At 65.5% G+C, this 41719-nt stretch carries 34 protein-coding genes; 18 read left to right on the top strand and 16 right to left on the bottom strand.

Annotated elements, in window-relative coordinates:
- Positions 1-127, bottom strand: a 127-nt coding sequence (locus tag QHF89_RS04240) for a transposase (RefSeq protein WP_284720038.1), incomplete at its 3' end; no start/stop codon positions are given.
- 75 nt (positions 128-202) lie between these two features.
- Here QHF89_RS04240 and QHF89_RS04235 point away from each other — a divergent pair.
- Positions 203-983, top strand: a protein-coding gene (locus QHF89_RS04235) for an IS5 family transposase (protein WP_284720034.1) whose coding sequence is annotated in 2 segments (ribosomal slippage) — positions 203-534 and positions 533-983 — 783 coding nt in all. Because the reading frame shifts where the segments join, the coding sequence is not laid out codon by codon here.
- Positions 984-1195: 212 nt separating this feature from the next.
- Entirely contained in the window at positions 1196-3307 is a 2112-nt protein-coding gene (locus QHF89_RS04230; RefSeq protein WP_136965943.1) for a protein kinase domain-containing protein, read from the top strand.
- A 40-nt stretch (positions 3308-3347) separates the two neighbouring features.
- On the opposite strand, the gene QHF89_RS04225 is transcribed toward QHF89_RS04230, so the two are convergent.
- The 3 genes from QHF89_RS04225 to QHF89_RS04215 form a co-directional block, all read right to left on the bottom strand.
- Positions 3348-4007, bottom strand: coding sequence for a TetR/AcrR family transcriptional regulator (locus tag QHF89_RS04225; protein ID WP_136965944.1), 660 nt, complete (start codon positions 4005-4007; stop codon positions 3348-3350).
- A 73-nt stretch (positions 4008-4080) separates the two neighbouring features.
- A complete protein-coding gene (locus tag QHF89_RS50115; RefSeq protein ID WP_425440836.1) occupies positions 4081-5064 on the bottom strand; it encodes an extracellular medium-chain-length polyhydroxyalkanoate depolymerase in 984 nt (327 codons plus the stop codon).
- 28 nt (positions 5065-5092) lie between these two features.
- On the bottom strand, positions 5093-5917 hold the full coding sequence (locus QHF89_RS04215) for an alpha/beta fold hydrolase (RefSeq protein ID WP_136965946.1): 825 nt from the start codon (positions 5915-5917) through the stop codon (positions 5093-5095).
- 170 nt (positions 5918-6087) lie between these two features.
- Here QHF89_RS04215 and QHF89_RS04210 point away from each other — a divergent pair, with 170 nt between their 5' ends.
- On the top strand, positions 6088-7263 hold the full coding sequence (locus QHF89_RS04210) for a hypothetical protein (RefSeq protein ID WP_136965947.1): 1176 nt from the start codon (positions 6088-6090) through the stop codon (positions 7261-7263).
- A 99-nt stretch (positions 7264-7362) separates the two neighbouring features.
- On the opposite strand, the gene QHF89_RS04205 is transcribed toward QHF89_RS04210, so the two are convergent.
- Together QHF89_RS04205 and QHF89_RS04200 are read right to left on the bottom strand one after the other, a co-directional pair.
- Positions 7363-7986, bottom strand: coding sequence for a LysM peptidoglycan-binding domain-containing protein (locus tag QHF89_RS04205; RefSeq protein ID WP_136965948.1), 624 nt, complete (start codon positions 7984-7986; stop codon positions 7363-7365).
- Positions 7987-8002: 16 nt separating this feature from the next.
- Positions 8003-10654, bottom strand: coding sequence for a type VI secretion system Vgr family protein (locus QHF89_RS04200; protein ID WP_284720033.1), 2652 nt, complete (start codon positions 10652-10654; stop codon positions 8003-8005).
- A gap of 184 nt (positions 10655-10838) precedes the next feature.
- Between QHF89_RS04200 and QHF89_RS04195 the strand changes: the two genes are divergently transcribed.
- The 4 genes from QHF89_RS04195 to QHF89_RS04180 all read left to right on the top strand — a co-directional run bounded on the left by QHF89_RS04195 (position 10839) and on the right by QHF89_RS04180 (position 16375).
- A complete protein-coding gene (locus QHF89_RS04195) occupies positions 10839-11252 on the top strand; it encodes a PAAR domain-containing protein (protein ID WP_136965950.1) in 414 nt (137 codons plus the stop codon).
- A gap of 573 nt (positions 11253-11825) precedes the next feature.
- Positions 11826-14048, top strand: coding sequence for a choice-of-anchor J domain-containing protein (locus QHF89_RS04190; RefSeq protein ID WP_284720037.1), 2223 nt, complete (start codon positions 11826-11828; stop codon positions 14046-14048).
- Between the two features lie 10 nt (positions 14049-14058).
- The gene (locus QHF89_RS04185) at positions 14059-15186 is read left to right on the top strand and encodes a vWA domain-containing protein (protein ID WP_136965952.1); all 1128 of its coding nucleotides are present in this window, start codon (positions 14059-14061) and stop codon (positions 15184-15186) included.
- 94 nt (positions 15187-15280) lie between these two features.
- Entirely contained in the window at positions 15281-16375 is a 1095-nt protein-coding gene (locus QHF89_RS04180) for a hypothetical protein (RefSeq protein ID WP_284720032.1), read from the top strand.
- Between the two features lie 71 nt (positions 16376-16446).
- Here QHF89_RS04180 and QHF89_RS04175 read toward each other — a convergent pair whose 3' ends face one another.
- On the bottom strand, positions 16447-16812 hold the full coding sequence (locus tag QHF89_RS04175; RefSeq protein WP_232379406.1) for a thioredoxin family protein: 366 nt from the start codon (positions 16810-16812) through the stop codon (positions 16447-16449).
- 99 nt (positions 16813-16911) lie between these two features.
- Here QHF89_RS04175 and QHF89_RS04170 point away from each other — a divergent pair, with 99 nt between their 5' ends.
- Positions 16912-17460 (top strand): RNA polymerase sigma factor, encoded by a 549-nt coding sequence (locus QHF89_RS04170; protein ID WP_136965953.1) that lies wholly within the window; start codon positions 16912-16914, stop codon positions 17458-17460.
- A 21-nt stretch (positions 17461-17481) separates the two neighbouring features.
- On the opposite strand, the gene QHF89_RS04165 is transcribed toward QHF89_RS04170, so the two are convergent.
- The 7 genes from QHF89_RS04165 to QHF89_RS04135 all read right to left on the bottom strand — a co-directional run bounded on the left by QHF89_RS04165 (position 17482) and on the right by QHF89_RS04135 (position 23655).
- Positions 17482-18303, bottom strand: coding sequence for an alpha/beta fold hydrolase (locus QHF89_RS04165; RefSeq protein WP_136965954.1), 822 nt, complete (start codon positions 18301-18303; stop codon positions 17482-17484).
- A gap of 18 nt (positions 18304-18321) precedes the next feature.
- The gene (locus QHF89_RS04160; protein WP_136965955.1) at positions 18322-20154 is read right to left on the bottom strand and encodes an amidohydrolase; all 1833 of its coding nucleotides are present in this window, start codon (positions 20152-20154) and stop codon (positions 18322-18324) included.
- The gene (locus QHF89_RS04155; RefSeq protein ID WP_136965956.1) at positions 20151-20702 is read right to left on the bottom strand and encodes a putative antibiotic biosynthesis monooxygenase; all 552 of its coding nucleotides are present in this window, start codon (positions 20700-20702) and stop codon (positions 20151-20153) included. The genes QHF89_RS04160 and QHF89_RS04155 overlap by 4 nt, the downstream gene beginning before the upstream one ends.
- A 10-nt stretch (positions 20703-20712) precedes the next feature.
- Positions 20713-21390 carry a hydrolase gene (locus tag QHF89_RS04150; RefSeq protein ID WP_136928035.1) on the bottom strand — a complete coding sequence of 226 codons (678 nt, stop codon included), beginning with the start codon at positions 21388-21390 and terminating at the stop codon, positions 20713-20715.
- A 214-nt stretch (positions 21391-21604) separates the two neighbouring features.
- Positions 21605-23029, bottom strand: a complete 1425-nt coding sequence (locus QHF89_RS04145) for an alginate export family protein (RefSeq protein WP_284720031.1) — start codon at positions 23027-23029, stop codon at positions 21605-21607.
- Between the two features lie 20 nt (positions 23030-23049).
- Positions 23050-23517 carry a DoxX family protein gene (locus tag QHF89_RS04140; protein WP_136965958.1) on the bottom strand — a complete coding sequence of 156 codons (468 nt, stop codon included), beginning with the start codon at positions 23515-23517 and terminating at the stop codon, positions 23050-23052.
- Positions 23518-23532: 15 nt separating this feature from the next.
- The gene (locus tag QHF89_RS04135) at positions 23533-23655 is read right to left on the bottom strand and encodes a hypothetical protein (protein WP_284720030.1); all 123 of its coding nucleotides are present in this window, start codon (positions 23653-23655) and stop codon (positions 23533-23535) included.
- A gap of 94 nt (positions 23656-23749) precedes the next feature.
- Between QHF89_RS04135 and QHF89_RS04130 the strand changes: the two genes are divergently transcribed.
- Positions 23750-26035 carry a sensor histidine kinase gene (locus tag QHF89_RS04130; RefSeq protein WP_136965959.1) on the top strand — a complete coding sequence of 762 codons (2286 nt, stop codon included), beginning with the start codon at positions 23750-23752 and terminating at the stop codon, positions 26033-26035.
- 14 nt (positions 26036-26049) lie between these two features.
- The gene (locus tag QHF89_RS04125) at positions 26050-26691 is read left to right on the top strand and encodes a response regulator (protein WP_136965960.1); all 642 of its coding nucleotides are present in this window, start codon (positions 26050-26052) and stop codon (positions 26689-26691) included.
- A 37-nt stretch (positions 26692-26728) separates the two neighbouring features.
- Here QHF89_RS04125 and QHF89_RS04120 read toward each other — a convergent pair whose 3' ends face one another.
- Positions 26729-27781: a DUF4380 domain-containing protein gene (locus QHF89_RS04120; protein ID WP_136965961.1), complete on the bottom strand. Its 1053-nt coding sequence runs from the start codon at positions 27779-27781 to the stop codon at positions 26729-26731.
- Between the two features lie 153 nt (positions 27782-27934).
- Between QHF89_RS04120 and QHF89_RS04115 the strand changes: the two genes are divergently transcribed.
- From QHF89_RS04115 to QHF89_RS04080, 8 genes are all read left to right on the top strand, one after another.
- Positions 27935-28696, top strand: coding sequence for a hypothetical protein (locus QHF89_RS04115; RefSeq protein WP_136965962.1), 762 nt, complete (start codon positions 27935-27937; stop codon positions 28694-28696).
- Positions 28697-28699: 3 nt separating this feature from the next.
- A complete protein-coding gene (locus tag QHF89_RS04110) occupies positions 28700-30097 on the top strand; it encodes a DUF5010 domain-containing protein (RefSeq protein WP_136965963.1) in 1398 nt (465 codons plus the stop codon).
- A 247-nt stretch (positions 30098-30344) separates the two neighbouring features.
- Complete coding sequence (locus QHF89_RS04105; protein ID WP_284720029.1) at positions 30345-31145, top strand: hypothetical protein; 801 nt, start codon at positions 30345-30347, stop codon at positions 31143-31145.
- On the top strand, positions 31142-32635 hold the full coding sequence (locus QHF89_RS04100; RefSeq protein ID WP_136965966.1) for a DUF5010 domain-containing protein: 1494 nt from the start codon (positions 31142-31144) through the stop codon (positions 32633-32635). Before QHF89_RS04105 ends, QHF89_RS04100 begins: the two co-directional genes overlap by 4 nt.
- Positions 32632-33948 (top strand): CIA30 family protein, encoded by a 1317-nt coding sequence (locus QHF89_RS04095; RefSeq protein WP_284720028.1) that lies wholly within the window; start codon positions 32632-32634, stop codon positions 33946-33948. Before QHF89_RS04100 ends, QHF89_RS04095 begins: the two co-directional genes overlap by 4 nt.
- A gap of 8 nt (positions 33949-33956) precedes the next feature.
- Positions 33957-35705: a hypothetical protein gene (locus tag QHF89_RS04090; RefSeq protein WP_136965968.1), complete on the top strand. Its 1749-nt coding sequence runs from the start codon at positions 33957-33959 to the stop codon at positions 35703-35705.
- A 2-nt stretch (positions 35706-35707) separates the two neighbouring features.
- Positions 35708-37279: a hypothetical protein gene (locus QHF89_RS04085; protein ID WP_284720027.1), complete on the top strand. Its 1572-nt coding sequence runs from the start codon at positions 35708-35710 to the stop codon at positions 37277-37279.
- 64 nt (positions 37280-37343) lie between these two features.
- Positions 37344-39185, top strand: coding sequence for a carbohydrate-binding protein (locus QHF89_RS04080; RefSeq protein WP_284720026.1), 1842 nt, complete (start codon positions 37344-37346; stop codon positions 39183-39185).
- A gap of 9 nt (positions 39186-39194) precedes the next feature.
- Here QHF89_RS04080 and QHF89_RS04075 read toward each other — a convergent pair whose 3' ends face one another.
- Positions 39195-41687: a glycoside hydrolase family 31 protein gene (locus QHF89_RS04075; RefSeq protein ID WP_136965971.1), complete on the bottom strand. Its 2493-nt coding sequence runs from the start codon at positions 41685-41687 to the stop codon at positions 39195-39197.
- Positions 41688-41719 lie beyond the last annotated feature (32 nt).

The following is a 41719-nucleotide window of genomic DNA, read 5'->3' as shown; positions in this document are numbered from 1 at the left end:
GTAGCGCCGTTTCGGTGAGATCCAGATCCTTCGCGACCTTCGCGATGCTCCGGTCCCCAACCTGGCAGAGACGAACCGCCTCTGCCTTGAACTCCGCGCTGAACGACCTCCGCTTCCGCCTCGCCATCGAACTCTCCTTAGCGCATCTTCGCGCCTTTGGGTTTGTCTACGGAAGTGGGGGGGGAGGATCACATATGCAGGTGTGGACCTGACAGACCCTCAGTGGGCGCTCCTCGAGCCGCTTATTCCTGCTCCGTGCCTGCGCGCCGATCGCCGCGGCAGACCGTGGAAGGATGCGCGCGAGGTACTCAACGGCATCTTGTGGATCATGCGCACCGGCGCTCGATGGGCCGACTTGCCCGAGAGATATCCTTCTTACCAGACATGCCATCGGCGGTTCCAGCAGTGGTCGAAGGACGGCACGCTTGAAAGGATCCTGTACGCCTTGGCCGGGGATTTACGTGACCGAGGGCAGCTTGACTTGAGCGAAGCGTTCATCGACGGCACGTTCGTGAGCGCCAAAAAGGGGGCCCTGCGTCGGGAAAACGAAGCGTGGCAAGGGGACCAAGATCATGGCCATTGCAGACGGCTCTGGTCTTCCTCTCGCCATCTGCATCGAAAGTGCTTCGCCGCATGAAGTCAGGCTCGTCGACCGAACGCTCGATAACAGCTTCCTCGCCCAGCTCCCCAAGCGCCTCATTGGCGACAAAGCCTACGACAGCGACGCGCTCGACGCGCGGCTCGCGGAGGAGCGGGGGATCGAGATGAGCGCGCCCAATCGGTTGAATCGCAAGCGCCTCACCCAAGACCTCCGCCCCCTCCGCCGATACAAGCGCCGCTGGAAGGTAGAGCGCCTCTTCGCCTGGCTCCAAAGCTTCCGCCGCATCGCGGTTCGGTACGAGCGCCACACCGAAAACTTCCTCGGCTTCGTCCACCTCGGATGCATCGTCGTGTACCTCAGGAGACTCCTGGACGGTTTATGAGATGACTTCTAGTTAGTACGCACCAACCCAACTCCATCCCTGGATCCTCCATCCTCCACTCCGCAACCTTCGCAAAAGTCAATATGTAACCACATCACCCACACATCCCCCCATCCCATGCGACCCACCAACTCTGCATCCATGTCAATGCTACTAACGTAGTACCCGTACCAGTTTCCCCTACCAACCCAATCCCTGTACACTCCCGCCTCATGTCATCGACGGGAGGACCCGCGGCCCCTGGCGACGTCGTCGCCGGGCGGTATCGCATCGATTCGTGGCTCGGGCAGGGCAACATGGCCGCGGTGTTTCGCGCGACGCACCTCGGGACCGGACAAACCTGCGCGCTCAAGCTCGTGCATCCGCAGCTCATCGAGCGCACCGAGATCCGCGACCTCTTCGTTCAAGAGGCGCGTGTCGGCGCGCGGATCGGAAAAAACCCGCACATCGTAGACGTGTTCGACGCCGGGATCGATCCACAGCGCGGTGTGCCTTTCCTCGCGATGGAGCTGCTCGAAGGCGATACCCTCGACAGGTACGTCAAGCAGCGGGGACCCGTGCCACCGGGCCTCATGCGAATCCTCTTCCTCCAGCTCGCCGATGCGCTCGGACAAGCACACACGGCGGGCGTCATTCACCGCGATCTCAAGCCCGGGAATCTATTTCTCACGTACGACCGCAGAAAAAGCCCGCTGCTCAAGGTCGTCGATTTCGGCATTGCGAAGGTCCTAGAGGAGGGCGTCCAAGGAACGGCCACGCAGGTCGGATCCCCCGCATACGCCGCGCCCGAGCAGCTCGGCGCGGCCATGCGGCCCATGGCCGCGAAGATGGGCGTCGTCATCGCGCACGGCGTCACGCCCCAAACCGATATATGGGCCCTCGGCGTCATTGCCTACGAGCTCTTGCTCGGCGCTCCCCCAGGCCATCTGTGGACGGGCTCGGAGCGGGGGAGCATCGCGGACATCATGATGGGCGTCGCCATCCAGCCAACGCCGTCCGCGGTCACACAGGCAGGCTTCAAAGCCCACCTCTTTCCGCGGGGATTCGATGAATGGCTGGATCGATGCCTTCGAAAAAACGCCGCCGAGCGATGGCCGAATGTCGAGGACGCTGTCCGGGCCCTCGCCGAGCTGCTCGATAGCGGGTACGATGACGGAGAGACGCAGCAGATTCGTCCACACGCATTGCTTGGCCTCACAAAGCAAGCATCGATGCGCGCGACGATGCCGCTCCAGCCCAAACCAGCCTCCGTACCGCCTCCGCCCGTGCAGACGGCCGTGCTTCCACCGGGTCTCTACCCCCTGCCCGAACAGGCAACGGCGCCGCCACCCCAGCCCCAAAAGCCCCGCGCTGCCGTTTTGCAAACGTTGCCGCTGCAAGCAATGCCGCCCGAGCTCCGCGCCGCGCCGCCTCCCATCGAGGTCCCTCTGCCGCCCGCTTCCCGCGCGCCGCTGCCTTCCACCCCGATGCAGGTGGGTCCTGCAGATACCTCCGCATCCGCGACGCATGCGTCGATGGCATCGGAGCCGCGGTCTTCGCTGCCTTCGGTCCCTCAATCAGCCACGACGACACACGGTCTGGCCGCAACGAACCCGCCGACCACGGGAAGTGCTTCGAAGAAGCTCGGCATCGCGCTTGGCGTCTCGGCGCTCCTCGCGGCCTTGGGTCTCGTGGCATTCGTGTTGACGCCGAAAACAGGAGGGCTCCGGATCGAGGTCACCGGCCGTGACCTCGGCAAGGTCGCGATTTACGTGGATGGACAGGAGCGTTGCGGGACGACGCCGTGTGTCGTCGGCGATCTCGAGCCTGGGGATCGCATCATCAAAGTCGTCGTGCCAGGAAAGGGCGACAAGGTCGTCTCTGCGAGCGTGGAGCGAGGAGAAGAAAGCCCTGTCCTGATTCCCATGGAAACGGCCGAGCCGGTGCCGCCGACCCCTCCCGATGCCGAGCCTCCGAAGTCCGTGAATACGGCGTCGACGCCGCCTGCCGAATCCCCCTCCGTGGCGGCGGCTGTCGGTACCATCCCGGGGGCGACGCCGGGCGAACCCGCACGAGCGCCGGGACCCTTGCCGACGGCGACGCCGACGGTTGGCATAGCAAACCCACCGGCAGCGCAGGCCAATGGAACACTCAACATCAACTCGATCCCGGTCTCGAAGGTCGTGCTGGACGGGCGGCCGCTGGGCAACACGCCCAAGGTCGGTCTGTCGGTGCCGGCAGGCACACACACGGTGACCTTTGTTCATTCCGAGAGGGGGAAGCAGACCGTGACGGTCACCGTAAACGCGGGGGAGACGAAGACGGCCGCGGTGAAGTTCAAGTAAGCGGCGAGGACGCGGACAGCACCGTCAAGACGGTTCTTTCTCAAACACTCCCGCCGCCCGGACTCCTCTCGGCTCGCAGCATGCGGAGCGTGAGCTCGACGTGAATGTCGACGAGCGCGTCGAGGGGAAGCGCCTCCGACGGCTCGTACCAAGAGGGGATTCGCACGCCGATTGCGGACAGCGCCGATGCGGTCGCCGCCTTGTCGGGGATGGAAAAGCACCCCATGGCCACGCCTCGTTCGAGGATCTGGAGGACGAGCGCCATCGACTGCGCGCGAATCGCGAGTGCCGGCGCCGCCAGCTCGGCCGTCAGCGCGAAAATCTCTTCATTGACCACCACCGCCAGGTGCGGATACGTCGCGTGGAGGCGGGTATGGGCACGGGCGAGCGCACATATCTGATCGATCGGATCGTCGCCCGCATCGCGGAGCGCCGCCTGCAAGGTCGACGCGTGCACCTCGTAGCCCACGCGGACGAGCTCCGAAAGGATGTGCTCCTTGGAGGGGAAATGCGAATACAACGCGCTCGGCTGCAGCTCCAGCACCTTGGCCATGTCGCGGACCGAGGTGCCGTGGAAGCCCTCGCTCGCGAAGAACCGCAAGGCGACCTCCAGGATCCGTCGCCGCGTGCCGTCGGGCACGGAGGACGGCGGGAGGATCGCCTTTGCAGCCCGCAACCGTGAGGCCCGGAGTGAACTCATGACGTGATTCGCAAAACGAACGCTCGTTTCGCGCTGGGTAGCAGAGTCCACCGGAGCGGTCAATACGGTCTGCTCACGGGTGCGCGTCGAACCAGCCGACGACCTCTTCGGGGCCGGCAGCGAGCCAATCGTGCCCCACGCCCGGCTCGACGACGACACGCGTCTCCTTGCCCTCGGTGACGAGGCGCGCGTTGTACTTCTCCATCGTGCCCACAGGGACGACGAGATCGGCCTTGCCATGAAGGAAAAGCGTCGGCGGGTGATCTGCAGGCAGCGCGTCGGGCAGGATGCAAATCGGGCCGCTGCACGTCGCGTACGACGCGGAGTGAATCGCGAGCGCGCGGAACTTTCCCTGATAGCTGACGGCCATCCGGCTCGTCATGTAGCCACCACTCGAAATGCCGGTCGCGTACATCCGCGATGCGTCGAGCGGCCCGAACGAGCCGGCCGTGATCGAGTCGAACAACGAAAGCATGAAATCATGGTCCGGCGCGGTTGACCAGGCAATCGAATACGGGGGGACGTTCGTATCCCAGAACGTCGAGCCCTCCGCATGCGCCTCCGGAGCGAGCACGGCGTACCCCGCGTCGAGCAGCCCCTTCACGGTGAGCGCCAAGTGATACACCCCGTGGGGGCCATCCACGGCGCCCTTGAACATCTTCGGGGGACCATAAAGGGACCCCTGGAACAGGAGCACCACGGGAAAACCCTTCGCGGGCGGCGTCCCGAGCGGTACCTGCCAGATGACGTCCCGCAGAATTCCTGCCTGCGCCGGGATGCTTTGCGTTTCGTAAGGACACGCGACCTCTTGCGGCGAAACGGTACAGCGCGACGCGGCGGCGCCGCCAGAGCCCCCGGCCCCAGAACTGCCGACACCCGAACCGCCCCCCGCCGCGCCGCTGCCACCCGAACCGTCACCACCCGAACCGTCGCCGCCCGAGCCGCCGACACCTGAACCACCTGCCCCGGCGCCGCTGCTCGAGCTCGCAGCCTGCGGTCCTTCGCCGGGCGGCTCGACATTGATCGTGCATCCGCTCGTAAAAACAACGAGCGGCATCCAGGCTGCCACCAGGAATCGCCAAGATTCACGTACCATAACAAACCTCCCCGTGTTCTGCCGGAGCCGTCGCGTGCTCCTTCAGGAAATCGAGCAAGAGCTGGTTGAACGCTTCCGGTTGATCGATCGGCGTGCAATGCCGCGAGTCGGCGACGACGGCCACGCGAGCACGCGGAATCCGGGCGGCATACGCTTCCTTGGCCGCGACCGGAGTATAGTCCTGATCGCCCGTGACGACGAGAACCGGGCATCGAATCGAGCCGATCCGCTCGGCTACGCTCCATCCGAGGATCGCGTAGGACGCGGCGCGATACGCGGCCGCGTCATTCTGCGCGAGGCGCGCGGCGAGCTTCCGGCGCAGCGCCTCCTGATCGGGGCGCGGGAGGTTCTTTTCGGCGATCTTCCGCGCGAACCCCGGCAGGCCGAGCACACGCAGCGCGACGATTCGTTGCACGACCGCCAACCGCTCGCGGAGCGTGCGCGGCACGAAGGCCGGAGCGCTGTTCACCACGACGAGCGATCGAACCAGCGAGGGGTGGTCGACCGCGAGCTGGAAGCCGATCATGCCGCCCATCGAAATGCCGACGACGTGCGCAGGGCCAAGCGCGAGCGCGCGCATCACCTGCGCCACATCGGCCGCAAACGAGGAGATCCGGTACGGGCCGGGCGGCTTCCCCGAGCGGCCATGTCCACGCATGTCGACGGCGACGACCGTATACCGCTCCGCGAGCGCAGGGATCTGCATCTCCCAATCGAGCAGGCTCGAACCAAGGCCGTGCAAAAGGAGCACGACCTCGCCCCGCCCCTTCACCTCGTAGTGGATCTCACACCCGTCGACGTGTATGTGCGGCATCGTTCCCCTCGATCGCGATCCGAAATACTGAACGATCGTTCGTTCAGTTCTTGCGTACCAGACTTCCGGGGGGGAAGTCAACAGGTGTCGGCATCCCTCCAGCGCGGGCCTTCCACGAGGCTCCCGCTTGCCGTGGTGCGGAACGGCGAAGTAGAATTGCCCTCGAGCACGTGAACGCTGGCAACGTGAACGAGACGGCGATCGAGGGGCTCTCCCTCGCGCATTACGCGGCGGTCAAGGCGGCCGTCGCGGAGGGGTTCACGCTCGACGAAGTGCTCGCGACAGAGGGCCTTTCGCCGGAGGACTTCAAGCGAGCAGATACCACCTGGAAAACGGAGCTCGCCGCGGACCCGCATTTGCTCGGCAGGTATGCAGAGGCGCTCGCGCATGCGGAAGGCCGGCTCGACCGTACGGTGGAACCCCTCTCGATCGATGCAACCGCCTGGGCGAACTTTCTCACGGCCATCGAGACCCACGAGCACCCGCTCGACCTGCTCGCGACGCTGGGACTCGGCATGAACGATTTGTCGCGCCTCGCGCGGCACTGGTCACGCCGGTTGGAAGCGGAGCCGGCGCTTGCGAAGCGTCTGGCCGAGCTTCGGAAAAAGGACTCTGGCTCGATCCCGACGATCAAGATAGGACCTCCCATGCTGCGTCCGTCGCCCATGGCGCGGGCGAAGGCGAAGACCAAGGATGCGCCTGAACCATTGGCACCCGCGTCCCCTTCGGTGCCGGACATCGTCCCGCGCGGAATGCGCCATTTCACGAGCGTGACGAATACCGAAGCCGCGCCCGGCATACCAACGGGGCCCGCGTTGCCCTTCGAGCCGCCGCGCGCGGCTGTCGCGGCGCCGGATGCCGCCCGCGTCGCGCCGCCCCTTCCCGAGGGGATGCGCCATTTCACGAGCCTCACTGGAACGACGCCGGCGCCCGATGTCACGGCGAGGCCGGTCCTCCCTTTCGTGACGGCCGACGAACCGGATCCCGCGCTGCCGCCCGGGATGCGCCATTTTACGAGCCTTACCGGAACGACGCCGGCGCCCGACCTCCCCCGCGGTCCCGCCTTGCCTTTTCTATCCGCCCTGGCCTCGAAAGCTCCGACCCCGGCCGCCATGCCGAGCCTCCCGCTCGAGCACTACGCCTGCATGTGCGTCGAATTCACGCTTTATCCCACGCATGGCGCAGCCATTCTAGCCCGATATGGCATCCATGACGACGAGCGCCGACGGCTGGACGGCTACTGGGGCGCCAAGGTCCGGCAAGACGCGGGTACGCGAGCTCTGTGGGAACGCGTCTATGCCGAGCATTGGACGCGGCTCGGCGGGCCACCGAAACGGAATCGCTGACGTCAGCGCTGCTGCTCGCGTCCCCAGGTGTCGCCGCGCTCGGCTGGCTCACGAGATCCTGCGAGGTACCTTCGTTCCCCCCATCGTTCGACCTCCCTTTCAGCTCCCGTGCGCTGAAACGAGCGCTTCCTTCGTCGCCTCGTCGGCTTCCTCGCTGACGTGCAATCCCGTTGCCCGCTGAAACGACGCGAGCGCGATACGCAATCGTTTGTCATCATTAAACATTTCGAGCCCCTGCATGTAGCCGAGATGCTCGAGGCGCTTGCGGACGCCGGAGGGCTCGTCGATCGGCTCCATGTCGCCGATCATGACCGGAAATACCATTCCCATCTTCGTGAACCGTACCCTGACCTCACGCACATGTGCGGGGACCTGGAGGGTCACCTTGCCCGATGCGTCGCTCTCGCCGGTCTGCGGGGCCGCGAGCCCCTCGACCTCGTAAGGCTCGTTCGCGATGGCCTTGCCGCCCACCTGAAACGTGAGACGTACCGGGACCTTGGGTACGTCGGCCTTGTACCGGTTCGTCGTGCCACACTGAAAGGGGAGCGAGGGCCGCGCGGGCTCCGGCACGAAGAGGACGTCGCCGGGCACCAGCAGGTTCGGCTTGCGCTTCGCGCGGAGCTCGCTGTTCTTCGGGTGCTTCCAGATCTCGTCGGCGGCGATGCCGAAGCGCAGCGCAATTTTGGCGAGATAGTCTCCCTGCCGAATGACGTAAGACTTCATGATCGGGGTCGCCTCCTCATGCCTCTTCGACGCCACGCAGCTCCGGGAACGAAATCTTCCCCGGCGCCTTTACCCCGACCATCGCCTTGCCATCTTTGTCCGTCACCCCGCCGATCTCGGTCCCATCGTCGAGCGTCAGCACGTAACGCTGATAGGCGAGCGGGTGGCCTTCCTTGTCGACGAGCTCGATGAGCGTAGGCGGTTCCGGCTCAGTCACCGGGGGATCCTTCGCCTTTTCGGGCGAGTTGAGGAGAATCTGCGCGCCGTCCACCTTCACCTCATTGCGCATCATGAACGATGCCCCGGCGTCGGTTTTCAGGAGAATCGCATCTCCCATAATCTGCGCATACGCGTGCTCCGACGCCATTTGCAATCCGTCCTCGGAAACGGATAGCTTGCTCGACCCGCCCTTCACCCGCAGGCTGGGCGCCTCGAACTCGATCCCGCCTTCCGTGATCCGTATCGAGCTCTTCCCACACCGGAGAATCAGCTCTTTGTCCGTACGAATCTCCGTGGTGCCCGTGCTGGAGAGTGAGGTCACGCCCTCCACGTGGACCGCGAGCGAGCGCTGCGCCTCATGATGGCCCACCACAATCGTATGGCATCCTTGGACCCTCGTGGTGAGATCTCCCATGTACGCGAAATTCGCGTCTCCCGAGACCTCGCGCCGCTCCTGCCCTTCGACCCGCGCGACACGATCCCCCGACACCCGCGTGTCCACGTTGCCGCTCGTCACATCGATACGGTTGCCCGACACCTGCGTGGCATGGTCCTTCGCGATTCGCTCGTCCACGCTTCCGCCGACCCGGAGCAGCGCGTCTCGCCCAATGGCGTCGTCGCGGTCGCGCTCGACCCGGATCGCCTCGTCCACGCGCACATGCAGGGTGTGGTTGCGTTCCACCACCTCGTCGAGGTCCCGCTGCGCGCGCAGGTAAATCTGCTCCTGGTCCTTCTTGTCCTCGAAGCTCAGCTCGTTGAAGCCACCTCGGCCCGGCGACGATTGCGTGCGGATCCCGCTCCGCGTCTTGTCCTCCGGCAGCCGGAACGAGGGCGGATGCGTGCCGTTGTACATGCACCCGAGCACCATGGGTTTGTCGGGGTCACCGCCCTCGAACGTCACGACCACCTCCATCCCGACGCGCGGAATGAACTGCGTGCCCCAGCCGGCCCCGCCCCAGGTCTGCATCGTGCGCACCCAGCACGAGCTGTGCTCGTTCGACTGCCCCTCCCGATCCCAGTGGAATTGCACCTTGATCTGGCCCATGCGATCGGTATGAATTTCGACGTCCGGCGGGCCTACGACCGTGGCCGTCAGCGCCACGGTCGCGCTCCGGCGCTTCGGACGCGGCGGGCAAGAGACGACGCTCGCAGGCACGCACGAAAAGCGGTTGCGATACACGTCCCGCTGCCCCTGGGGAGACGCCGCCCCTTCATGCTCCACGGCCGTCACCGCATACTCCCCATTGACGTCGTGTACAGGGTGATCCTCCAGCCGGAAGCGGTGGCCGACGCCCAGCGCAGGGCAGAAGCTTTCGCCCTCCGCGACATGTGCATCCCGCCGCATCTGGCGCAAAATCAGCGGGGGCTCTTGGCTGGCGTCGCGCCACTTCGGGAAGAGGAAGGGTGAATGATGCTCGAAGTATTCGAGCTCGGGCCCCGCGAGCTCCCCGCCGAGCGAATCCACCGGCGCGTTTTTCTCGGCAGCCGTGAGCATCGTCATCGGCCGCTCGGGATCGTATTCACGGTGCGTGGCTGCGGTCGTGCGCACACGCCGCTCCGGCTCGAATCTCGTCACCTTGTCGAACGCCGCGGTGCTCGTGCCCTGGATCGACAGGTAATAAAGCGTCGGACTCGGTAGCTCCACCGCGATCGAAGCACCCCCCACGTCGGCCGTCGGGCCGGCGGCCGCGAACGCCGCGATCGCCGTGCCGACCGGGTTGCCATCGTCGATCGGCGCATAGGCGCCGGCGTGATCGGCAAAGAGGATCGTCTCGCCAGAGAAAAGCTCCGCCAACACCCCTCGCTCGCGGGCGCCGAGCGGCGTCCCCGGAGGCCGCACGCCCACGGCGCTCGCGGCAGCCAAGGCCTCCTCGACGGCCTTTCCGCGCTGCGAATAGCGGAAAAAGAAGCCCGACTCGGCGGCGAGCCGCCGGAGGAAGCGATAGTCCGTCTCCTCGTACTGCGTGCAATACTCGCGCGCGGCGTACATGCGCTGAAGGTTGAAGCGCGACTCGATGCCCGCTTCCTTCAAGACCTCCGCGAGGATCTCGTCGACGCGCTTGCCTTGGAAGATGCGCGAGCGGCGGCGGTGCTTGAGCAGCCATAGACGCGGAACGAGGCGGATCCTGTACTGGGAGACGCCGTGGGCTCCGCGCGCGCCTTCTTGCCGTATAGCGGCGACGACGCCGTGAAATACCCGTGACGCCCTCCCCGCGCGCAGCAAGAGCAACGCACGCTGACCGAGCGCGCGTCGCTCGATCGCTCCCGCGGCGTCCTCCGGGGCGGTCGCCACGACGTCGAACGAATAAAGGCCGGAGAGCGCCTCCTTCCCGCGGAACGAATGCACCGTGAAGTGATCCAGCGGGAAGGGGTGGACCATGAAGCGGTACAATGCCTGCCCCCCGTCGAGCGAGCCGGCGCCGCGTTCGTTCGATACGCTTGCTATCATGAGCGAAGTGTTCCCGTCGGACTCGTTCGTGATGCCCGATGGCAAGGTAAGCGAGCCCGCATGCGGATGTCGAGGGGAAAATGGCGTGAGAAGCGACCCGTGGGCTCTTCCCTCCTGGGATCGAGGCGCAGTAGGATGCCCGGAGAGCTGGCGGCCCACGCGGGCCCCGGCGACGAGGTTTCCCATGGGTGCGCCGGGTGCAAAAGAGGGGGATACGATCCACGGGATCGACACGCATATCGTCCTGGTGCCATCCCCCGCCGGACCGGTGCCCACGCCGACGCCCCTGCCGTTCGCTGGAACCATCTCGGAGCAGGTTGCAGCCACCGTTTTCGTGCAAAACAAGGCGGCAGCGACCGAAGGAAGCGGGGCACGCAACCATCCGGCGCACGTGCCTCCAGGGGGCTCGTTCCTGAAGGCCCCTTCCAATCAGGCCCGTGTGTTCAAGGGCAGCACGACGGTGTTCTTCGAGGACAAGCCCGCGGCACGCATGGGGGACCCTGCTTTGACCTGCAACGACCCAGCGGATGCGCCGAATGGCACGGTGGTCGTCGTCGCCGATGCATGCGGCCCGGGGACGGTTTTCGTCGGCGATTGAGGAGTTCCTGGCCCATGACGGACCACGAATCCACAAGGGTCCGATCTCGCTGACCTCACCGATGACGCGGACCGCGCCCTGAAAGGCACGGCGACCTCCCCTGCGGGACGCCGAGCGGGACGACCGTGTCAGCCTCGATCCAAGCTCGGCGTGTAGGTCCCTCTCCTACCTATTTTCGCACCTCGTGAACGCTTTTGGCCCGCGGGTGGGCATACCCCATCGAGGACGACGACGAACACGTCGCTCACCTCCGTTCCGTGGGCGTGTCTCCCGCCGATGCGTCGCGCTTGGCGGCTTGCGGATCCAGACGGCGCGGAAAAGCGTACTCCGGCCGTCCCCGAAACCGCGTTTGCGCGGTTCACGTGCGCTGCGCGCGCCGCCGCTTCATGGCAAGAACCGCGCGTTTCGGGGAGGCCCTGTGCACGGGGGCGTGACCAGGGCTCGGAGACGGGGGAGCGCAGCACGCATCGGCCTTGCTCCCTGTATCCGCGCGGGTTCAAGGTGTGGTACATGGAGGGCGTGGTTATGTTGGGTCGCATCAGAGACTTTCTTAGGATCCCGCTCTTGCTCTCGGTGGTTTCGATCGGCGCAAGCTGCGCCGTGGGCGAACTCCCCGTCGGCGAAGATGCGGGCAGCAACGAGGGCGGCGGCGGCGCGGGCGGCAGCGATCTCGGGCCCTGCGGCGTAGACTGTTCGGCGCTCGAGACACCGCAGTGCACGATCGCCGTGTGCAACACCGGGCAAGAGATCGGCCCGGTCAACACGTGCGTCGTGGTCCCCGCCCCCAAGGGAACCGCGTGCGACGACGGGAAGTTCTGCACCAGCAACGACACCTGCGACAGCGGCAAGTGCATCGGCGGAGACACGAACCAGTGCGGGATCACGCCTGACCCGTGCTCGTCGGTCATTTGCTACGAGGAGTCGAAGTCCTGCGACGTCTTGCCGGTGAACGACGGCACAGCCTGCACCCCGAAGGACCTCTGCCGGATCAACGGCGTATGCAAGCTCGGCGAGTGCCTGGGCGAGGTCAAGCCCTGCACGTTCTCGCCGCTGAGCGAGTGCAACACGATGGCCTGCGATTCGGCCACGGGCAAGTGCGTGGGCACCCCCGACTTCACCAAGGACAACAAGCCCTGCGTGCTCACCGGAGACCTCTGCACGGTCAACCGGACATGCGCGGCCGGGCAATGCGTCGGCGGCGCCCCCAAGGATTGCTCGGCGCTCAACGTCGGGTGCGAGCGCGGCGAGTGCGACGCCATGACCGGCTTCTGTGGCCCGACGCCCGCGCCGGTCGGGACCTCCTGCCAGGAGGGCGTCGCCGAGTGCCAGGTGGGCGCGTGCGACGTGAAAGGCACCTGCGTCCCCTCGCTCGCGGCCGATGGCAGCGCGTGCAACGACTACAACAGTTGCACCACGGCGAACACATGCATGGCCGGCGCTTGCGCGTCCGGCAGTCCAGTCGCGGACTGCGTGTCGTACCTCCACGAGGGCTTCGAAAACTGCCAGAACGGCTGGACCTTCGGCGGTGATTGGGAATGCGGCAAGCCCACGAACGTGGGTCCGACCGCGGCCCACATCGGCGAGAATGTCATCGCCACGCAGATCGCCGGCCTGTACCACGTCAACCAGCTCTTCAGCACCGCGGTCGCGACGTCGCCGGCCATCGACCTGACCCAGGCTGCCAGCCCGCAGCTTTCCTTCTGGGCGTGGGACCACACCGAGGGCGGCACCTTCGACGGCTGGAACCTGAAAGTCAGCACCAACGACGGGCAGAGCTTCACGGACGTCACGACGGTGAGCCCTGCCTACGGCCTGACCATCGCCGGCCAAGCCGCGTGGGGCGGGAATCACTCAGGGGAAGGCTGGAAGAACTACACGGCGGATCTTTCCGCCTACGCCGGGCAGTCGATCCGCCTGCGCTTCGCCTTCCGCAGCGACGGCGCGTCCGTGTACCCGGGTGTCTACATCGACGAGGTCGTCGTCGCCGAATCACTGCAGATCCCGCTCTACATCACCACGACGTCGCCGCTCACGGACGTGTATGCGGGGATGAGCTTCTCGTCCCAGATCGTCAAAATCGGCGGCACGAGCAACGCGGAGTGGAGCATTACGGAAGTCCAGAACGCAGGTTGGCTGACGATCGATCCGACGACCGGCCTGCTCCAAGGCACGCCCACGGCGGCGAACGTGGGGCCGGTGACCGTCATCGTGCACGTCCAGGAGCCGACGTTGCCCTCGAATTTCGCGGAGAAGACGTTCACCTTCAACGTCAAGCACGACGCGTACTACACGAGCTTCGAGGGTATGTGCCCGGACGGCTGGACGCTGACCGGCGATTGGCAGTGCGGTGTCCCCACGACCGTGGGCCCCGCGACGGCGTACCTGGGAACGCAGTGCCTCGCCACGCAGCTCGCCAGCAATTACAGCACGTCCCAGACGTGGGCGGGAACGACCGCCACCTCGCCCGACATCGACCTCACCGCCGCGCCGAGCCCGACCCTCACGTTCCGTATGTGGATGGATACCGAGGGCTCGACGTACGACGGCGTTCACCTGGAGATCAGCAACGACGGCGGGACGACGTATTCGGTTCTTAATAGCGTCTTGCCGGCATACCCGCTGACCATCGCCGGCCAGCCCGCGTGGGGTGGTCACCAGGCCGCGTTCGGCTGGCAGCTCTTCCAAGCGGATCTCTCGGCCTATGCGGGCCAGATCATCCGCCTGCGGTTCGCTTTCCAGAGCGATCACACCGGGAACTATCCCGGGGTTTATCTTGACGATATCTTCGTCGACTGAGGAGCCATCCATGAGCCGACCTGCCAGGATTCATCGGCATCTTTTTGTCTGCCTCGCCATGGCCAGCATGGCCGCTGGCGTGTGGGGGGGCTGCTCCGCGGCGCCCGTGGAGAACACGACCGGGTCGAACAGCACGAGCAGCTCGTCGTCCGGAAGTGGCGGCGCGGGTGGCGCCGGGGGCACCGGGGGCACCGGAGGAGACATCGACTTCGATGGGGGTGGGGGCGACGACGACTCCGGCGCCTGCATCTCCACGAGCGCAGAAGCCCGCCGCATCCCGCTCGACATCGTCTTCCTGATCGACCAATCGGGCAGCATGACGGGCGCGAAGTGGACGGGGACCACGACGGGCTTGAAGACGTTCTTCAATGATCCGGCGTCGTCCGGCATTGGTGCCGGACTGGTCTACTTCCCGACCCAGGAGCCGTACGACTGCGAACCCACGCATTACGCGCTCCTCGACGTGCCCATTGCCGGGCTGCCGGGGAACGCGTTCGACCTGTCGAACTCGATGCCCTTCGACGCCACGGGGATCGGTACACCCACCTGGGGCGCGCTCAAGGGGGCGCTCAGCGCGGCCACCGCCTACCAGGACACGCACCCGACGCACAAGGTCGTCGTCGTCCTCGCCACCGACGGCGATCCCCTCGGGTGCGGGTCGGCGACGATCGACGACATCGCAGTGCTGGCCAAGAGCGCCCGCGAATACAACGGGGTTCGCACCTATGTCATCGGCGTGGCCGGCTCGATCATCAACAACCTCCACAAGATCGCGGCGGCGGGCGGGACGACGGCGGCCTACGACATCACGCAGGACATCAGCAAGTTCTCCGCGAAGATGGGCGAGATTCGCAGCGAAGCGCTCGGGTGCGATTTCGAGATCCCGCCTGCGCCGAACGGCCAGGAGCTCGACCCGAACAAGGTGAACTTCAGCTACATGCCGAAAGGCATGGGCACGCCGAAGATCATCCCCCGCGCCACCGATCTCGCCGATTGCAACGAACTGCCCGGCTGGTACTACGACAGCAACGCCGGCCCCACGAAGATCATCCTCTGCCCTGCTTCGTGCGCCACCGTGCAGGCCGACAGCAGCGCGAAGGTCTCCGTGCTCTTCGGCTGCGACTCGATCATCCATTGAAACCCCCTTCTCGTGTCGTGGCGCGGCGTGAAGTCGGCGCCGGCCACGCACGGGTTCTTCCGGAAGCCTTACCCTCAACAAAAGTAGGACCAATATGCTTAGAAGCAATCGCGTCTATCTCGCCCTCGCCCTCCTGACCACCGCGGCCGTGGCCGAGGGCTGCGGTGGCGGCGAGGATAACGTGGGCGTCGGCGGCAACGGCGGGCAGGGGGGGAGCACCTCCTCCATGAGCTCCTCGAGCGGCACCGGCGGCACCGGCGGCACCGGCGGCGCCGGCGGCGCCGGCGGCGGGGTGACGTGCCCGGACGATCAATTCACGGTGTTCGCCGTCAAGGAACTCTTTTTCGGCGAGGGCAACAGCGGCGAGTGGAAGAAGTTCGGCTTCAACCTCGACGACAAAGTGTCGACCGGGAATTCGGATGACCTCTGCAAGCCGAACGCGGGCGGCACGGGGCAGACGGCCTATCCCGACGGCGACGACGGGAAAGACAATTCATTCGGGAAAAACCTCCTGCCCACGATCCTCACGCTCTATCCGGCGTGGCCGCAGGACGTCAACAATGGCGTCAAGAACGGCAACTTCACCGCGCTGGTGAAGACGCAATGCCTGCCTGCGACAGGCGACGCCCAGGGGCTCACGTCCAAGCTCTTCGGCGGGACGACGCTCGGCATGGCGCCCAAGTTCGACGGGACGGACAAGTGGCCGATCGAGCCCGGGCTCCTCAGCGATCCCATGGATCCGCAGTCGTCGACGATCATCTTCCCGAACAGCTCGGTGACGGGCTCGCTCTTCGAATCGGGGAAGAACGGGACGTTCATCCTCTCGGTCCCGGTGAAATCGCCGACGAAGAGCACGTCGATCAAGCTCACCTTGCACGCGGCGCGGATGGCCATGAACCTCTCCGCGGATCGCAAGAGCGCGACGGAAGGCATGATTGGCGGCGTGCTCAACACGGAGGAGTTCGTCGCCGAGGTCAAGAAGGTCGGCGACCTGCTTGGCTTGTGCGGCAATCCGCTGTTCGACAACCTCTTGAACCAGGTCCGGCAGGCGTCGGACATCATGACCGACGGCACCCAGGACCCGACCCAGACCTGCGACGGCATCTCCATGGGCCTCGGGTTCGAAATGGTGGAGGCCATCATCGGCGATGTGGGGCCGGCGAACCCGGTGGGGACGGCCTGCCCGTGAGGGCGGGCTCGGCGCCATAGACGGGCTCGGTGGGGTGGGGGCAGCCCCCTACCCCACCCTTTTTCGCGAAATCACGCGGTCGCGGCGTGGGGCCTGAGCTCGCCGGGCGGCAAATGCGCGCGGACCATCTGCAAGAGCTTGTCCCTGCTCGTGAGGCCGACGTGCCGCGCGATCTCCTTCCCGCCCATGAATGCGATGACCGTGGGAAATCCGCGGATCCCGAAACGGACGGCGAGCCCGGGCTCGTCGTCGCCGTTGACCTCCACGACCTTCAGGCGCCCCGCGCCCTCCGCCGCGATTCCATGAAGGATCGGCGCGAGAACGCGGCAGGGCGGGCACCAGGTGGCGGTGAAATCGACCAGCACTGGCACGGCGGCGCGCGCCACCTCGGCCTCGAAGGTCTGCGCTGTGACGGATCGGACAGGGGAGTTGGACATGAGACGCTCCTTTCCTCGGGAGGTCTCGAGACGGGCATCCATTACGGCGATTGTTTTGCTGTAATCTCGGGCGTGCTCGACACCTGACGTTCGGGACCCATGCACGACGCCGGCGGTACGGAGGACGTTCTGGAACACATCTCGCGGCTCGCCCTCACGCGGCGAGCCGCCCTCGCGGCCCTCGCGCGGAAGGAGGGCGTCTCGCCCGAGGATGCGGTCGATTGCGTCCAGGAGGCCCTCTGCAAGCTCCTGGTGGCCGCGCAAGACGGCTCGCTCCCGACGGAGGACGAGGACTGGTCCGCGCTCCTCGGGGGCATGGTGCGCAACGCCGCGCGCAACCGGCGGCGACGCCACTTCCTCGCGCGGCCCCACGACGATCTCGACGCGCACCCGCTCGACGCGGGCGAAGGCATGGCCGCAGACGAGGCGCTCGCGCGCGCGGAGGAGCACGTGCGCCTGCGCGCCTGTGTCGAGGAGCTGTGCGAGATCCAGAAAGCGGTGGTGACGCTCCGGATGCTGGAAGAACAGCCGGGCGAGGACGTCGCGCACGCGCTCGGCATTACGCCGGGGTACGTGGCCGTCCTGCTGCACCGCGCCAAGGCGGCGCTGCGCGTTTGCATGACCGGACGCGACGCGGGCCCGTCCTGACCCCGCGCCACGTGCGCGCGGTCAGCTCTTGAGGAAAGCGAGGAGATCGGCGTTGAGGCGGTCCTTCTCCGTCGCCGCGAGCCCGTGTGCTCCACCCTTGTAGATCTCGAGGCGCGCGTTCTTCACGAGCTTGGCGGCCGCGAGCGCGCTCGCGCCGATGGGGACGATCTGGTCGTCGTCGCCGTGGATCAGGAGTGTCGGCACGTCGATCTTCTTCAGATCCTCAGTGAAATCCGTCTCCGAGAATGCCTTGATGCAGTCGAGCACGTTCTTGAAGCCGGCTTGCATGCCCTGGAGCCAGAAGCTGTCCCGGAGCCCTTGCGAGACCTTCGCTCCGTCGCGGTTCGCCCCGTAAAACGGAATCGTCAGATCCTTGAAGAACTGCGAGCGATCGGCGTGGACGCCTGCGCGAATGCCGTCGAACGTCGCGATCGGCAGGCCGCCCGGGTTCGCGGGGGTCTTCAGCATGAGCGGCGGCACGGCGCCGACGAGGACTGCCTTGGCGACGCGCGCTGTCCCGTGGCGACCGATGTAACGCGTCACCTCGCCGCCGCCGGTCGAATGCCCGACGAGCGTCACGCCTCGGAGGTCGAGGGATTCGATGAGCTCGCGCAGGTCATCGGCATAGGTGTCCATGTCGTTGCCGTTCCAGGGCTGGCTGGATCGGCCGTGACCGCGGCGATCGTGGGCGATGCACCGATAGCCGTGCGAGGCGAGGAAGACCATCTGGTCCTCCCAGGCATCCCCGTTGAGCGGCCAGCCGTGGCTGAAGACGACGGGCGGCCCGCTGCCCCAGTCCTTGTAATAGATCTGCGTGCCGTCCTTGACGGTGACCGTTGCCATTCGACCAACTCCTTCCCTTCAGAACGCGAAACACTCACAGGCGCCGTCGAACAGGTTGCCGAGCTCCGACAGCCATCGCGGGAGACCCAAGGCCGCCTCGGGCTTTGCGTGCGTCTGCATGCAACGACTCGCAGCAGGAAGCGCGGCTCGCGCGCTCTGCCGGAAGGCTCCAGGATACCGGTGCACCGGCGACCAGTCCGGCATCACCGGCAGATCCCCCGGGTCGAGCGGCTTGAATTCTTCGGCGGCGTACACCGGTTTGCCGCCGACGATGGTGAGCACCGATTCGAGCGCCTTGATCTCCTCGTCGGGAATCTTGAAATAGTCGGCGGTCAGCACCGCCAGATCGGCGAGCTGCCCGGGGGCGATCGCGCCGCGCGTCCCTTGCTCCCGCGACATCCAGGTGCTGCCCTGGGTGTACAGCCGAAGCGCTTCCTCCCTCGTCAGGCGCGCCTTCTCCGGATACAGCGAAAGGCCGCCGAGCGTCTTTCCCGTGGACATCCAGTACAGAGAGACGAACGGATTGTAGCTCGCGACGCGCGTCGCGTCCGTACCTGCGCCGACCGGCACGCCGAGCTCCAGCATTCGCCGGAGCGGAGGCGTGCGCTCGGCCGCCTTGGCGCCGTAGCGATCGACGAAGTATTCACCCTGGAACGCCATCCGGTGCTGAACGGCGATCCCTCCTCCGAGCGCCTTGACGCGCTCGATGTTTCGGTCGGAGATCGTCTCGCAATGGTCGAAGAACCAATGCAGCTTGTCGATCGGGACGTCGCTGTGGACCTTCTCGAAGATGGACAAGAACCTGGAGATCGATTCGTCGTACGTCGCATGGAGCCGGAACGGCCATTGGTTTTCGGCCAGGAAACGAACGACACGCTCGAGCTCGCTCTCGAGCTTCTCTGGGAGGTCGGGGCGCGGTTCGAGGAAGTCCTCGAAGTCCGCCGCGGAAAAGACGAGCATCTCGCCCGCGCCGTTGCACCGGAGCATGTCGTCGCCGTCGCCCGGCTTCACGATCTTCGACCAGCGCACGAAATCTTCGAGCTCACCGCCGGCTTTTTGCGTGAACAGGTTGTACGCGATCCGCAGGGTCATCTCCCCACGCTCGTGGAGCTGCTGGATGATCTGGTAGTCCTCCGGATAGTTCTGGAAGCCGCCTCCCGCGTCGCACACGCTCGTCACGCCGAGCCGGTTGAGCTCTCGCATGAAGTGGCGGGTCGAGTTGTACTGGTATTCCGGGGGGAGCTTCGGTCCTTTCGCGAGCGTCGCGTAAAGGATCGTCGCATTGGGCTTCGCGATGAGCATCCCGGTCGGGTTGCCCGCCTTGTCGCGGACGATCACGCCCCCGGGCGGGTCGGGGGTGTCCTTCGTGTACCCGCACGCGCGAAGCGCCGCGCGGTTCAGCAACGCCTGGCAGTACAGGTGCAGGACGAAGACCGGCGTGTCGGGGGCCGCCGCATTGATCTCGTCGAGCGTCGGCATTCGCCGCTCGGCGAACTGGAACTCGCTCCATCCACCGACGACGCGCACCCATTGCGGCGCGGGCGTGCGGGCCGCCTGGTCGCGGAGCATTTCGAGCGCCAACGCCAGGGAGGGCACGCCCTCCCAGCGCAGCTCCATGTTGTAGTTCAGCCCGCCGCGAATGACGTGGAGGTGCGAATCGTAGAGCCCCGGAATGACCCTGCGCCCGCCGAGATCGACGACCTTCGTCTTGGGCCCGCGCTCGAACTCCGCGGCATTGTCGACCCCTGCGATCCGGCCGTCGACGACGACCACCTCCTTCGCTTCGGGGTGGCTCGGATCGAGCGTGGTGATGCGTCCGTTGTGGAGGATGAGATCGGCAGTGGTCTTCATGAAGTCCTGTTCCCGGGCTGAAGCCAACCATGCGCGAGCTTCACGAGCAATGGCATGGCACCCCACGTGAGAACCGCAACGATGCCTCCGGCGATGACGCCGGAGGCGAGGACATGCGGGAAGTTCGGGCCGAGCAAGGGCAGGAGGATCGCCGGGACGATCATGCTGACCGGCCACACGGCGATCCAGGTGAGCAAGGCCATCTTCCAGCGCGGCGGCATGGGCTCGGCGGCGCTGCGAAACCAGGCTTCGAGACCTTCCAATCGTCGGTACGTCGGTTCACCTTCCACCATCGGCGCGATACGAGCGAGCCATTCCTTGTAGAGGGCCGTCTCGTAAAACGCGTCGCGGTCGGCGGCGCTGGCAAAGCTGCGCAGAATTCCGTACTCGTTCGAGTCGGAGCCGGGCGGCGGGTAAAGGCAATGCACCCCCCGCGCGCCGGCCTCGGCCAAGGACCGACTGGCGAATTCGGTGAGCGCGCGCTCGAAGTCCGCGATGTGCGTCTTCCGAACGCGCCGGACGATGGCGATGTGAAGGGTCTCGGCCATGGCGATGCCGTCAATGACCGGATTTCTTCGGCACGATCTGCGGCTTGATCGCCGATTGCGGCGCGTGATGGACCATCGTGTAGGCGTACTCGACGCCCACGCCGTAGGCCCCGCCGTGCTGCTTGATGAGGCCCATGAGCTGGTTGTAGTGCTCGCGCTTCGCCCAATCGCGCTGCCACTCGAGGAGCGCGGGGATCGCCGTCAGCCGGATCGCGCCCGCCTGGACCATCCGCGACAACGCCGCTTCATGGGCGGCCGGCGAGGTCGCTCCGCAGCAGTCCTCGACGACGTAGACGTTGTAGCCGGCGCCGAGCATTTCGATGGCGGGCCAGGTCACGCAGACCTCGGTCCAGAGCCCGGTGAGGAGAATGTTCTTTCGACCCGTCGCCTCGATGGCGGCGCGGAACCCCGCGTCGTCCCACGAATTCATGCTCGTCCGCTCGACGATCGGCTGCCCCGGGAAGACGTCGAGGAGCTGCGGCCAGATGTATCCGCTGAACGACTCCGTCTCCACCGCGGTGAGGACGGCGGGAACGCCGAACTCCTTCGCGCACTTCGCGAGCAGCGTCACGTTGTTGATGAGCGCCGCGCGATCGATGTTGGCGACACCGAACGTCATCTGCGGCTGGTGATCGATGAAAACGACCGCGCTGTCTTCCGGCGTGTAAAGCTTGTGGTATTTGTTCATCGTCCTTGCACCTGGAATGAGGGTTACCGTTCGAGCCGCCAAGCAGAAGCCTGTCGGGCACGCGAGCGGCGCAAGAGTACCCCGTTTTGGCGAGAGCGCAATCGACCGTGCAGCCTACGCCCCCTCCCTGCAGAGGAACGACCCCCTCCTCCTCCTTTCGAAGGATGGACCGTCGGTTGGAATTCTGACATGGCCGCCATGCAATCGGCGAGATTCAATACGTGTACGTGGTCCATGTCCCGAAGAAGTCCACATCGGTCCCGCCCGCTTCCGTGATCGCCGGGCCGGGGAAGACGTGTGTGTACTCCGCATTGAAGGAGAAGTGTCGATCCGCTTTGTAGCCGATCGATAGCGACGTCTGCGCGGCGGTGAAGCGCGCCCGCGTCGCCTCGCCCGGCACCAGGACCGTGCCGGGCGGCGCGTACACCGCGTCCTCGATCACTTGCCGCCAGAACAGAGTACATCCAGCCTCGAACGACATCTTCGCCCCTTCGATGCGGAGCAGCGGGTGCGCGTCGTAGAGGTTCGTCGGATAGATCGCCGGCAGCGCGCTGAAGAAGCTTTGATTGGGGAAGAGCGGTTGGAACGTCGTCGTCCGCCCGTCGCGCAGGCGATCGTCGCCGCTCAGCGCGTCGCCGCGGATGCCCAAGCGGACGGGCTCGAGAGCGCCAGGCAGGCGCTGCCACAACGCGCCCGCGAATCCCCACGCGAACACGCTGTCGTCCTCGATCGAGCCACGCTGCACGAGGGCGTGCCCGACATACTCGAGTCCAAAATCCGTCTCGCCGAAGATACGCGCGCCAAACGTGTGGCGGACCTCGCGCCCTTGCACGTCCGCGTACGCCGCATCGGGCCGGCGGCGACCGAGATAAAAAACGTCCAGGCCGAGCAGCTTTTTTGGCAGAACGGGGAGCGTCGCGTACATCCCCCAAAAACGATCCTGCCCATCGGGAGCATCGTCGAAAACGCCGCGCCGAAGGCCCGGGACGACGCCGAAAAACGTCTCCACGTTCCACCCACCGTGCTTCGAGAGCGTGACACGGACGAGATCGAACGCCTGCCGGACGTTCGTGCCGTCGCGCGTGCCCACCCATCGCGTGGAGCCGAGCGCCATCTCCTGACGTCCGACGCGGCCGGTGATTCGAATGCCGTCGAGCTCGGCGCTGCTTTCGAAGAAGACTTGCGTCACGTCGAGGTCGTTCGCGTCCGGAGGCTCGGCTTCGGAACGGGGCACGCCGAGCGCGTAAAAGCCCCCAATCTGCGCGAAGACGCGGAGCCCCCGCGAGAGATGAAGATCGGCGTGCAGGAGGTTGCGCGAGAGGAGCACGCTGCTCGTCGTACGACCGTCGCCGATTCCGAGGTCGATGGGATTCACGGACTCGTAGCGAAGCCGGTGCTGTCCGCCAAAGGAGAGGTATGCGCCAGGCCAGAGCGACACGTATTTGATCGGATCCCACGGGTCGTCCCGCGGCCCATCCGCGTGACGAGAATCATCTTCGAGGTACCGGATCGGCCGGTAGGGCGAATTCGTTCCCGTCTCGTCGCCGTGTGCGGGGACGTCGGGCGAGGACCCGCTTTGGGGAGTGGATTGTCCCGCGGCGGCGTGGACGAGAAAAAGCAGCCCGGAGAACAGCGCCAAGGCAACGCGCGCGTCTGGCCTCACCGTTTGTCTCCGCGGAGGCCCCATGCCTTGGGAGCGAGGCGAGCGCCCAGGTGATCCCAGCGGTCGCGCAGCCGATGATCGAGCGACCAACGCCCTGGACCCGTGAGCACGAGGACGACATAGGGCAGGGCGTAAAGGATGGCCGACTGGACGTCCGCGCCCTCGAACCCACGCGCGCCGAGGACGAGCACCATCATCATCGTGAAGACAATGGGGAGCGACGACAGGCGCGTGGCCAAGCCGAGCGCGACGAGGAGGCTGCATACCCCCTCGGCGCCGAGCGCCATCACGAAGCTCGCCGCGTGGCCGACGCCGAGCGGATCGGGAAACGCACGGAGTTCGTGATCGAAGTCGGCGAGCTTCCGAACCATATGGAACGTCCAAATGAGCGCGGCCGAGCCGACGCGCAGCACGAGGAGGCCGAGATCGAGCGAGCGCGCACGGAGCGCGGCCATGGGGCTCATGGGGCGAATCCTCCCTCATCGCCAGAGGAAAAGACCATTGACCTTGCTGCGGAGGTTCTTCTCCTTCGAATGGAGGATCTCATCCTCCTCCATTCGAAGGAGGCGGCCCTGCAACGGGAACCACATGTGCGTCTGCATTCGACCTTCCCTCGCACGCCCGCTTGTGGCAACATGCCGCTGCGAAAGCAAAGCGATTCGTGGGACGAACGATCACGTTACGTAAGGCCGGCCCATGCACGATGATCCGGATAGACCCGAGGTCCTGACGCCGTCGGCCCCTTCGCCGTCTCCGTCCGAGCGTACCAGCGAACGGGAAACCGCCGCCGAAGAGCTGCAACGACTGAACGCGGAGCTTCGGCAGCAGGCTGCGCACCTGCGGGAGGTCAACCAGACGCTGCTCGAAAGCGAGCAACGCCTGAGGTTGGCCATCGAAACGGGAAGAATTGGTCTGTGGGTCTGGAACTCCACGGACCTGAACAACGTGGGCGACTGGTCGCAGCGGATGAAGGAGATTTTCGGGTTACCGCTGGACGCAGAGGTAACCCATGACATGTTTTTGAAAGTGGTTCACCCGGACGACCGGACGCGCGTGGACAGCCTGGTCATGCAAGCGCTCGCCGGTGCGAATGGCGGCGAATATCGCGCGGAGTACCGCACGATTCATCCGCAAGACGGCTCGGAGCAATGGGTGACGGCCCGCGGCCAGGCGTTCTTCGACGCGGACGGTCAAGCCATTCGTTTCATCGGTACCGTGATGGAAATCACCGAGCGCAAACGCGCCGAGGAAGCCTCCGCGCGTCTCAACATGGAGCTCGAACGGCGGATCCGCGAGCGCACAGCGGACCTGGAGCGCATCAACCAGGCGTTCCGTGTCGAAATCGAAGAACGAAAAAAGAGCGAGGCCTCGTTGACCAGGACCCAGCGCCTGAGCCAAACGGGAAGCGCGACCTGGATTCTCGCGACGGGCCAGCTCATCTGGTCGGATGAGACCTATTGTATCTTCGAGGTTCATCCCGACACGAAGGTCACGCCCGAGCTGGTCGCGTCGCGGGTCCACCCCGAGGACCTCCCCCTCTACCTCCAGGCGTTCTCCGGCAAGGGCGAGGACCTCCATTTCGGCCACCGGCTCGTGATGCCCGACGGCTACATCAAGTACGTCGAGGTCGCCGCCACGGCCATACGGGACGAAGCGGGCCAGATCATCGAATGGGCGGGCGCGATTCGCGACGTGACCTCGATCAAACAATCCGCGGAAGCCTTGCGGGCCTCGGAGCACCTCGCGAGGGGTCAATTCGCTGCGCTCACCCGCACGCTGGATGCGCTCGCCCAGGAGTCGAATCCCGAGCGACTCCTGGAGCACGTCTTGCGCATGATCGCCGGACGGCTGAACGGGCAGAGTGTCAGCGTGTACGAACGAAACGGGGCCAACGAACTGGATATGGTCGCGACATTCGAGGAGGATCGGCTGCACGCCCCCTCGAAACATTTGTCCTCGGTCAAAAAGGTCACGCTCTTCACGGAGGACCATCCCGTCTGGAGCGAAGTGCTCCGCACCGGCGTCGATATCGTCGTCGGAGAAATCGATTGCGATCCACCGCGTATTCGAATCGGCAGCCGTGAGAATTCGCCTTGGTATCCATGGCACGGCGACGCGCCTCATGATCCCAACATGGCGGTGATCTACCGGCGGCTGGCAGCGATGGGCGTCGTGGCCACGCTGACGGTCCCGACGCTGATCGGCGGCAAGCTCGCCGGCTTCATCGGGATCCGGTCGAGGCACAAGAACCTCTTTCGAGCAAACGAGATGGAACTCGCTCGTGCGCTCGCCCATCAGGCCATGCTCGCCATTCAGCTCATGCGACTGTCCCGACAAAGCCGCGAGGCGGCCATCGCAGCGGAGCGCAATCGCATGGCGCGGGATCTCCATGACACGCTGGCGCAGGGATTCACCGGCGTGATCGTGCAACTGGAGGCGACGGAGGACGCTTGGTCGAGGGGCCTGCTCCCCGAGGCTGGAAAACACCTCGTCCGCGCGCGCGAGCTGGCGCGCGGCAGCCTGCAAGAGGCGCGACGCTCCGCGCATGCACTTCGCTCGCAGGCGCTCGCCGAAAAGAACCTCTGTGACGCGGTGGAGGATTTGATCAAAAAAATGACCAGCGGGACCAGCGTGGTCGGCGCGTTCACGCGGGAGGGCAGCCCCTGGCCGTTGAGCAACGAGTGCGAGGAAAACCTCTTGCGCATCGGCCAGGAGGTGCTGACGAACACGCTCCGACACGCACGCGCGCGCCATTTCAACGCTCATCTCGCTTTCGAGCCACAAAGGCTCCGGTTCGAGCTGCGGGACGACGGCGTAGGGTTTGACCCTGCGTCACAAAACGAAGGCCTCGGTTTGATCGGAATCAAAGAGCGGGTCGAAGTGATGGGCGGCCAATTGACCATACGAAGCGCGGAAGGAAGCGGGACGCTCATCGTGGCGTCCTTACCAGGTCCGTACGCCTCGAGCGGCTCTCTCCTATGAAAGACCCCGCAGACATGGCAGCGAAGCCTTCGGGCGTCGATAAAATACGGGTGCTCATCGCCGACGATCACATCACGGTGCTGGAGGGCCTGGCAGCCATCATCAGCCGCCAACCCGACATGGAGGTCGTGGCCGAGGCCTCGAATGGCCGGCAGGTGGTGGAGCTCTGGCAACAATATCGTCCGGACGTCGCGCTGATCGACATCCGCATGCCCGTGCTCGATGGCGTCGCGGCGATCGAAGAGATCCGGAAGAACGATGCATCCGCCCGCTTGATCGTCCTCACGACGTTCGACACCGACAATGACCTCCTCAACGCCGTCAAAGCCGGCGCCAAGGGGTATCTCTTGAAGGATTCGCGCCGGGAGGAGCTCCTCGACTGCATCCGCAGGGTGCATCGGGGGGAGACGTGCCTTCCTGCATCCCTCGTGCAGAAGCTCGCGGCGAGCCTGAGCCGTGAAGCCCTCACGAGCCGCGAGGTCGAGGTGCTGGAGTATCTCGCGCGCGGGGAAAGCAACAAGGAGATCAGCACACTGCTCGGCATCGGGGAGACGACGGTGAAGTCGCACCTCCGGAGCATTTTTCGCAAACTCGACGTGCTCAGCCGGACAGAGGCCATTGCCACCGCGAGCCGCCTCGGGCTGATCAAGCTGTAGCGCGCCGCGGACGCCGGAGCGCGCTGTGCCCTTTGGATCAGGGCAGAGACCGAACGAAATCGAGCAGCGCCGCCGAGCCGACTTGCGCCGTCGCGCCGGCCGGCAGTTTCCGGACGAGCCACGTGACCTCATATGTGGCCGATGCGCCGGGAGCAATCTCCGCATATCTCCCTTGGTTCTCCACCTCGACGTAGCCGCCTTCCGCAGCCGACTGCGCGAAGATCTCCACCTCACCCTCGCCGGGCGCCTGGGTCGACGAAGGCACGTCGGCAAACCTCTTCAAGAACAGGAGGTCCCCCGCCACATGCGCGACCCAACCTTCCTTGCCATCGGCGTTCAATTTTTTCTGCTGGCCGTCGGGCGGATGGGCCGCGCCATCGAACCAGGTCACGCTCTCCGCGGATTCGACAGGCAGGGGATTGGAACCTCCGGGGGTGAACTGCGTGTCCCCCGTCGGGAAGAAGGTGAGTCCCCCCTGGGCCACGCGCGTCACTTCCCACGGCGCGACCGAGAACGGCGCATTCCCCGTGTTCCGGATCGTGTAGGTGACGACCACAGCCTCGCGCGAAAAATCGGCGGCGAACGCTTTTTCGATCGAAAGCGTCTTCCCCGCGTAGCTCGCCTGCGGACCTGCGAGGCGGAAGGACGATTCGTCGATCGTCGGCGTGTACGTACTGGAATCAACCGCGGCGGGCGGCGGCCATCCCCAGTCGCTCTGGGGGCTCGTCCAGAAGGTGGAGCCCCAATTCACCGCGTTCACTGCGGCATCGGTGAGAAGCTCGATGCCGTCCCACCGGAGCGCGCTGATCCGAGCGCCCTTCGACGGGTCGACCTCGAAGTAGAGCGAGCTGAACTCGAGAACGAGAACCCCGTCGCGCTCGATGGGCCCGTCGAGCATCTCGACGGGACCCGCGCCGCCCCCTCCTTCTCCACCACTTGAGGATCCGCCGGTCGACGCGCCGCCGGTCGCACTGCTCGAACTGGTTGCCGAAGCGCCGCCTCCACCGGTCGTGTCGTCGGGGCTCTTGGCACTGCAACCGAACAGCAGGGTCAGCATGAGAAGCGTGGCCGAGGCAGGAAGGTGATTCATGGTTCCTCTCGGGGAGTTTCTTCAGAGGAGAACGTTTGCGGTCGTCTGTCAAGGCTCATGGTGTCGACCGCCGGCGCCGCCACATAGTAAATGACTGAATTTGCCTATTATTTTTCTTGGGGCTGTTCGTGCACGCGTGGTAGGCAAAGCGACGTGAGCCAGGGTATGAGTGACTTCAGCGTTGCTCTCGCGACGGGGCTTGTCGTGCTCGCCGCTGGGGGCTTGGCCGCCGGCTGTATCGGTCCCCAAGGCGCCGTCGAGCCGTGCCCGCCTTGCCCTTGTGAGAATCCCTCGTCGGGGGCAAGCGCCTCGGACGCGCCGCCTGCTGCGGCGCGCAGCGATCTGCCCGTCCCCGATCCGGTCGTGCCCACGGGCCCCATGATTTGGGATGGCGGCGGCATCTCGAACTTGCCCACGATCGAGCCGCCCGGGAGCTGGTTCGTCTACAGCGACAAAACCGCGGCCGGCGCGAAAAAGCCACCTTCGGTCGAGGAATTCACGAGCGCGATCGAGAACGGGGCGATCCACACGACGGGGAAGGGCTATACCGAATGGGGCGGCGGCATCGGCACGAACTTGTGCGGCGCGCCGCTGCTCACGCCGGTGGATGGAACGAAATACAAGGGCATCCGGTTCAAGGCTTCCGGCTCGACGCCGATGAAGTTCCTCGTGGCCACGGTGGACACGATGCCGGAGTTCGGGCGCTGCAAGAAATGCTACGACCATTTCACGGTCGCCATCACCAATCTCTCGGCGGAGATGAAGACCTACGAGCTCAAGTGGAGCGACCTGAAGCAGCTCGGATGGGGCGACAAGGCCAAGCTGGACACGAAGGCGCTCGTCGGATTGAACTGGACCTCCAAAGACGCGGTCGCGTGGGACTTCACGATTGATGACGTAGCCTTCTTGGAGTGATCCATGCGCTCCTGTGTCCTCCTTCCTGCGTCTGCGCTCGTCATGGCGCTCGTCTCCGGCTGCGGGCGGGGTTCGTACGACCCTTCGGATCACCTACGCCCGACCCCGCCTCCCAAGGCGCTCCCGGAGAACGTTGATTTCGAGCTTCGAGAGGAGTTCGACGGCCCCTGCACGGCGCGAACGACGATCGACGTGAACCTCGGGAATACGCCCGAAGCGTTCGTCCGTGCGACACATTGCCAAATTCACGGCGCAGAGCCGAGCGCCGAGCAGATCACGGACTGGGCCGAGCAGCTCCGGACCCGTGAATGGGTTCGACGGATCGACGTCGTGCGTAGCCTTTGCAGCGACGCGGGCAAGAGCTGTCCCCTGACCTACTCCGATCCCTGGAAGGAGCAGGTGCTGCTGACGACGCCGTGTGTGCGAAAAACACAGCGCGACGTAGGCGCCGTCTTGATGTTCTTCAGCGAGTGCCCCGGTGGGGTCAACTGCGATCTGGATTGGGCCAATACCCACGCGAGCGGCATGGCTGCACCCCATCGGCTCCACGCGTTCGGCGCGGCAGCAGAGGGTTATTACCATCCGGACAACGCTGGGTTTTGGAAGCGCGAACTCCTCGATGCCCGCTGGGCGGGGCTCCAGTTCCTGCTCGTGAACACGTACGGCCCGGACCTTGGCCGGCTCGGCCGGCTGAGTGAGGCCCTCGCCGACCTGGATGGAGGCATCCAGATTGCGCTCCTCGACGATACTTGGTCCTGGGGGCGGGCGCAGCAGCCGCCGCCCTGGAACGTCGCCCCGAATCTGGCCGACGCCGAGGGCGCCGCGCAGGTGATCTATCAGGCAAAGTGGAAGCCGTTCTTCGATGCGATCGCGCCCGAGCACTGGTACCGCGTCGAGGACAGACCGTTCATCTATTTTTACAACGCTGGCACCCTGAAGCCGCTCACTGCTGCAGCGCCTGTGGTCGCTCGGCTGAAGGAGCTCTTCGCCGCAGATTTCGGCGTCGAGCCGTTCGTCGCGGTGGATCGCGCGTTTTTCCAGGACCCCGGCATGCCGGCCGTGGCGGATTCGCAGTTCCTCTGGGATACCTTCGGCGACGAGGACAGTCATTTCAACCTCAAAGGCGTGACGCACGACCACTTCATGGTGAAGTGGGATTCCATCGGCCGCGATCACCCAGGCGATCTCGCGACCGACAACGATCGGCTCGTGAAGGGCCCGCAGCTCTTGCAGGAGGCCCTGGGCAGCTCCGCGGCGTCCGATCTTGCGGTGTTTGCCACCTGGAACGACCTCGGCGAGGGGACCGGCATCCACCGCAACTACGACTACTACCATCAGGGACAGTGGCTCACGCCGCACGCCTTCATGCGCCTCCTGCGCGCCGCGCAATGCGAGGAGTAGAAGTGGCCTCGTGCCACTTCTAGTGTGCGCGCGCCGTTCGACGGCGAGGACGACCGGGGGGCGTGGGCCGGTCGACCGCTGGCACGACCAAATTGCATCCCGAGAGGGATCCCGATTGCATCCCGAGTAAATGCTACGCGTTGACCATGATTCGCATTGACGGTGCCGGTACAGTTCGCCGAATCTGTGCACGAGCTGATCACGACAGCGACGAACTCTCGAAACTCACGAGGAACGGGGCGAGACTATGAAACGGAATCGTGCGTTGCATCTCTCCATCTACACCGTTTGTGGCGCCTTGGCGCTCGCGTCGGCGTGCTCGTCGGGCACGGGCGACCCCAACGGAGGCGCCGGCGCCGGCAGCGCCAGCAGCAGCGGGAGTGGCGGCGGCAGCAGCTCTTCGAGCAGCGCAGGCGGCAGCGGCGGCAGCGGCGGTTCAGCCCCTCCCAGCGTGTGTGACGACAACGTTCGCGTGCTGACCGTCGACGATGCGTTCGTGGACGATTTCGAGACCGATATGGCGTTCCCGGGTTGGTACTCGTTCGCGGACACGGAGGCCGCCAACTTCAGCAAGATTGCCCGTGAAGGCGAGGGCGCCGTCATGACGACCATGGCCGCTCACGTGAGCGGCACCGGCATCAAGGCGCCGACCGACGGCGGCTTCGGCGCAGGCTTTGGCTTCGGCCTGAAAGATGCCAACGGGGCGTGTGCCGGCATTTCGGCCTTCGACGGCATCTCGTTCTGGGCCAAGGGGACCTCGGGCGCCGACAATGCGCTCCGGATCCAAGCCGTGCATCCGGCGACACAAGCCAAGGCGGACGGCGGCGACTGCGAGACGAATTGCTACAACCACCCCGGCAAGAGCATCACGCTGACGTCGGATTGGAAGCAATACACGATCAAATGGAACGAGCTCGCAGGGTCGGTGCAGGTCAAGGACGTCATCCTCGGCCTGAGCTGGATCACACCGGGCCCTGATTTCGACATCTGGATCGACGAGGTGACCCTGTTCGCAGGCACGGCGCCGACCGGTCCGATCGGGAAATGAAGCCGCGAAACGTCGCGACCGGCCTCGAGTGGGCGCCCCTCCTGGGGCCGGTCGCGCTGATTTCGGGCCTGCTCTCGGGCTGCTTCGACCAAACGATGAGCCAGGCCGAGAGCCCCGAGCCGAGCCCCGGGGCAGCAGTCGGCGTGGGGCCTCGGACCCAAGCGACGGGAGCACGAGCCATGAGCCATCCCATCGACGAAAAGGACCTCGGACCGTTCAAGCTCAAGCCCGAGTGGACGGGTCCCTGTGAGCGCGCGGAGGTCGTCGACGTCAACCTCGGACACGCGCCCGAAGCCTTCGTGCGCGCGGCCCATTGCCAGATCACGGGCAAGGAGCCGAGCGCCGAGGTCGTCCGCGGGTGGGCCGAGAAGCTCCGGAGCCAATCGAGGACCCGCCGTATCGATGTCGTGCGGACGCTCTGCGAAGAGGAAAAGCGCACCTGTCAGCTCGCCTATTCGGACCCTTGGGAAAACCACCCCGAGTTCGTGGGCGCTCCGGTCAAGAAGCTGAAGCGCGACATCGGCGCCGTGTTCATGTACTTCTTCAATTGCCCGAACGAGGTCAATTGCAAGATGGATTGGGCCAACACGCACGCGCCGGGCATGGCCGAGGAGCATCCGCTGCTCGGCTTCGGCGAGCGGAAGGCCGGCTATTACGTGCCCTCGAACCCCGGGTTCTGGCGGCGCGAACTCGTCGACGCGAAGTACGCGGGCCTCGATTTCTTGCTGCTCAACACGTATGGACCCGATATCGAGGATGGCAAGCTCGAGCCACTCGCGAAGGCGCTCGCGAGCCTCGACGATCCGGTCAAGATCGCCTTCTTCGACGATACCTGGACCTGGGGTCAGCCCTACTTCTCCGAGGCCTGGAAGCAGAAGCCCGATCTCAACGACACGGAAGCGGCGGCGAAGCGAATCTACGAGATGAAGTGGAAGCCCTTCTTTTCGCAGGTGGACAAACGCTACTGGTATCGCTTCAAGGGCAAACCCTTCGTCTACTTCTACAACGCGGGCACGCTCCTGCCTCGCACCAAGTCCTCTGCGTTGATCACGAGGCTCAAGGAGATGTTCGTCGCGGAGTTCCACGAGGAGCCGTTCGTCGACGCGGACTCTGCTTATTTCGAGGATGCGGCCATGGAGCGCGTGGCGGATGCGCGTTATCAGTGGTTTACGTTCAACTCCCCCGAGCGCCGCAGCCGTTCGACGCTCAAGGGCCACATCATCGATCACGCGATGGTCAAGTGGGACGCGGTGGGCCGTGATCTTCCCGGGAAGCTTCCCCGCCAGACCGACTTGATCATCAAAGACGCTGCCGTCTTTTCGCGCGTGCTCGAGGAGACGCGTGACGCCGAGCTGCTCGTGATCGCGACCTGGAACGATCTCGGCGAGGGGACTGGGATCCACCGCAACTACGACTACTACTTCCATGGGCAGTGGCAACGCCCCGACTACTTCATGCAGCTCATCCGGAAGTCACAGAGCGGACAATGAAGGTCGAAATTTGGATGGCAGGGGCCCTCCTGTGCACCGCGGCTGCCTGCTCCCTTGAGGGGAATGCGGGTCGCGTCTGGCTCACCGAAGGGCTTGCGGCGGCTGTGCCGTGGGCCAATGGAGCGGTACCGCTCCGGAACCAGAATGGCGCGCTGGTCGCGCCCAACGAGCCCGTCTATCCGCCGATCGGGGCGGAGACGCCGGATCCCGGCTCGCGCGCGGTCGATTGCAGCGGGCTATCCGGCATTGAGCTTTCGCCCTTTTGGATCGAGACCTTCGAGGCCGATCCCAGCCTCCCGAACGCTGTGGGCGTCGCGGAGGGGTGGTCCGCATACGACGACGAAACCTATGGCTCCTTTCGTGTGCCGGGCGACGCGGCGTGGTACCCCGGGCTCTTCGGGCGCTACAAGGAAAAATGGGGCCTCGCGGCCGATCGGATCACGAATGGACCGAGCTGCGACGGCCAGCCCAATGGCTGGGCCTTGCATTTCCGCGGCGGGCGCTTCAACTATTTCGGCGCGGGCCTGGAGCACCCGCTCGCCGCCATCGTGCCCTGCCCTTCGGGCTCCGATGTCTGCCCTCAGCCGCCTGCCCCGGGCGCGACCGTGGATCCGGTGGGCCTGCCGCTCACGCGTCCGGACGGGCACGATTTCGAGCAACCGGAGCCGCACCGCTACTGGGACCTTAGTCGGTATGATGGCGTCACGTTCTGGGCGCGTCGTGGTCCGGACAGCCAGCCCGGCGTTCTGGTCGCGCTCCATGACAAGCATACGAGCGACGCGCTCAACCGCGAGCATCAGACATTCTGCCGTCGAATCAAGGCGTGTCGCCCCAAGTGCCAGAACGGCTTGCCCTGCACGGTCGAGAATCCGGACGCGCCGGTGCCGACGCACCGCTGCTTCGATCCCGCGGTAGGCATGGCGCCGATCGCCGAGCCGGCGTTGCTCGAGGAGCTTTATCCCGTCTGTGGCCCGAGCGCATGCCAGTCACCGGATTACTATTACGATCGGGACCTGGACGGCACCGAATGCAAGGCCTACGATTTTTCGGGAGCGCAGGCTGGTTATTATTGTTACGGCAGCGAGGCGCCGCCCGCGGAGGAGGAGCGCTGCGGCGATGGTTGGGTCGCGTCCATCCGCCTCACCACCGATTGGCAGCTCTTCGTGATCCCGTTCAGCGAATTCCGCCAGGTCGGGTTCGCGAAACATGCGCCGTTCCTCGACCTGCGCTCGATCAACATGCTTGCGCTTCAGCTTCCGGTCGGGTTCGCAGACGTATACATCGACAACGTGACCTTCTATCGCCGCCGGTGAGGGATCCGATGAGAAGGCTTTCCGAGCTCGTAGCGCTCGCGTGGGCTCTCGGTACCATCGTGACGACAAGGGCGGCCCTCGGGCAGGAGGCGCCTCCAGAACCGCCGCCCGTTGCGCCACCCAAAGAGCCGGACGCCATCTCCGCGCCGCCTCCGTCGCCGAAAGCGCCGGAGAAAAAAGATGCGCCCGTCGCGCCTCCGAAGGCACCTGCTGCGAAGACCGCGTCGCCTCCGCCGCCCGCTGCCAAGAAGCCGCCCGTCCCCGCATTGCCGCCAAAGGGCTACATCCCGGGCTCGCGCCGCTCCGTGGGGCTCGGCCTCTCCCCGTTTGCTCCGAGCGGGCCAACGCTGCCGGGCGGCGCGACCATTCCCTTCAGCGTGCCGGCCGAGGAGAGCAGCGAATTCACCTTCAAGTTCAGCGGCTTCATGAGCGCCGCGCTCCGGCTCTCTGTCGACGAACGTGAACGCGCGACGCCCAGGCAATTCGAGACGACGCTGCTCGCGCCGCCGCAGACGCCCGATCTCTACGGCGCCGTGCGAGGCACGAACGCGCCGCTCGGGAGCTGGGTCGAGCTCCGGTTCGATTACGGCAATGCCAACGTCAAGGCGGTCGTGAAGCTCAGCACGTGGAAGCCGTCGGCAGGAGAAACCTGGCGCGAAACCACGAGCCAAAATTTCTTGAACGAGGCGTTTCTCCTGTTCACGGCGCCCGTGACCGCGGATCTGACCCTGAACTGGACGGTGGGCGTATTCCGCAACGCGTACGGCTCGCTCGGACAATACGGGGCGGGCCAGTACAACGCCGCGATCGTCGGCTCGCCCTTCGGCGTCGGCGAGACGCTCAGCGCGAAATACAAACTCTCGAGCTCGCTCTCGCTCTTCGCGGAGCACGGCGTGATGGGGCGGTTCAGCAAGGTGCCGCTCGGCGGCGGACCGAATGTGTACGACCACGACGCGAATCCCTCGCGGCCCTCGGCCTTCGTCCACCACGCGCACGTCGGCCTGGGCATCGAGGGCGATGTACCGTTCGTCTTTGGCCTACATTACCTCAGCAATTTCGCGCAGGACGAGCGCGACCAGATCGACGACCCCAAGACCCCGTTCCTCGACGAAGGCCTGCGCCCCGACCCGCAGATGACCGTGCTCGGCGCCGACGTTCGCATGATCAACAACCACCTCGGCAACTTCGCCATCGCGGCCTCGTACGCCGACGCGACGTACGCGCATCTGCTGACGGGCATGAATTACTACGGCGCCGACACCGGCGAGCTCCTCACCAAGCGGCTCCTCGGTCAGGCGGGCGGAGGCACGGGCAAGCTCCTCATCGCGGGCTTCGAATACAACTTCAGTTGGTCGAAGTTCCTCTGGCACCCGACGGCCTTCTGGGGCGAAGGACCCGATCTCATCACGAGCGTATTCGCGAATGTCGGCACCGTGCTCGAAAGCCGCGATCCGAGCTTCGACGGCCGTACGCTTTACAAGCTCGGCGCGGAGGCAACCTATCGCTTTTTCTCGTGGCTCGCGCTCTCCGGCCGCTACGATTACGTCTCGCCGAACTCCAAGGACCGCGAGGAGAGCTTCCACGTCATCAGCCCGAAGCTCGTCTTCCGGAGCAACTGGAACAGCCACGAGCATGTCACGCTGAGTTACACGCGCTGGTTTTACGGTGCGCATTCCCGCGGCGAAGCTCCGAACGATTACACGCGCGAGGAGCTCGACAACCAAATGCTGGCCCTCACCTTCGGGATGTGGTGGTGATCATGAAGGAGCCCATGGGTTCATGCGCACGCGGGGCGCGCGCTCTCTTCCTTTCGCTCTGCACCCTGTCGTTCGTCACGAGCGCCGCGTACGCCCAGGATGACAAGGAAAAAGACAAAGAGAAAGAGAATGCCGCCGCCTCGGACACGGGGCTCGGCCTCACGCCCGGGACGCCGGTCGTCGCCACCTTGCCCGGTGGAATCGGCCCTTCGTACGGGAAAAAGCCCGCGAGCGAGCAGGATTATGCCTTCGACTTCCACGGCCTCATCACGATGCCGCTGCGGCTCGGGCTGAACCAGCGCGAAGGATTCGTGACGACCGAGCAGAAAAACCTCGTGCTCCACGCGCCTCCCGTGGTGCCTGATTATCGCGACTCCTTCGCGGGCACGACCGTCGTGCCACAGCCGTATGCGCAGCTCGCGTTCTCGTACGGAAACTCCATCGTGACCGGCACGGCCATCATCAAGGCGTGGACGGCCACCACCGCGGCGAGCTTCTTCGATCCCACGCTCCAGGGGGGCATCACCGACGCCTTCATCACGTTCAACCTCCCCAACCTGGCCAAAAACACCTACTTCGCCATCAACGTGGGCGCGTTCTCGAACCGCTATGGCACGATGGGCGAATACGACGAAGGACGCTACGGCACAGCCCTCATCGGCCGCACCAATGGCGTCGGCGAGAACATCGTCGCGCGCCTCTCGCTCGGCAACGTGGTGCTCGCATTCGAGCAAGGCTTCCAGGCGCAGCTCGACAAGCCGCCGATCGGGCTCACCACCGACGGCTGGAACGGGTTCGCCGATCCCAACACCGGCACGAGCCTCGTCATGCACGAGCACCTCGGGATCACCTTCCGGCGCCAGCTCACGCTCGGCCTTCATCACATGCGCGCGTGGAGCCAGGACGATCGCGCCTCGCAAGCATTCACGCCCGACGGCACGATCACCGTGCTCGGCGCGGACATGCGTTTCTCCGCGAGCCACCTCGGCCACGTCTATGTCGGCGCGTCGTACACGGACGCCACCGACGCGCGCTCGGTGGGCCGGATCCTCTCCGTCATGAACACGCAAGGGGGGCCCGATCTGATGCGCAATTATCTCGGCCCGAACAGCGGGGGAACCGGCGAGCTCATCACGCTCGGGGCCGAATACGGCGTGAGCCTCGCGCGCCTGCTCCTCTATCCGCGCGACTACGATGGGAAGAGCCGCGACATCCTCCTCTCGGCCTTCGGGATCTATTCCCACGTCAAGAGCGACGATCCCGCGTACAATGGGGACCACAAGGTCAAATTCGGCGCCGAGGGCACCTATACGCTCGCGTCGTTTTTCGCCGCCTCCCTGCGCCTCGACCACGTGCGACCGACGAGCAACGTCGACGGGCGCGAGTTCACGATCATCTCGCCGCGCCTGATCTTCCGCACCAACTGGCAATCACGCAATCAGGTCGTGCTCCAGTATTCGCGCTTCGTGTACGGCTCGAACCCGGTCGTGCGGAGCGGGTATCCGGCGGTCGACGACCCCATGCTGAGCCCTGATGCGGACATGATTTCGCTCTCGGGGAGCATGTGGTGGTGACGACGCCGAGCTCTCCTCCGGCAAACGCCGAATCTCCTTTCGACCTTCTGCAAGGTGGGGTGCCATGAAAACACGCGCATTCTCGTCGACCTTCGGAATCCTCGTGGCGGTGGGCATGGGGCTCCTCGCCAACGTCGCCTGCTCGACCGCCCCGGATCCCCCCGCCGGGAACGGCGAGAGCATCGGGGGCGGCGGGAGCGGCGCCGGCGCCGGCGGGACTGGCGGCGATGCCGGTTCCGCCGGCGCCGGAGGCCAGGGCGCGGGCTCGGGCGGGGCGGGAGGACAGCCCCCGGGGCCGTCGGGGGGCGGCGCGGCGGCGCCGTTCGTCGAATACGAGGCCGAGGTCATGGAGACGAACGGCGTCGTGCTCGAGCCAACCCGCGCCTTCACAGCGGTCGCCTCCGAGGCGTCGGGCAGGCAAGCCGTCCGGCTCTCCAACGTCGGCGACTACGTGCGCTTCAAGAATCAAGGCCCGTCGAATTCGATCGTCGTTCGGTACTCCATCCCGGACGGCGGCAGCGATTTCTGGACGACGCTCAGCGTGTACGTGAACGACGAGCTCCGCCACAAGCTGCCCGTAACCTCGCGTTATGCGTGGACCTACGGTGATCACAACCATTTCAACCAGCCCGACCAGAACAACCATGGCCTCGGCGTGCCGCATCACTTCTTCGACGAGTCACGGGCGCTGCTCTCCGACATCCCGGCGGGCGCGACCATCATGCTCCGAAAGGACGCGTCGGACACGGCGGCAGAGTACGTGATCGATCTGGTCGACATGGAAACGGTCGCGCCCCCGCTCCCGAAGCCCGCGGGATATCTCTCCCTGATCGACGATTGCGGGGGCACGCCAAATGACGCAAGTGACGACTCCGGGGCCCTGCAACATTGCATCGATCGCGTGCAGGGCGAGGGGCACGCGGGGCTCTACCTGCCGCCGGGAGAGTTCAGGAGCCTGAGCAAGCCGCTCAGCCTGTCGAATATCACGGTCCGCGGCGCCGGCATGTGGCACACGACCGTCTCTGGCTATTTCGCGCGCTTCGACTGCTGGGGCAACAACTGCAAGTATCACGACTTTTCCGTGTTCGGCGACACGATCCAGCGCAAGGACGACTCGCCGGAAAATGCGTTCGGCGGCAACGGCAGCTCGGGCTCGCTGCTCGAGAACATCTGGGTCGAGCACGTCAAGGTCGGCTACTGGACGGGGGCCGACACGAATGGTCTCGTGATCCGCAACTGCCGCATGCGCAACTTGTTTGCCGACGCGGTGAACTTCTACGGCGGAACGAGCAACTCCATCGTCGAATACACGCACGCGCGGAACACGGGAGACGACGCCTTCGCGTCGTGGTCCCCCGCCGACCGGGCGCTCAACCGCAAGAACGTGTTCCGGAAAAACCTCGTGCAGGTGCCGTGGATGGCGAACTGCTTCGGGATTTACGGCGGCGAGGACATCAGCGTCGAGGACAACGTGTGCGCCGACGTCGTGCAATATCCCGGCATCCTGATCGCTCGGCAGTTCGGCTCGCATCCCTTCAGCGGGATGACGCGGATCGAGCGCAACACGCTGCTTCGCGCGGGCGGCTCCGCGTACAACCAGGAGCACGGCGCCTTCAAGCTCCACGCCGCCCAGGGGCTGCTCCAGCACGTGACCGTGAACGACCTCGAGATCATCGAGCCGACGCACGCGGGCATTCACATCGAGGGCCCGGCGGCGATGGACAGCATCTGGTTCAACAAGGTCAACATCAAGAAGCCACGAACCGCCGCGTTCCATCTGAGCCCCGGCTCGAACGGAGCGATGGACGCGGCCTATGTCGTGGCGACCGAGGCCCCGGTCGGCGTGATCGATCAGTCGCAGGGCCAGTTCAAGATCCTGCCCGGCGCAGGAAACGCGGGCTGGTAACGCGCCCGTTCAGAGCGCCTCGTGCAGAGCGGCTTGCTCTGCGCGAGGCACCGCGGCGCTGCGCGCGTCGTCGAGCACGAGCGCGAGCGTGAAATTCTCGGCTCGATTCTCGAACTCCACGCCCCCGTCCTCGACGCGCAATGTCTGGCCATCGAGCGTGATCTCCTTGCCCCGGAAGCCGTGGAACACGAGGCGCAGCGCGTGCCTGCGAAACTCGGGAAAGCCGCGCCCCGTCACCGCCGCCGACACCGAGAGCGCGGCGCCGCGTCGCGTGAGGCGGAACATCGTTCGATAATAGGCGCCGCGCGCGAACGAGAGGGTAAGACCGTCATCTTCGTGGAGCTCCGAGACAAACTCGCCGTCCTCGTCCGGCACGAAGACGTGAAGCACGAGCCGCTCCGGCGCATGATCCATCGTCGACGCCGGGGCCGATTCGTAGCTCGGGATGACGTATCCGCCGCGAGCGAACAGCGGAATCCGATCGAGCGGCGCCTTCGCGGTGATGAACTGTCCACCGGCATGACGCTCCTCCGTGTACCAATCCACCCAGGTCCCCTCGGGGAGGTAGACCCGGCGCTCCGTGCAGCCTTCCGTGCAGACGGGGGCGACGAGCAGCGCCTCCCCGAGCAAATATGCGTCGTCCGTCTCGCGCGCGTGCGGATCCTGCTGAAAATCGTAGACGAGCGGTCGCGCAATCGGATCCCCCGACGCGCTCGCCTGGAAAAACGCGCTGTAGAGATAGGGCAGCAAGCGATAACGGAGCTGGATCGCATGGCGGCAGATCGCTTCCACCTCGGGACCGAACGACCAGGGGTATTGGTCGGGCTCGCCCCAGTGGTTGTGATAGCGGCAGAACGGCGTGAGTGCCCCGCATTGGACCCAGCGCGCGGCGAGCTCCGGGCTCGGCGTCGAAACGAACCCCGGGATGTCCGCGCCGATGAAGGGCTGCCCGGAGATGCCCATGGCGAGCGCCATCGGGACGCTCATCTGGAGGTGCTCCCAATTCGAGCAATTGTCGCCGAGCCACTGCGCCGCGTAGCGCTGGATGCCCGCGGATCCGGCGCGGCTGAGGACGAAGGTACGGTGGTCGGGCCGCGCCTCGGCGAGGCCTTCGGCCGTGGCTCGGGCCATCAGGAGCGCGAACTGGTTGTGATAACGCTCGTGGGGGTGATCTTCCCCGTCGCGATCGAAACGCATGGCGAACGGCTCGATGTCGCCCGTCGCGGGCTCATTCATATCGTTCCAGATCCCGGCGACGCCCGAGGCGACGTGCTGGGCGACGAGCGAGGCCCACCAAGCGCGGGCCTCCGGCTTGACGAAGTCCGGGAATGCGCTGCGCCCGGGCCAGACTTTGCCAATATAGAGGTTCCCGGATTCTGTCTTGCAGAGCAGGTTCCGCGCGCGGGCCTCGTCGAACACCGGGTAACCCGGCTCGACCTTCACGCCGGGATCCACGATCGTGACCAGACGGAACCGGCTCTCTTTCAGCGCGTCCAGGAAGCGCGGCGCGTCGGGGTATCGGGTCGGGTGCCAGGTGAACACGCGGTAGCCATCCATGTAGCCGATGTCGAGCCAAAGCACATCGCACGGGATGCCGCGGTCTCGATATTGCCGACCGATGGCGGAGATCTCCTCGTCCGTGTAGTGGTGATATCGGCACTGATGATGACCGAGCGCCCAGATCGGCGGCGCCGCCATCCGCCCCGTGACGAACGTGTACGCGCGGAGCGCTCCGCGCAGATCCGGACCGGCGAAGACGTACTCGGTGTACTGTCCGCCGGCGAAGGCATACCGGTAGGATTGCTCCCCGGAGAACTCGAAGTTCCCCTTGTAGCCGTTGTCAACAAAAAATCCCGCGACCCTCGCTGCGTCGTCCGTGGAGCTGCAATGGTAAAAGAGCGGGATCGACGTGTAGTAGGGGTCGAACTCCGTGCTCTTGCCCGACAGCGTGTGGTCGGCTTCGTACAGGTGGTTCAGGCGGAGCACGTCCGGATGCAGGATGTCCGTGTTCCAGAGCGCATAATTCTGGCCACGCCGATCGAACGGGCCCGTTTTTTCGCCGAGCCCATAGATCGAATCACGCGGGGAAAGCCGCCGCGTCACGACAAATGCATCATTGAGCTGCACATACCCCCGCGCGTGGCCCTCGTCGTCGCGGTAATCCTCGAAGATCACCGAGCCGTCCTCGCGATAGGCGTCCATCGCGAACGGCCGCTTCGAGATACGAAGGCGGATGCGGGCCGTCTCGACGAGGATCTCGTTGGGCGTATCTTTGACCTCGAACGGCGGCGGCGCCGGCATTTCAAAGCACGCCGCGAACGTCGGGCTCTCGTCAAAAGAACCCGCCTGGGAGATCTTCAGGCGCAATACGTCAGGAAAAAGCACGTCGACCCGCACCTTCTCCTCGCCGACGCCGAGGAGAAGGCCGCGCTCTGTCTGCTCGACCCAGTCGACGTCGCCCAGCGGGACGTAGTCCGTGCAGTCGATCGTCTTTCGCACCATGACGCTCCTCTGTTCGCCCGACGCCTCGAGGC

This window comes from Polyangium sorediatum (assembly GCF_029946465.1).
GTDB lineage: Bacteria > Myxococcota_A > Polyangia > Polyangiales > Polyangiaceae > Polyangium > Polyangium fumosum.
The sequence above is the reverse complement of the archived record's forward strand: the minus strand, read 5'-3'. Positions and strand labels throughout refer to the sequence as shown.

What these genes read in the sequence shown, in the direction of transcription:
- QHF89_RS04230 (WP_136965943.1), top strand. Translation starts at nt 1,196, where the DNA reads ATGTCATCGACGGGAGGACCCGCGGCCCCTGGCGACGTCGTCGCCGGG.
- QHF89_RS04225 (WP_136965944.1), bottom strand. Translation starts at nt 4,007, where the DNA reads ATGAGTTCACTCCGGGCCTCACGGTTGCGGGCTGCAAAGGCGATCCTC.
- QHF89_RS50115 (WP_425440836.1), bottom strand. Translation starts at nt 5,064, where the DNA reads ATGCCGCTCGTTGTTTTTACGAGCGGATGCACGATCAATGTCGAGCCG.
- QHF89_RS04215 (WP_136965946.1), bottom strand. Translation starts at nt 5,917, where the DNA reads ATGCCGCACATACACGTCGACGGGTGTGAGATCCACTACGAGGTGAAG.
- QHF89_RS04205 (WP_136965948.1), bottom strand. Translation starts at nt 7,986, where the DNA reads ATGAAGTCTTACGTCATTCGGCAGGGAGACTATCTCGCCAAAATTGCG.
- QHF89_RS04200 (WP_284720033.1), bottom strand. Translation starts at nt 10,654, where the DNA reads ATGATAGCAAGCGTATCGAACGAACGCGGCGCCGGCTCGCTCGACGGG.
- QHF89_RS04195 (WP_136965950.1), top strand. Translation starts at nt 10,839, where the DNA reads ATGGGTGCGCCGGGTGCAAAAGAGGGGGATACGATCCACGGGATCGAC.
- QHF89_RS04185 (WP_136965952.1), top strand. Translation starts at nt 14,059, where the DNA reads ATGAGCCGACCTGCCAGGATTCATCGGCATCTTTTTGTCTGCCTCGCC.
- QHF89_RS04180 (WP_284720032.1), top strand. Translation starts at nt 15,281, where the DNA reads ATGCTTAGAAGCAATCGCGTCTATCTCGCCCTCGCCCTCCTGACCACC.
- QHF89_RS04175 (WP_232379406.1), bottom strand. Translation starts at nt 16,812, where the DNA reads ATGTCCAACTCCCCTGTCCGATCCGTCACAGCGCAGACCTTCGAGGCC.
- QHF89_RS04170 (WP_136965953.1), top strand. Translation starts at nt 16,912, where the DNA reads ATGCACGACGCCGGCGGTACGGAGGACGTTCTGGAACACATCTCGCGG.
- QHF89_RS04165 (WP_136965954.1), bottom strand. Translation starts at nt 18,303, where the DNA reads ATGGCAACGGTCACCGTCAAGGACGGCACGCAGATCTATTACAAGGAC.
- QHF89_RS04160 (WP_136965955.1), bottom strand. Translation starts at nt 20,154, where the DNA reads ATGAAGACCACTGCCGATCTCATCCTCCACAACGGACGCATCACCACG.
- QHF89_RS04155 (WP_136965956.1), bottom strand. Translation starts at nt 20,702, where the DNA reads ATGGCCGAGACCCTTCACATCGCCATCGTCCGGCGCGTTCGGAAGACG.
- QHF89_RS04150 (WP_136928035.1), bottom strand. Translation starts at nt 21,390, where the DNA reads ATGAACAAATACCACAAGCTTTACACGCCGGAAGACAGCGCGGTCGTT.
- QHF89_RS04140 (WP_136965958.1), bottom strand. Translation starts at nt 23,517, where the DNA reads ATGAGCCCCATGGCCGCGCTCCGTGCGCGCTCGCTCGATCTCGGCCTC.
- QHF89_RS04135 (WP_284720030.1), bottom strand. Translation starts at nt 23,655, where the DNA reads ATGCAGACGCACATGTGGTTCCCGTTGCAGGGCCGCCTCCTTCGAATG.
- QHF89_RS04130 (WP_136965959.1), top strand. Translation starts at nt 23,750, where the DNA reads ATGCACGATGATCCGGATAGACCCGAGGTCCTGACGCCGTCGGCCCCT.
- QHF89_RS04125 (WP_136965960.1), top strand. Translation starts at nt 26,050, where the DNA reads ATGGCAGCGAAGCCTTCGGGCGTCGATAAAATACGGGTGCTCATCGCC.
- QHF89_RS04120 (WP_136965961.1), bottom strand. Translation starts at nt 27,781, where the DNA reads ATGAATCACCTTCCTGCCTCGGCCACGCTTCTCATGCTGACCCTGCTG.
- QHF89_RS04110 (WP_136965963.1), top strand. Translation starts at nt 28,700, where the DNA reads ATGCGCTCCTGTGTCCTCCTTCCTGCGTCTGCGCTCGTCATGGCGCTC.
- QHF89_RS04105 (WP_284720029.1), top strand. Translation starts at nt 30,345, where the DNA reads ATGAAACGGAATCGTGCGTTGCATCTCTCCATCTACACCGTTTGTGGC.
- QHF89_RS04100 (WP_136965966.1), top strand. Translation starts at nt 31,142, where the DNA reads ATGAAGCCGCGAAACGTCGCGACCGGCCTCGAGTGGGCGCCCCTCCTG.
- QHF89_RS04095 (WP_284720028.1), top strand. Translation starts at nt 32,632, where the DNA reads ATGAAGGTCGAAATTTGGATGGCAGGGGCCCTCCTGTGCACCGCGGCT.
- QHF89_RS04090 (WP_136965968.1), top strand. Translation starts at nt 33,957, where the DNA reads ATGAGAAGGCTTTCCGAGCTCGTAGCGCTCGCGTGGGCTCTCGGTACC.
- QHF89_RS04085 (WP_284720027.1), top strand. Translation starts at nt 35,708, where the DNA reads ATGAAGGAGCCCATGGGTTCATGCGCACGCGGGGCGCGCGCTCTCTTC.
- QHF89_RS04080 (WP_284720026.1), top strand. Translation starts at nt 37,344, where the DNA reads ATGAAAACACGCGCATTCTCGTCGACCTTCGGAATCCTCGTGGCGGTG.
- QHF89_RS04075 (WP_136965971.1), bottom strand. Translation starts at nt 41,687, where the DNA reads ATGGTGCGAAAGACGATCGACTGCACGGACTACGTCCCGCTGGGCGAC.